General features: G+C 65.8%; 63 protein-coding genes, 1 tRNA gene and 3 pseudogenes (2 of these 67 running past the window's edge). 27 read left to right on the plus strand and 40 right to left on the minus strand.

Features of this window, described 5'->3' with window-relative positions:
* A protein-coding gene (gene dcd, locus AB0B64_RS42935; protein ID WP_357959004.1) for a dCTP deaminase crosses the window boundary here: on the minus strand, positions 1-313 show its 5' portion. It extends 263 nt beyond the left edge of the window; only the first 313 of its 576 coding nucleotides appear in the window; the start codon lies at positions 311-313; its stop codon lies off the left edge, out of view.
* 99 nt (positions 314-412) lie between these two features.
* Between dcd and AB0B64_RS42940 the strand changes: the two genes are divergently transcribed.
* Positions 413-483 (plus strand) — tRNA-Gly (locus tag AB0B64_RS42940).
* A gap of 105 nt (positions 484-588) precedes the next feature.
* Here AB0B64_RS42940 and AB0B64_RS42945 read toward each other — a convergent pair.
* The 9 genes from AB0B64_RS42945 to AB0B64_RS42985 form a co-directional block, all read right to left on the minus strand.
* Positions 589-1,926, minus strand: coding sequence for a site-specific integrase (locus AB0B64_RS42945; protein ID WP_358185502.1), 1,338 nt, complete (start codon positions 1,924-1,926; stop codon positions 589-591).
* Positions 1,926-2,132, minus strand: a complete 207-nt coding sequence (locus tag AB0B64_RS42950) for a helix-turn-helix domain-containing protein (RefSeq protein ID WP_357958999.1) — start codon at positions 2,130-2,132, stop codon at positions 1,926-1,928. The genes AB0B64_RS42945 and AB0B64_RS42950 overlap by 1 nt, the downstream gene beginning before the upstream one ends.
* An 11-nt stretch (positions 2,133-2,143) precedes the next feature.
* Positions 2,144-3,685, minus strand: a complete 1,542-nt coding sequence (locus AB0B64_RS42955) for a replication initiator (protein ID WP_358185774.1) — start codon at positions 3,683-3,685, stop codon at positions 2,144-2,146.
* A gap of 29 nt (positions 3,686-3,714) precedes the next feature.
* Complete coding sequence (locus tag AB0B64_RS42960; protein WP_358185505.1) at positions 3,715-3,867, minus strand: hypothetical protein; 153 nt, start codon at positions 3,865-3,867, stop codon at positions 3,715-3,717.
* 111 nt (positions 3,868-3,978) lie between these two features.
* Complete coding sequence (locus AB0B64_RS42965) at positions 3,979-5,271, minus strand: FtsK/SpoIIIE domain-containing protein (protein WP_358185508.1); 1,293 nt, start codon at positions 5,269-5,271, stop codon at positions 3,979-3,981.
* Between the two features lie 86 nt (positions 5,272-5,357).
* Positions 5,358-5,660, minus strand: coding sequence for a hypothetical protein (locus AB0B64_RS42970; protein ID WP_358185511.1), 303 nt, complete (start codon positions 5,658-5,660; stop codon positions 5,358-5,360).
* Positions 5,657-5,932: a hypothetical protein gene (locus tag AB0B64_RS42975; protein ID WP_358185514.1), complete on the minus strand. Its 276-nt coding sequence runs from the start codon at positions 5,930-5,932 to the stop codon at positions 5,657-5,659. Before AB0B64_RS42975 ends, AB0B64_RS42970 begins: the two co-directional genes overlap by 4 nt.
* Positions 5,932-6,342 (minus strand): plasmid replication, integration and excision activator, encoded by a 411-nt coding sequence (locus AB0B64_RS42980; protein WP_358185517.1) that lies wholly within the window; start codon positions 6,340-6,342, stop codon positions 5,932-5,934. Before AB0B64_RS42980 ends, AB0B64_RS42975 begins: the two co-directional genes overlap by 1 nt.
* Positions 6,343-6,843: 501 nt before the next feature.
* On the minus strand, positions 6,844-7,584 hold the full coding sequence (locus tag AB0B64_RS42985) for a GntR family transcriptional regulator (RefSeq protein WP_358185522.1): 741 nt from the start codon (positions 7,582-7,584) through the stop codon (positions 6,844-6,846).
* Between the two features lie 773 nt (positions 7,585-8,357).
* On the opposite strand from AB0B64_RS42985, the gene AB0B64_RS42990 reads away from it, so the two are divergent.
* From AB0B64_RS42990 to AB0B64_RS43010, 5 genes are all read left to right on the plus strand, one after another.
* Positions 8,358-9,230, plus strand: a complete 873-nt coding sequence (locus tag AB0B64_RS42990; RefSeq protein WP_358185525.1) for a DUF5919 domain-containing protein — start codon at positions 8,358-8,360, stop codon at positions 9,228-9,230.
* Entirely contained in the window at positions 9,227-10,051 is an 825-nt protein-coding gene (locus AB0B64_RS42995; protein ID WP_358185528.1) for an inositol monophosphatase family protein, read from the plus strand. The genes AB0B64_RS42990 and AB0B64_RS42995 overlap by 4 nt, the downstream gene beginning before the upstream one ends.
* Positions 10,052-11,129: 1,078 nt before the next feature.
* Positions 11,130-11,495, plus strand: a complete 366-nt coding sequence (locus AB0B64_RS43000) for a hypothetical protein (protein WP_358185531.1) — start codon at positions 11,130-11,132, stop codon at positions 11,493-11,495.
* A gap of 328 nt (positions 11,496-11,823) precedes the next feature.
* Entirely contained in the window at positions 11,824-12,054 is a 231-nt protein-coding gene (locus AB0B64_RS43005) for a DUF433 domain-containing protein (RefSeq protein WP_358185534.1), read from the plus strand.
* Positions 12,051-12,419, plus strand: coding sequence for a DUF5615 family PIN-like protein (locus AB0B64_RS43010; protein WP_358185538.1), 369 nt, complete (start codon positions 12,051-12,053; stop codon positions 12,417-12,419). Before AB0B64_RS43005 ends, AB0B64_RS43010 begins: the two co-directional genes overlap by 4 nt.
* 441 nt (positions 12,420-12,860) lie before the next feature.
* Here AB0B64_RS43010 and AB0B64_RS43015 read toward each other — a convergent pair whose 3' ends face one another.
* The 6 genes from AB0B64_RS43015 to AB0B64_RS43040 form a co-directional block, all read right to left on the minus strand.
* Entirely contained in the window at positions 12,861-13,331 is a 471-nt protein-coding gene (locus tag AB0B64_RS43015; protein ID WP_358185541.1) for a hypothetical protein, read from the minus strand.
* 406 nt (positions 13,332-13,737) lie between these two features.
* Positions 13,738-14,151, minus strand: a complete 414-nt coding sequence (locus AB0B64_RS43020; RefSeq protein WP_358185545.1) for a PIN domain-containing protein — start codon at positions 14,149-14,151, stop codon at positions 13,738-13,740.
* Positions 14,148-14,408: a CopG family transcriptional regulator gene (locus AB0B64_RS43025; protein WP_358185548.1), complete on the minus strand. Its 261-nt coding sequence runs from the start codon at positions 14,406-14,408 to the stop codon at positions 14,148-14,150. The genes AB0B64_RS43020 and AB0B64_RS43025 overlap by 4 nt, the downstream gene beginning before the upstream one ends.
* A gap of 1,049 nt (positions 14,409-15,457) precedes the next feature.
* Positions 15,458-15,790: a helix-turn-helix transcriptional regulator gene (locus tag AB0B64_RS43030; protein ID WP_062431302.1), complete on the minus strand. Its 333-nt coding sequence runs from the start codon at positions 15,788-15,790 to the stop codon at positions 15,458-15,460.
* The gene (locus AB0B64_RS43035; protein ID WP_358185552.1) at positions 15,787-16,167 is read right to left on the minus strand and encodes a type II toxin-antitoxin system RelE/ParE family toxin; all 381 of its coding nucleotides are present in this window, start codon (positions 16,165-16,167) and stop codon (positions 15,787-15,789) included. The genes AB0B64_RS43030 and AB0B64_RS43035 overlap by 4 nt, the downstream gene beginning before the upstream one ends.
* A gap of 755 nt (positions 16,168-16,922) precedes the next feature.
* On the minus strand, positions 16,923-17,825 hold the full coding sequence (locus tag AB0B64_RS43040; protein WP_358185555.1) for a LysR family transcriptional regulator: 903 nt from the start codon (positions 17,823-17,825) through the stop codon (positions 16,923-16,925).
* 96 nt (positions 17,826-17,921) lie between these two features.
* On the opposite strand from AB0B64_RS43040, the pseudogene AB0B64_RS43045 reads away from it, so the two are divergent.
* Positions 17,922-18,938 (plus strand): annotated as a pseudogene (locus tag AB0B64_RS43045) (MFS transporter); the annotation flags it as partial.
* 124 nt (positions 18,939-19,062) lie between these two features.
* Here the strand turns inward: AB0B64_RS43045 and AB0B64_RS43050 are convergent.
* Positions 19,063-19,146, minus strand: a pseudogene (locus AB0B64_RS43050) (zinc finger domain-containing protein); the annotation flags it as partial.
* A 660-nt stretch (positions 19,147-19,806) separates the two neighbouring features.
* On the opposite strand from AB0B64_RS43050, the gene AB0B64_RS43055 reads away from it, so the two are divergent.
* The 3 genes and pseudogenes from AB0B64_RS43055 to AB0B64_RS43065 form a co-directional block, all read left to right on the plus strand.
* Positions 19,807-20,040 (plus strand): hypothetical protein, encoded by a 234-nt coding sequence (locus AB0B64_RS43055; protein ID WP_357962482.1) that lies wholly within the window; start codon positions 19,807-19,809, stop codon positions 20,038-20,040.
* Complete coding sequence (locus tag AB0B64_RS43060; RefSeq protein ID WP_358185559.1) at positions 20,040-20,432, plus strand: type II toxin-antitoxin system VapC family toxin; 393 nt, start codon at positions 20,040-20,042, stop codon at positions 20,430-20,432. Before AB0B64_RS43055 ends, AB0B64_RS43060 begins: the two co-directional genes overlap by 1 nt.
* A 157-nt stretch (positions 20,433-20,589) precedes the next feature.
* Positions 20,590-20,916: pseudogene (locus AB0B64_RS43065) on the plus strand (inositol monophosphatase family protein); the annotation flags it as partial.
* A gap of 205 nt (positions 20,917-21,121) precedes the next feature.
* On the opposite strand, the gene AB0B64_RS43070 reads toward AB0B64_RS43065, so the two are convergent.
* Entirely contained in the window at positions 21,122-21,463 is a 342-nt protein-coding gene (locus tag AB0B64_RS43070; protein WP_358185562.1) for a hypothetical protein, read from the minus strand.
* Positions 21,464-21,975: 512 nt separating this feature from the next.
* On the opposite strand from AB0B64_RS43070, the gene AB0B64_RS43075 reads away from it, so the two are divergent.
* A complete protein-coding gene (locus AB0B64_RS43075) occupies positions 21,976-22,287 on the plus strand; it encodes a hypothetical protein (RefSeq protein ID WP_358185565.1) in 312 nt (103 codons plus the stop codon).
* Between the two features lie 52 nt (positions 22,288-22,339).
* On the opposite strand, the gene AB0B64_RS43080 is transcribed toward AB0B64_RS43075, so the two are convergent.
* The gene (locus tag AB0B64_RS43080; protein ID WP_358185569.1) at positions 22,340-22,786 is read right to left on the minus strand and encodes a DUF6086 family protein; all 447 of its coding nucleotides are present in this window, start codon (positions 22,784-22,786) and stop codon (positions 22,340-22,342) included.
* Between the two features lie 882 nt (positions 22,787-23,668).
* Here AB0B64_RS43080 and AB0B64_RS43085 point away from each other — a divergent pair.
* The 8 genes from AB0B64_RS43085 to AB0B64_RS43120 all read left to right on the plus strand — a co-directional run bounded on the left by AB0B64_RS43085 (position 23,669) and on the right by AB0B64_RS43120 (position 29,818).
* A complete protein-coding gene (locus tag AB0B64_RS43085; protein ID WP_358185572.1) occupies positions 23,669-25,015 on the plus strand; it encodes a sialidase family protein in 1,347 nt (448 codons plus the stop codon).
* A gap of 434 nt (positions 25,016-25,449) precedes the next feature.
* Positions 25,450-25,905 (plus strand): hypothetical protein, encoded by a 456-nt coding sequence (locus tag AB0B64_RS43090; RefSeq protein WP_358185575.1) that lies wholly within the window; start codon positions 25,450-25,452, stop codon positions 25,903-25,905.
* A gap of 146 nt (positions 25,906-26,051) precedes the next feature.
* Positions 26,052-26,576, plus strand: a complete 525-nt coding sequence (locus tag AB0B64_RS43095) for a hypothetical protein (protein WP_358185578.1) — start codon at positions 26,052-26,054, stop codon at positions 26,574-26,576.
* Positions 26,576-27,142: a DUF6461 domain-containing protein gene (locus tag AB0B64_RS43100; RefSeq protein ID WP_358185581.1), complete on the plus strand. Its 567-nt coding sequence runs from the start codon at positions 26,576-26,578 to the stop codon at positions 27,140-27,142. The genes AB0B64_RS43095 and AB0B64_RS43100 overlap by 1 nt, the downstream gene beginning before the upstream one ends.
* A 24-nt stretch (positions 27,143-27,166) precedes the next feature.
* Positions 27,167-27,850, plus strand: a complete 684-nt coding sequence (locus AB0B64_RS43105; protein ID WP_358185778.1) for an SDR family NAD(P)-dependent oxidoreductase — start codon at positions 27,167-27,169, stop codon at positions 27,848-27,850.
* A 38-nt stretch (positions 27,851-27,888) separates the two neighbouring features.
* Positions 27,889-28,350 (plus strand): hypothetical protein, encoded by a 462-nt coding sequence (locus AB0B64_RS43110; protein WP_357958278.1) that lies wholly within the window; start codon positions 27,889-27,891, stop codon positions 28,348-28,350.
* A 194-nt stretch (positions 28,351-28,544) separates the two neighbouring features.
* A complete protein-coding gene (locus tag AB0B64_RS43115; protein WP_358185584.1) occupies positions 28,545-29,108 on the plus strand; it encodes a DUF4303 domain-containing protein in 564 nt (187 codons plus the stop codon).
* Positions 29,109-29,254: 146 nt separating this feature from the next.
* Positions 29,255-29,818, plus strand: coding sequence for a GNAT family N-acetyltransferase (locus tag AB0B64_RS43120; RefSeq protein WP_357958275.1), 564 nt, complete (start codon positions 29,255-29,257; stop codon positions 29,816-29,818).
* Positions 29,819-29,929: 111 nt separating this feature from the next.
* Here the strand turns inward: AB0B64_RS43120 and AB0B64_RS43125 are convergent, their stop codons facing one another.
* Positions 29,930-30,787 (minus strand): LysR family transcriptional regulator, encoded by an 858-nt coding sequence (locus AB0B64_RS43125; protein WP_357958273.1) that lies wholly within the window; start codon positions 30,785-30,787, stop codon positions 29,930-29,932.
* Positions 30,788-30,855: 68 nt separating this feature from the next.
* On the opposite strand from AB0B64_RS43125, the gene AB0B64_RS43130 reads away from it, so the two are divergent.
* Positions 30,856-31,746, plus strand: coding sequence for an EamA family transporter (locus tag AB0B64_RS43130; RefSeq protein ID WP_358185587.1), 891 nt, complete (start codon positions 30,856-30,858; stop codon positions 31,744-31,746).
* A 10-nt stretch (positions 31,747-31,756) separates the two neighbouring features.
* Here the strand turns inward: AB0B64_RS43130 and AB0B64_RS43135 are convergent, their stop codons facing one another.
* The gene (locus AB0B64_RS43135; protein WP_358185590.1) at positions 31,757-32,527 is read right to left on the minus strand and encodes an SDR family oxidoreductase; all 771 of its coding nucleotides are present in this window, start codon (positions 32,525-32,527) and stop codon (positions 31,757-31,759) included.
* 131 nt (positions 32,528-32,658) lie between these two features.
* Between AB0B64_RS43135 and AB0B64_RS43140 the strand changes: the two genes are divergently transcribed.
* The gene (locus tag AB0B64_RS43140) at positions 32,659-33,255 is read left to right on the plus strand and encodes a TetR/AcrR family transcriptional regulator (protein ID WP_358185593.1); all 597 of its coding nucleotides are present in this window, start codon (positions 32,659-32,661) and stop codon (positions 33,253-33,255) included.
* Positions 33,256-33,267: 12 nt separating this feature from the next.
* On the opposite strand, the gene AB0B64_RS43145 is transcribed toward AB0B64_RS43140, so the two are convergent.
* Together AB0B64_RS43145 and AB0B64_RS43150 are read right to left on the minus strand one after the other, a co-directional pair.
* The gene (locus AB0B64_RS43145) at positions 33,268-33,966 is read right to left on the minus strand and encodes a hypothetical protein (RefSeq protein ID WP_358185596.1); all 699 of its coding nucleotides are present in this window, start codon (positions 33,964-33,966) and stop codon (positions 33,268-33,270) included.
* A 19-nt stretch (positions 33,967-33,985) separates the two neighbouring features.
* On the minus strand, positions 33,986-34,870 hold the full coding sequence (locus AB0B64_RS43150; protein WP_357958307.1) for an amidohydrolase family protein: 885 nt from the start codon (positions 34,868-34,870) through the stop codon (positions 33,986-33,988).
* Positions 34,871-35,041: 171 nt separating this feature from the next.
* Here AB0B64_RS43150 and AB0B64_RS43155 point away from each other — a divergent pair, with 171 nt between their 5' ends.
* Positions 35,042-35,665: a DJ-1/PfpI family protein gene (locus tag AB0B64_RS43155; protein ID WP_358185599.1), complete on the plus strand. Its 624-nt coding sequence runs from the start codon at positions 35,042-35,044 to the stop codon at positions 35,663-35,665.
* A gap of 57 nt (positions 35,666-35,722) precedes the next feature.
* Here AB0B64_RS43155 and AB0B64_RS43160 read toward each other — a convergent pair whose 3' ends face one another.
* A complete protein-coding gene (locus AB0B64_RS43160; RefSeq protein WP_357958261.1) occupies positions 35,723-36,049 on the minus strand; it encodes a hypothetical protein in 327 nt (108 codons plus the stop codon).
* A 157-nt stretch (positions 36,050-36,206) separates the two neighbouring features.
* Complete coding sequence (locus AB0B64_RS43165; RefSeq protein WP_358185602.1) at positions 36,207-36,548, minus strand: NUDIX domain-containing protein; 342 nt, start codon at positions 36,546-36,548, stop codon at positions 36,207-36,209.
* Positions 36,549-37,908: 1,360 nt separating this feature from the next.
* Here AB0B64_RS43165 and AB0B64_RS43170 point away from each other — a divergent pair.
* The gene (locus AB0B64_RS43170; RefSeq protein ID WP_358185605.1) at positions 37,909-38,142 is read left to right on the plus strand and encodes a hypothetical protein; all 234 of its coding nucleotides are present in this window, start codon (positions 37,909-37,911) and stop codon (positions 38,140-38,142) included.
* 104 nt (positions 38,143-38,246) lie between these two features.
* Here AB0B64_RS43170 and AB0B64_RS43175 read toward each other — a convergent pair whose 3' ends face one another.
* The 4 genes from AB0B64_RS43175 to AB0B64_RS43190 all read right to left on the minus strand — a co-directional run bounded on the left by AB0B64_RS43175 (position 38,247) and on the right by AB0B64_RS43190 (position 41,661).
* Complete coding sequence (locus AB0B64_RS43175) at positions 38,247-38,423, minus strand: hypothetical protein (RefSeq protein WP_358185608.1); 177 nt, start codon at positions 38,421-38,423, stop codon at positions 38,247-38,249.
* A 113-nt stretch (positions 38,424-38,536) separates the two neighbouring features.
* Positions 38,537-38,941, minus strand: a complete 405-nt coding sequence (locus AB0B64_RS43180; protein WP_358185612.1) for a dienelactone hydrolase family protein — start codon at positions 38,939-38,941, stop codon at positions 38,537-38,539.
* Positions 38,934-40,205 carry an MFS transporter gene (locus tag AB0B64_RS43185; RefSeq protein WP_358185615.1) on the minus strand — a complete coding sequence of 424 codons (1,272 nt, stop codon included), beginning with the start codon at positions 40,203-40,205 and terminating at the stop codon, positions 38,934-38,936. The genes AB0B64_RS43180 and AB0B64_RS43185 overlap by 8 nt, the downstream gene beginning before the upstream one ends.
* A gap of 343 nt (positions 40,206-40,548) precedes the next feature.
* Complete coding sequence (locus tag AB0B64_RS43190) at positions 40,549-41,661, minus strand: hypothetical protein (protein WP_358185618.1); 1,113 nt, start codon at positions 41,659-41,661, stop codon at positions 40,549-40,551.
* 190 nt (positions 41,662-41,851) lie between these two features.
* On the opposite strand from AB0B64_RS43190, the gene AB0B64_RS43195 reads away from it, so the two are divergent.
* Positions 41,852-42,439: a Uma2 family endonuclease gene (locus AB0B64_RS43195; RefSeq protein WP_358185621.1), complete on the plus strand. Its 588-nt coding sequence runs from the start codon at positions 41,852-41,854 to the stop codon at positions 42,437-42,439.
* An 11-nt stretch (positions 42,440-42,450) separates the two neighbouring features.
* On the opposite strand, the gene AB0B64_RS43200 is transcribed toward AB0B64_RS43195, so the two are convergent.
* Positions 42,451-42,735, minus strand: a complete 285-nt coding sequence (locus tag AB0B64_RS43200) for a hypothetical protein (protein WP_358185624.1) — start codon at positions 42,733-42,735, stop codon at positions 42,451-42,453.
* A 34-nt stretch (positions 42,736-42,769) separates the two neighbouring features.
* On the minus strand, positions 42,770-43,543 hold the full coding sequence (locus AB0B64_RS43205; RefSeq protein ID WP_358185627.1) for an NAD(P)H-binding protein: 774 nt from the start codon (positions 43,541-43,543) through the stop codon (positions 42,770-42,772).
* Between the two features lie 190 nt (positions 43,544-43,733).
* On the opposite strand from AB0B64_RS43205, the gene AB0B64_RS43210 reads away from it, so the two are divergent.
* A complete protein-coding gene (locus tag AB0B64_RS43210) occupies positions 43,734-44,276 on the plus strand; it encodes a GNAT family N-acetyltransferase (RefSeq protein ID WP_357958243.1) in 543 nt (180 codons plus the stop codon).
* Positions 44,273-45,046, plus strand: a complete 774-nt coding sequence (locus AB0B64_RS43215; RefSeq protein ID WP_358185630.1) for a class I SAM-dependent methyltransferase — start codon at positions 44,273-44,275, stop codon at positions 45,044-45,046. Before AB0B64_RS43210 ends, AB0B64_RS43215 begins: the two co-directional genes overlap by 4 nt.
* On the opposite strand, the gene AB0B64_RS43220 is transcribed toward AB0B64_RS43215, so the two are convergent.
* Genes AB0B64_RS43220 through AB0B64_RS43235 form a run of 4 tightly spaced genes read right to left on the minus strand, consistent with a single transcriptional unit; the run spans position 45,043 to position 48,596 of the window.
* Entirely contained in the window at positions 45,043-45,585 is a 543-nt protein-coding gene (locus tag AB0B64_RS43220; protein ID WP_358185633.1) for a GNAT family protein, read from the minus strand. The two genes, AB0B64_RS43215 and AB0B64_RS43220, sit on opposite strands and share 4 nt — an antisense overlap.
* A gap of 35 nt (positions 45,586-45,620) precedes the next feature.
* Positions 45,621-46,451 carry a carbohydrate ABC transporter permease gene (locus AB0B64_RS43225; protein WP_358185637.1) on the minus strand — a complete coding sequence of 277 codons (831 nt, stop codon included), beginning with the start codon at positions 46,449-46,451 and terminating at the stop codon, positions 45,621-45,623.
* The gene (locus AB0B64_RS43230; protein ID WP_358185782.1) at positions 46,441-47,352 is read right to left on the minus strand and encodes a sugar ABC transporter permease; all 912 of its coding nucleotides are present in this window, start codon (positions 47,350-47,352) and stop codon (positions 46,441-46,443) included. Before AB0B64_RS43230 ends, AB0B64_RS43225 begins: the two co-directional genes overlap by 11 nt.
* Positions 47,319-48,596, minus strand: coding sequence for an extracellular solute-binding protein (locus tag AB0B64_RS43235; RefSeq protein WP_358185640.1), 1,278 nt, complete (start codon positions 48,594-48,596; stop codon positions 47,319-47,321). Before AB0B64_RS43235 ends, AB0B64_RS43230 begins: the two co-directional genes overlap by 34 nt.
* Positions 48,597-48,760: 164 nt before the next feature.
* Between AB0B64_RS43235 and AB0B64_RS43240 the strand changes: the two genes are divergently transcribed.
* The gene (locus AB0B64_RS43240; protein ID WP_358185643.1) at positions 48,761-49,705 is read left to right on the plus strand and encodes an ATP-dependent DNA ligase; all 945 of its coding nucleotides are present in this window, start codon (positions 48,761-48,763) and stop codon (positions 49,703-49,705) included.
* On the opposite strand, the gene AB0B64_RS43245 is transcribed toward AB0B64_RS43240, so the two are convergent.
* From AB0B64_RS43245 to AB0B64_RS43265, 5 genes are all read right to left on the minus strand, one after another.
* Positions 49,706-50,080, minus strand: a complete 375-nt coding sequence (locus AB0B64_RS43245) for a hypothetical protein (protein ID WP_358185646.1) — start codon at positions 50,078-50,080, stop codon at positions 49,706-49,708.
* Between the two features lie 164 nt (positions 50,081-50,244).
* Positions 50,245-52,194, minus strand: coding sequence for a beta-galactosidase (locus AB0B64_RS43250; RefSeq protein ID WP_358185649.1), 1,950 nt, complete (start codon positions 52,192-52,194; stop codon positions 50,245-50,247).
* A gap of 16 nt (positions 52,195-52,210) precedes the next feature.
* The gene (locus tag AB0B64_RS43255; RefSeq protein ID WP_357958228.1) at positions 52,211-53,053 is read right to left on the minus strand and encodes a carbohydrate ABC transporter permease; all 843 of its coding nucleotides are present in this window, start codon (positions 53,051-53,053) and stop codon (positions 52,211-52,213) included.
* The gene (locus tag AB0B64_RS43260; RefSeq protein ID WP_358185654.1) at positions 53,053-53,934 is read right to left on the minus strand and encodes a sugar ABC transporter permease; all 882 of its coding nucleotides are present in this window, start codon (positions 53,932-53,934) and stop codon (positions 53,053-53,055) included. Before AB0B64_RS43260 ends, AB0B64_RS43255 begins: the two co-directional genes overlap by 1 nt.
* On the minus strand, positions 53,931-54,255 hold the 3' portion of the coding sequence (locus AB0B64_RS43265) for an extracellular solute-binding protein (protein WP_357958224.1). It continues 968 nt past the right edge of the window; 325 of the gene's 1,293 nt are visible here — the last part of the coding sequence; its start codon lies beyond the right edge, outside the window — the gene reads right to left on this strand; it ends in the stop codon at positions 53,931-53,933. The genes AB0B64_RS43260 and AB0B64_RS43265 overlap by 4 nt, the downstream gene beginning before the upstream one ends.

Here is a 54,255-nt window from a genome sequence, read left to right on the forward strand (position 1 = left end):
CCAGCGAACTCTTCCCCTCCAGCCGCGACGCCAGGTGATCAGGCAGGCTGATCACCTCGTACGACGAGGCCAGCACGAACTCCCCCGGATGCAGAATGAACGGATCATCCCCTTCAGGCTCCACCATCCGCGTCAGATCCGGCTGCTCCACGGACGGATCGATATGCGGATACCGATGATTCTCAAACACCCGGAAGAACCGATCGAGCCGGACGTCGATACTGGACGGTTGAATCATGTCCCGATCGAACGGATCGAGGGCAAGCCGTCCCGAGTCGATCTCGGCCATGATGTCGCGGTCAGATAGCAGCACGCAGAGCAACCTACCGCGTGCCGGTGGGAAACTCGGGGGGCACGGCTGGCTGATGTGGGCCGAGTTTCCGCTAGAGTGGTGGTCGCGGCTACGGCCGATGCGGGTGTAGTTCAATGGCAGAACATCAGCTTCCCAAGCTGACAGCGCGGGTTCGATTCCCGTCACCCGCTCTCATAGCGAAAGCCCAGGTAGACCGATGGACTCGGTGCCTGGGCTTTGATCTTGTCTAGGGTTGTTGATCTCCGCGTGCCATTAACGTGCCATTAGGTCTGCGATCAGCCGACCGGGACGAGCACGCCAGGCGGGTCATCCTCGTTGTCTTCGCGTGCCCGTTCATGCCTGATCAAGTGCTTGTCGATCGCTTCCGTGATCATCTTGTCGGCACCTCTGACGGCGTGCTGGTAGATCATCGCGGCCCTGACGTTGTCGTGACCCATCCTGGCCATCAGGTCCTTGAGCCCAGCCCCGGACTCTGCGGCGATCATGTTCCCGGTGTGGCGGAGATCATGAAAGTGCAGACCAGGAAGGCCGAGCGCGCGTACGGCCTCCGTCCAGCCGGACAGCTTGTTGAAGCCGCTCCGCCGCATAGGACCGCCCTTGATGCCCGCGAACACGAGAGCGCCGTGTTCTGGCTGGACGAAGATCTGCAGGTGCTCCCGAAGCGCCGGGATGATCGCCTGCGGGATGCCGACCACGCGCCGGCCAGCCTTGGACTTCGGCGGCCCGAGCACCAACTCACCGGTGGAGCGCTCGACATAGGCCGCCTTGACCCGCACCGTTCCGGCGTCGAGGTCGATGTCACTGCGGGTCAGCGCGGTGATCTCGCCCCATCGCAGGCTCGCGAAGGTGGCCAGCAGGACGAAGGCCCGGAAGCGCCGGTTGTGGGTGCCATCGGCCTGCCCTTTGTCGAGCATCTTCCAAAGAGCCTGCTCGGCCGCTGCTCGTGTGGCGAAGACCTCGGGATGAGTTCGCATCTCACCATGTCGCTGGAGCCGGAGCCGGTACGCCTTACCGGACTTCCGGATGTTGCCGATAGGGCGACGCCCGATCGCATCGGCCAGGGCGAAGACCTGAGACACGGTGAGGACGGGCCGTTCCTCCGCCTTCTCGTCACCGCCCCCGCGGATCCTGCACGGGTTGCGCGAGATGAGCCGGTCGTCTTCGGCCGCGGTCATCAGGACGGCGCGCAGCAGCCGGTAAGCCTTGGCCGCCATGCTGACCGAGACACCCTTGCTCAGAAGATCAGCACGCCACTGCCGAATCATCGCCGTCGAGAGCTTCCCAATCGGAACCGCGCCGAGATACGGCGTGATGTGCTTCTTGAGCAGCCACCGATAGAGGTCCACGGTCCTTGGCCGGAGGCCGGGGCGCTGGTCGATCCAGATTGCCGAATACTCAGCGAGCTTGATCTTGCTCCGCTCCGGATCCGTCCACTCACCGGAGAGGATCTGCCCCTCGATCAGGGTGAGCGCCCTATCCGCGTCGCCCTTGCGCTCGTAGGTGTCTTCTCCGGTCCTGATGCGCCCGTCCGGACCGGGGTAACGGATCTGGAACCGGCCGGAGGGCAGCTTCCGGATGTTGCCGAAACGGCGATGGTTGTCCTTGTTCGCCATCAGGCGGCCCTCCCGGTTGCGTCGAAGGTCGTCATGGGCGCGACGGTGCCCGCGACGACGAAGGCGATCAGTGCTGATTCACGGATGCGGACATGCCGCCCGACCTTGACGAACTCGATGCGACGTTCGGCGATGAGTCGGCGTACGAAGCGAACTGAGGTGTGCAGCAGTCTGGCCGCCTCTGGCACGGTGAACAGTTGGTCCAAGGTCGCCTCCTTCAGGCCGCTGGTTGAGTTGCCGAAAGATTCTGTTCTTCGAGTCGTTGCAGGTGAGCACGCCAGCGTTGGCGCTCTGCGACGGATCGGAGCAGCCGGACGCCGATCGGGGCGAGATCGGGGTCACCGGCCTTGATGGGACGCCAGACGTACCGATGCGGGTCGGGTGTCTCGTCCGGTTGTCCGAGAGCCTCAAGCACCCAAGTGCGGCGATCCTGCTTGTGTTCTGCCAGCGTCTTGTTCGACCACTTCCGGCTGACCAGGACGCGACGGCCCGCGTAGCCGAGGTGTTCCGGCTTGTGTGCCTTGGACCGGCAGTGGCCGGGCACCATCCCGGCTTTGGCGGTCTTGGGCTGCACGCCGTACCGCAGCCAGTTAGGGCAGGTGGGCGAGCACGGCTCGTAGCGCAGGGCATCGACGAAGCGGGCTGCGTGCTGCCGCTGTGCCTGTCCATCCAAGGTCTCGCCGAGGCTCTTGGTGAGGTACTTGGACAGGTACCGGATGCACTGGTCAGCGTCCGGCGACCCGGCGAGCAGGCCCTTGACGTCCACTTGATCGCCGAAGCGGATCACGTGCATGGGCTCGTCGCCGAGCTGGTCGAGAGCTTCGTCCCAGGTGGGCAGGACCTCGCCCGTGTCAGGGTCGAGGTAGCCGATGCCGTCGTTCCAGACGGGTAGGTGCTCGCCCTCGAAGCATGCTTCGTCGGCCTGGGGCCACCAGACCTGGTGATAAGTGGCCGCCGCTATCTGCTTGATTTCAGCGCGTGGGAGGGTGCCCCGGATGGCCATGTGCAGGTGCGGCGCGAGCCGCTTCTGAGGCTCCACAGTGGCGAAGTACTGCACGTCATAGCCCGCCACCCGGCGAAGATTCTGCACGAACCGGTCCACGAGCTTGGAGAAGTGCAGCGCATCGCGGGCCGCCCGCACGTAGTCGTAGCCGTCAGGATCGACGGGCGCGCCGTTCATGACCTTGCCGTAGCTGGGCAGGGTGAGCGTGACGAACAGTGAGGGCCGGTAGATCTTGCCGTCCGCAGCCTCGAAGGTCCGCCCCAGCGTGGTGCTGGCCATCTTCTGCTTGGGCAGGTCCGGTGCGTCCTGACGGCGCTTGGTCGAGCGGACCCGCTTGGAGGCCGTACGACCCAGTACGTTCCCCCGCATCCCAGCCTCGTTGATCTCGATGTCGAGCCCGGTGAGCACGGCGTCCAAGTCGGTGGTGTCGCCGCCGGCCTTTTCTTCGCTGTCCCGCTTCGCCTGCATGTCAGCCCGGAACTCGACGAGCCAGCGCTGTCCGTCGGTCGGCTCGTCGGGCGTGATGATGGGCTCCTCGTCGAGGTGCCAGCCCTCACGGCACTGGGCCATGCGGAGTTGCCGGTTGCGCTTCGAGCAGGGAGGGCACTTGCTCTCCAGCGGTGAGCCGCACGGGACATCGACGACCTCTGTCTTGCCGGTGGTCACGTCGAGCCGCTTGAGTGCGATGGGACGGATGCAGACGCCGTGCAGCTTGGCGATCTCCTCGGCCACATCGCGGGCGAGCGGTTGAGCCATGCGGACAGCGCGTGGAGTCTTGCGGTCGGTCAACGGACCTCCTCTCCGATCTCGGGGAAGATGAGCGCGGCCTGTCCGCACTCGCGGCACTCGACCAGGCCCCGCAGCAGGTCGAGCCGCAGGACATTGAGCGCGCCGCAAACAGCGCACCGCAGGCCATCGAGGAAGTGAGCGAGCGTCATTCGACCTCACCGACCATCGCGCGGATGTCCTCGTCGGAGACGTACGCCGCCCGGACGCGAATCGGATCGGGACTGGTCTCCAGCCGGACGTAGCCGACGCCAGCGCCCCTCTCAGGACGAGGAGAGATCAGGTCGGCCAGCGCGCCGCGATCTCTCGCCCCGTCGCCGAGAACCATGTCCACCTGCTCCGACTCGTCGAGCCGAAGGGCGATCTTGTCCGGGAAGAGGTTGCGGATGTTCATGACCTCCTTGCGCGGGTCCTGAAGAGCCGCCAGGACGCCGAAGCCGACCGCGCCCCTGGGTGGTCAGCGTGGCCAGGGCAGCGGAGATACGCTGCCTCAGCTGCTTGTCGGACTGGTACGCGGTCAGGAACGCCACCTCGTCGACCACGACCAGAACGAATGGATGGTCGAGGGTCGGCATGTGCGAGCGTTGCGCCCCGGCGAAACGAGCCGCGCGCTTCTGCATGACGCTCACGGCCTCGTCGAGCAGGTCAGCACAGTCAGCGGGATCGGCCGCGTACCGACCGCCGAAGAGCGCCTTGCCGTACGACAGCTCCATCAGCTTCGGATCGAGTGCCCAGACCTCCACCAGGCCCGCCCGCATGGCAGGCAGGAGCCCACGCACAGCTGACCAGATGATCGACCCTTTACCCGCCCCGGTGGCACCTGCGACCAGGACGTGAGTCCCGTGCACCCGGAGCAGCCAAGCAGAGCCGTCCTCCTGCTTGCCGACCTCGACCGGTCCCACGGTCGGCATATCGGAAACAGGAAGTGCTGGTATCGGTGTGGCCAGCGGATCACGGCGTGGGAAGGTCAGCACGAGGCGACCGGCCTTGGCCACCGAGACCCGGCATGACTCCGAGCCGAAGCCATGGGAAAGGTTCTCGATCTTGTCGGTCCACTCCTTGACCGCCTGGCCGTCGAGCATGCGAACGGTAACCCGATCGGCCCACGAGTCGCAGGTGACCTTGACCAGCCGTGGAACGTACTCCCGCCCGCGAATGCGCCGTGCCAGACCGGAGACGGTCATGACCGGCTGCCAGTGTCGCCGGTAGATCCAGAACCAGCGTGCGAACGCCATCAGCCGCCAGCCGACCCACCGCGCGAACGTGGGCCTGTCGAGGACCGCCCAGGCGAGCAGCCCGGCGAGGACCGGAGTGATGAGCAGCAGCGCGACGCGCCAGCCGTACGCGAAACAGAGCGCGCCGGGAACTGCGGCCACGGCCAGTGCGATCGGATGCCGCCAGATGAGGCGAACCAGAGCGGCGACGAACCGCGCGGTGAAGATGATCAGAGTGATGATCGCCGGGGTCTGGACCACGGCCGGTTTGAAGACCACCGCCGTGTCAGGGGTGGTGGAGACGATGCGGTGCGGCTCGTCGCCGGGCAACCTCTTGAACATTAGGGTGAAGTCCTTCCAAGCATGTGGTGTGTGCGGAAGACCGAGGGGCCGCCGGAAGTTGCCGCTTCCTGCGGCCCCGCTGAACATCAGGCCGCCTCGTCAGCGGTGGCCTTGGCTGTCTGCTCGGAGTGCAGTCGCTCGCAGTCGCCCAGGTATCGAGCGGCGGCGTTGAAGATCTCGCGAGCGACGGTGAGGTCCTGGTCTGTCACCGGGCCTGCGGTCGAGACGGTCACCGAGCCGTCCGAGGTGTCCAGGTCGAAGCAGGGGTTGCCCGTCTCGCCCAGCCAGGCACGAGCCCGCAGGTCCACCGAGTTGAAATAGACGCTGACTCGCGAGGGCTCGCCCCGACGCATGGACATCGTGATGTAGGTGTACGGCTTGAGAGTCATCGGCCCGCCACCCCCAGTCCGTTCGGCAGGCCGTGGAACATGCGCTCCACCGCGCCGGCGAACATTGCGGCCTCGCGCGCCAGACTCCGAGCGAACTCGACGTCGTCGAGGGTGACGTGATCGTTGGCTGAGGTGGTGATGAGCACCTGCGTGCCGAAGAAGACCAGCCCCAGGACGGGCGATCGCAGTGGATAGGGATGGTTGCGTACGTCGGCGCCCTGACCGGCCTTGAGATTGATCGTGCTGGCTGGGAAAGCCTTGCGCCGCCCCATCACGCCGCGTCCTTGGTCGCGGTCGTCTTGGCAGCGGGACGAGGAGCCCGCATCTCGCGAACCTTGATGGAGTACGCCAGCCGTCCGGCCTGGTTGACGTACGGCGTGACCGCCATGTGGTCGAAGTCCACCGGCGTGAACGGCAGCCCCGGCACGGGAGCCGGAGGAACCGGCTGCACCGGGCTGAGGATCTTCACGGCCACCGTCTTCTGAGCGGCCTTGAGCGACGGGTCCGCGTCCATGACGGTGACCTGCCAGACGAGCTCGCCCGTCTGCTTGTCGCGAGCCTGGACGAAGCGCCCGTTGGTCGAGGCGTCGAAATCCTTGACGGGCTCGACCTCGCCAACGATGTAGCAGCCGTGCGGGAAGACCATGTCGAACGTAACGGGGATGGGACCTTGCAGTGCCATGAGGCTTGCTCCTAGCTAGTCGTCTTGTCGCTAACTCGTCTTGTCGAGTTGTCATGAAGGTACCCCGCTTTCGAGCACTCGACAACACGAGTTGGCGACATTTTTCTTGGAGTCAGGTGGTGCACGAGAAGATTGAGGAGAATTGCGCCGAATCGTCCTACGCGAAGGGAGCGCGATGGCTCGGCAGATGTCCGCGCAGGAAGCGGTGCTCAGCCTAATGTCCTTGGCTTATCTCGAAATTCGGCATATGGCGCGCATGCGACAGCCTCGACGATTGCCGGACGGCGAAATTCCCGCCGACTTCGTTGAGCAAATCGGGCTAATTGCGGATCTATGCCATAATCTACCTGGCGATTTCCAGCCTCGTGGAAGAAGGGCGCGCGAGAAGCGAGCGGTCGCGAGCTTGAAGTTCTTCCTACGCAGACCGGAGGGCCACCACAGCCGTTGGGTCCAAGAGCAGTTATCGGACCTGGGATACGACTACTCGCACCTGCTTGACGATTAGAGCGAGTACGCGTCCTCCAACTCATGAAGGTCGCCGGGAAGCACCAGATCAACAACGAGTACAGGGCGTCCGCCACCGTTGAAAACACTCGCCAACACCCCGAGGACGGGCGTGGTCTTGCGTATTTCGAGAAGCTTGGCCTCGTCGCTCAAAGGGTGTCGAGCGCTCAGCCGTTCGACGACGTGCTGCAACTTGAGACCCTTCGCAGTCTGCAGATGCTGCCTGATGCCGACCGACAGCTGTCCCGTCTCACCGAGTTGCGTTCCGTCGGCCTGATGAGCCGGACACCAGAGGGTGACCAGGTCTATTGGCCGCTCAGCATCGCGGAACAGGATCCGCCGGCGAATCACGGGGGATCCTTTGGGCACGTCGAGCAGCTTCGCCACGGTCGCATCGGCGGCGAAAGGTCCTGCGTCGATGACGGAACAGTTCTCGTCGGCCTCGGCCCGATCCAAGACAGCGCGTCCAGGGCGGGTGCTCTCTTCCGGCGATACAGGTGGAGTGGCCTTCACGAAGGAGCCCTTGCCGTGCTCCCTCTCGATGACGCCACGGAGCTGGAGCACTTGGAGCGCCCGTACGACGGTTGGACGGCTTACCCGGAAGTCGCGAACAAGCTGCGTCTCGGATGGCAGCAGCGAACCGGGAGGATAGGTCCCGTCCGCGATCTTCTGCCTGATCGCCTGCACGATCTGGGCGTACTTCGGCGGCGCGAACTCTTCAGACGACATGACGACCATCCAACAACTCGACTTGTCGTTAAGCCTAGTTCGAGTTGGACGGCTTGTCTTCCCCTCGGACGAGGAACGTTCGGCATGGTGGGGGACTATCTGACTGCGCAACAGACGTCCCCCACCAACCGAGACGCGACGGTCACGGGCACTCGGTATTGCCCACCGTCACGCCTGCCTTATCGAGCCCCGCCGTCGAGCAGAGCCAGCCAGACACGTTGTGCCTCGCTGAACCGCCATCGGTAGGTCTCACGGCTTTGCACGGATCCGCGGCTCCGCTGAGTTCTGCGGATGTAGGCCTGACCGGCTGCGTGGCAGAGCTCGTACACCGTGTCCACGCAGTCGCAGGTCCAGGCGGCCACGCGGACCCGGTCCTCCGCCTTGAAGGGCTCTCGCCAGACCAGGCGCATGTGATCCGGACGGGGAGGGGCGACATGGAAGCTGAGGCAGTGGGCAATCAGGCTCACGACAGCGCCCCTGCCTTTCCGGTCCCGTTGCATCGCCAGCAGTCGTCTCGGTGTCGCTCACCGGAAGAGGCGTCAGCAGGGTTCTCGGCCGCCACCAGGACGCGGCGCAGGCTCACGTACTTCCAGCCCCGCCCCGAGCAGGAAACACATCGCGCAGTCATGTGACGAGGATTGCCCGAGGCTCTGTCACGTCTCGATCGCTCCCAAGTACCGTCTGTGATCGGCTCGTTTCTGTTCGTCTCTTCTTTGTCTCGTCCTCGCTCGTCTCTGTCGCTAACCTGGGCCCATATGGCACCCCAGCCCGAGGCGCGGATCATGACTGACCAGCCGATCCTGTTGAAGACGCTCCTGACGCAACGCCACTGGCAGACATACAGCACGTTCTGTAAGGAGTACGACAAGGCGGCCAAGAAGGTGGACCCCTCGTTGCAGGGCGGTTGGCCGAGTCGTGCGCAGCTCCACCGTTGGCTGACCGGCGAACTCAAGGGCTTGCCGTACTCCGGCCACTGCCGTGTCCTGGAGGCGATGTTCCCCGGCAGGTCGGCCCACGAATTGTTCTCCACGAACACCGTCGAAGTGCCCACGCCAAGGGCAACGCCGGAGCCAGCCAGAAGCGCCGGCCCCGACGCCGAGCTCGGCGCCATGCCGCAGATGGCCGATGTGACCGCTGTCTTCAGCAGCCGCTCTGCTTTCTCCTCCGCCTATCCCGCCTCGACACTGTTCGACAGCGCGAAGGAGATCAATGCGGCGGGTCTGTCGCTCAACGTGCTTTGCCAGGGTTATCCCGATCACCAGCTCAGGCGCCTGCTGGACTCCGGCACCCGGATCCGGTGCCTCTTCCTCGACCCGAAGGGGCAGGCGATACGCGCACGCGAGGCGGAAGAGCGCTACACCGACAGCACGTTGACGACCCTTACGGCGCTCAACATCACCATGCTGACCAGGCTCCGCGACCGGCTCGACACCGCGTCAGCTCAGCGCCTCGAACTGCACGTCTACGACGAGACGATCCGGTTCAACCTCCTGATCGTGGATCGGGCGCTCTGCGTGGTGCAGCCGTACCTGCCGCAGGCCCGCGGAGTCGACTCACCTACCTTGGTGATTAGAGATAACACCGCTGCTGACGGCCTGTTTCCTGTCTTCGATCAGGTGTTCACCGAGATGTGGGAGCGGAGCATACCCGTATGACCATCGACGCCCGGTCCCTCCTCCCCATCGCTGAACAGGCTGTGTCGATGGCCAGCGAGATCATCCGGACCAAGGCTCCCGGTGTCGTCACTGCTAAGGGCGACCGGGACATGGCTACGGAGGTGGATTACGCCGTCGAACAGGCTGTACGCGAGTTCCTGTCCCGAGAGACGCCTGAGATCGGATTCCTTGGCGAAGAGGAGGGCGTCGGCCGCATTGGTGATGGTCTGATGTGGGCGCTCGACCCGGTGGACGGGACGGCCAACTTCCTGCACGGCATCCCACTCTGCGGCGTGTCTCTCGGTCTGGTCGATAAGGACATGCCCACGCTGGGGGTCATCGATCTGCCGCTGCTCGGCATCCGCTACATCGCTGCAGAAGGAGCAGGCGCCCAAGCCAACGGCTCCGACATCCGGGTGAGTGACGCCCGCACCTTGGAGGCCGCCATCGTGGCTCTCGGCGATTATGCGGTGGGGGAGGACGCCCTGGAGCGTAACCGGCCTCGCTTCGCTCTGACTCACGAGCTGGCCGCGCGGGTTCAGCGCGTTCGGATGTTCGGCTCAGCAGCGATCGACCTGGCGTGGGTTGCAGACGGCAAGATCGACGCCAACATCATGCTGAGCAACAATCCGTGGGACACCGCCGCAGGCGTCGTCATCGCCCGCGAAGCCGGAGCCACCGTGGTCGACATCGACGGCAGCCCGCACAGCATGACCGCTCACGCGACCATCGCCGCAAGCCCCAAGCTGGTTGCTGATCTCGTCGAACTCATCGCTGAGGCGCGCAAGGCTGCGAGATACAGCCAACGCACTGCCGAATAGCTCTTGTAGGTATCAAGCGGCGGCGCTCCGCGCCACCGTCGCGGCCCTGCGCTCGGCCGCACGCTGCGCGTGCGGCCTGGGGGCCGTTCTCGCGCACGGCCGTGCTCGGGCCGCACGAGATCGATCGCCGCCATGTCAGTTCTGCGCTACACGCGAGCAGTTCTGCCAGCGAAGTGGATCACTTGTTCACCGGTTGACAGCGTACGGCGAAAGCGAGCGTTCTTGCGGTATTTCGGCGTCTTCGGCGTGTCGGGTGCGTCAGGACGTACTCGTGTCGGCAGGATTGGTCACCTGAGAGCCTGGCCGCCAGCGAAAGCGAACGGCCCCCCTGCGCGAACAGGGGAGCCGCTCTCATGTCCAGCGCGTCTGTCAACGAGAGGACATCTAATCGTGAGTCTAGTCCGGCGATCTCCAGCGCCAAAGGACAACCCGCCGCGAGAGGAGCCGTCTCGGCTCCCTCTTCGCTGGGCCGTGATCTTCCTCGCTGGCACCGTTGTCGGTGTTTGGCTGGGAAGCACAACTGGCAATGTTGTGGCTGGAGTAGGGACAGCCTTGGTGGTGATCGGGCTTCTCCACACGATCCTTAGCTGAGACCACAGCGCCTCCGGCGGGGGCGCTCCGGCTCCGGGATGATCGGTGCGCGTGCCTGATGGCCGTAAGCGGCTGAGGTGGAAGCCTGATCATCCCGTCCGCCATCGACCCGGGACAAGCCGAGCAGACCAGGGCCACGGGTACCAGATCGTTCGTCCGTGGGGCGCTCCATCTGGCACCCGTGGCCCTGGCCCGCTTCCCCTTCGGGCGGGTCGACGGCACACGGGATGATCAGCCAGGCGAGGTGCGCGCGTCGCGCGGAAACACCAGGTCGCGGGCTGATCGTCGTGCCATTAGCGTGCCATTAAGGGCGGTAACGAGGGGTCAACCACGGTCACTCACGACCGGCCTCAGCCGCAGGTCAACGCCCCTACAAGCCAAGATCCCTGCAATTCCCAAGCTGACAGCGCGGGTTCGATTCCCGTCACCCGCTCCAAGCATGAGGCTGAACTCAGAGAACCACCCTCGATCGGCCTAGCATTGATCTGTGCATAACGCCCAGGTCGACGCCGAAGGCATTTGGTCCTTCCTCGGGACGAGCCTGCGACATCTCGCGCAGTCCGCAGGTGAGCAGCTTGAGTGGATCGGACCGGCGAGCATCGATGAACTGGCGCTCGACTTCGACGCGGTCTATCCCGCCGCATGGCCGTGCCGGGACGCGGGATGGATCTCCGAGGAACTCGACAGCACACTCGGCTATATAGACCGAAAGTTGATGAGCCTCACTGACGACGGTCCTTTAGCATGGACTCAAGAGGCCCTGCGCTCCCACCCTCACTGGGAAGAGATCAGAGGACTCGCTTCCCACGCTCTCGCCCACATGCCAGTGGAGCCGTGGAACAACTCACGTTGATCATGGGAATCATGGACTCTCTCCATCCAAGGCGTGCCCGTTGCGTGCCCGTTCCCCCGGTGGTCAGCGGGGAGTCACGGGAACTCACGGTCACTCGACCGGCATATGCCCAGGTCGGCGTTTCCCCTGCTCAGAGGACATGACCCTGAAAGACTTCCCAAGCTGACAGCGCGGGTTCGATTCCCGTCACCCGCTCCACAGAAAGCTCAGCTGGACCCCTGGTGCTTGCCGGTTGCCTTGATCTTCCTCATCTCTCTTCATGTCGCTGCGGTATCGCGGTCGCTAGCGCAGGTGCGAGCTGGCAGTATCGAGATGGAGGGGAGACAGCATGAACTTCGATCGGATCACTGTCGAGCTCGACAAGCTCGAAGGCAAACCGACCATCCGAGGGCTGCGAATCACCGTGGAGACGGTGGTACGGCTCGTCGCGGCTGGCTGGACCTTCGATGAGATCTTGTCGGATTACCCCGACCTCGAACGCGAGGACATCAAGCAGGGGCTGGAGTACGCGGCGGCCTCCACGAACGTCCACTTCTACCGCCTCCGAGAGCCGGCGTGAACTTCCTGATCGATGAGAACCTCTCACCGCGCGTCGCTGAACTGCTGACGAAGGCCGGTCACGATGCGGTGCACGTGCGCGACCTCCAAGCGACAAGTGCGCCGGACTCCACGATCATGGCCCTTGCCTTGGCGGACAGCCGGGTCATCGTCTCGGCGGATACGGACTTCGGCGCGCTTTTGGCTCAGGCCCGTACGACCAAGCCCTCGGTCATGCTCGTACGGGAGATCCTTGAGCTTCGACCGCCAGAGCTGGTGAATATCATCATTAACCACCTTGATGTCCTCGAATCTCACCTGTTGACGGGTGCGATCGTGGCCTTCGCCCCCGCAGGCATCAGGGTGCGAGCGCTCCCGCTCCGTTAAACAGAGACCACTTGACCGTCGTGCCATTAGCGTGCCATTAAGGGCAGTGACGAGGGGTCAACCACGGTCACTCATGACCGGCCTTAGCCGCAGGTCAACGTCCCTACGAGCCAAGATCCCTGCAATTCCCAAGCTGACAGCGGGTTCGATTCCCGTCACCCGCTCTCAGCGTGATGGTCCAGGCCGGATGCGGAATCCGAGGCCTGATGCTTCTTGATCGCCTCGTGCAGATCTTGGTGGAAGCGCTCCTCCCGAACTAGGCCTCGCACTCGCTTACGAAGCCCAACCTGTCAGTCATCGGACTGGTGACGGCGCTCCCAGATGCCGGCCTTCCTGCCTTTCAGCCAGACGGGTGGCACCCACATGCACGGTTCATCCTCTTCTCCGACGGTGCTTACCGCGCTCCCTGGCTCATCTTGTGGCGAGACGTCAAAGTAACCGTCATAGAAGGGCTCGGCGAAGGTCGCGGCCAATCGACTCCGCGAGCCACGATGCGAAGGTGATGTCCTGAGGAAAGAGCGCATGATCCAAGCAGCACAGGTTGGGATCCCATCCCCACATCGCGCCCTCAGGATCACGGCAATCCAGCAACGACGCGATTGCACATCCCCAGTCCAACAACTGGATCATGCCTGCCTGTCGTCCGTAGGACTCCGTGTGAAACTCCACAGCCGATTCAGTGATGTCCGGGAAGATATCGCTGCTCCAGAAGTCGTAGCCCCGTACACCGATGATGCCACCCCGAGGGCCGAAACCTCCGTTTCCTACCTCCAGATACAACCGCCGTAGCAGCAAAGGGAGCGGGTGCCCAATGGCCTCTTCAGCCTCAGCGACCGCCTCGGACGAGGCCACCGGTAGGACATCAGGCCCAGCGTCGGACCGTATCGCTTCGAAGATCTCATCCTCGGTCATGATCTGCACTCCGCCTGCGGGGATCGCTGGAGGAAGAACCTGAAGTCGTTCACGTCCATAAGGCTGCATGCTGCCAGCTTCGGCCGACAACGCCACAACATGAGGCATCGATCGCGTGCCAGATCCGTGCCAGAACAGGCGGACAGCCGCGGTCTCTCACGGTCACTCACGGGCAAGCAATCCGTGCTGACCTGCATCCCCGTTTCCCCAGCTCAGGACGCCAAGATCAGTAGCCGGTTCCCAAGCTGACAGCGCGGGTTCGATTCCCGTCACCCGCTCCAAGTAAGAAACCCAGGTAGCCAATGGATTCGGTGCCTGGGTTTTGTTGTTGTTCAGGGTTCTTGAGCCCTGTCTTTCGTTAAGCCGGGTGATCACCCTGTTGGAACCAGCAGGCCAGCGGCACGGCTCAGACCTTGATGACGGTAACGCGTGCGCCGCACAGGGTGGTGAGGTCCTCGGGGTCGGACGTGAGGACCGTGACGGGACTGGGGGCAGCGAGGGCGGTGGCGCTGAGCATGGCATCGATGGCGTACTTGTGCCCGTGCAGACCGGCGTCAGACAAGAGAGTGGCGGCGTGGCGGGCGATCGGTTCGGTGACCGGCTCGATGACAAGGCGGGATAGCGTCCACTCCAGGGCCGGCCGGTTGACGCGGGGGTGAACCACCTCGACGAGGGTGGCGGCAGAGGTGATGACGCGAAGGTCGTCGGCACGGGCGAGAGCGAGCCATGCGGTGACCGTACGGTCACGCAGGACGGCCTTGGCCAGTCCCTCGCTGTCGAGGACAAGTGTGCCGCCGGGAGCAGCGGGAGAACGGGTCACGCGGCCGCCCCACCATTGGCCTGTTCCCTGCGGGCCTGGTGGAGTTGGTCGCGCAGTGCCTGGACTTCGTCGTCGGTGATGGGGCCGTGCTCGGCCTCGGCGACCTGGATGAGTTCGTTGAGATTGTCGCGCTCGATCTGGCGGGCGACGGCTGCGGCGACGTAGGCGGACAGGCCGGAAGGGCCGCTCCGGGAACGGGCGGCCTCGGCGATGTCACGCGGCATGGTGATCGAATACTTGCCCGTAGGCTCGCTCATGCCCTTTATCCTACTTCGCATCCTCCCTCAGCGTCGCGACCGCCTTGTTAGCGTCGAGAGGGCCGCTGCCTGGTCCGAGTATCTGCGTCACGCGAGAAACACAGACCGCAAATGATCGCCGGGCCATTAGCGGCCATTAAGAGGGGTGAGGAGGGGTCAGTCATGGTCGCTCAGGACGTGTGGCACGTTCGACACGGAAGACGGTGTTTCCCGCCCTCCACTCGGTGCCTTCATCCCACAGCGCAACGTGGCCAGGATCAACCGTTAAGGTGTCCACGCCACTCACGCGAGCGAACCTACGGCTCCAGACCGAGCGGTAAACGAGTTCCAGGGTTTGGTCGGGAAGCTGCCGGTACTGGCTAGGTTCGTCGGATGAAGGGCCGGTTCATCCCAATCGATCGCGGTGACCTCTTCCCAACTCAACCACGTGACGCCGAAGGCGACTTCCCCCATTGCGCCAATTCCGCTTTGGCGGCCTCCGATGCGTCCTGGGGGAGTCCGCGATCGGTCGCCAGTCGCCTGAGCTGCGTACGCCGAAGAGGCAATCGAAGGCGTCGTAGTCTCTGTGCACTCCCAACATCGACAGAGAGATGGCGGCGCACCAAGCGGAGTCACCTATGTCGAGCCCGCGGGTCCACATGCGGCACTCGACAAACCCGTGGATGCATGGTTCCCATGCCGAGATCTTCTTGCTCGCGCAGCGGTGCTGTCCAACCCCCTATGATCACGAGCTGCTTTCGGGTAGGGCGTTTCGACGTCGGGGTGATGCGTCATGTACGTGCATGCGGTCCGCCAAGGCCGTGCCCGCTGCGTGCCCGTTCGGACGGCGATCAAGGGGGAGTCGCGGGAACTCACGGTTCCTCGACTGAAAACTGCCCAGGTCAGCGTTTCCCCTGGTCAGATGCTGTGATCGTGAAAGACTTCCCAAGCTGACAGCGCGGGTTCGATTCCCGTCACCCGCTCTCATAAGAAAGCCCGAGTGAGGGCTTGTGCGTGGGCTCGCACGGTCGAAGCCCTGAACTAGTTGGCCGCAGATCGGCGCGCCTTTCTCAGGCGACTTTCCAGGTTCGGTCGCCGAGCGTCGCCACGAGATCCAAGTGGCCCCCGAGCGCAGCGATGTACTCCCGTACGACGTCGATGCCGGATACCTCGCCGTGCTCGATCTTGGAGATGCGAGCTTGGCTGACTCCCAAGGTGTCGGCGAGTTCAGCCTGGGTGACACCGGCGGCCTGACGGATCTCGGCGAGCTGGAATCCGCGGACGTACGCTTCGCGGCGTTCGCGCGCGACGGCTTCTCCAGCAGCGCGTTCCGTCTCGTCTCGCGGGTCGAGCGCTGCCGCCTTGGCCTTGACATCTGACCACTTGCTGTACCGAGTGCTCATCGCTCCTCCTGCTCTTCTCGCTTGAGCGTGATCAGATGCTGGGCAAATCGTTCATCAGCCAGTGGTATCGCTTCCCGATACCAGCGGTCCCAGTTGCCGGCTTTGTCCCCGGCCACCAGAAAGATCGCTTCCCTTGCCGGATCGAAGCAGAACAGCATCCGGATCTCACTCGTCCCCGATGAAGGTGGGCGTAGTTCCTTCATGTTGTGGTACTGGCTGCCCTGTACCCGGTCGACCAGAGGACGACGCGCCGTCGGGCCTTCCTCCGCGAGCTGATCGATCGCGTCCTTGATCAGGTCTGCAGTCTCCGGATCGGTTGCGCACAAGGTCAGATACCATGCCTCGACCTCCGGATGAAGACTGACCTCCCAGCTCATACGAACGATTATAACCATCTGGTCATATTCTCCACGTCCACCTTCGATGCACGCCGCCTCTCGCCGAAGATTGCGCCTGGCGAGCCCTGAGTCGTGTCGATTGGTGGATGAGAAAGCTCGCGGGTCCAGAGACTGCCCCACCCGAGGTGCCCGTTGCGTGTCTCCCATCAAGGATGTCCCCGTGGCCCTGGCGCCTCCTCGGGCGGGTCGACGGCAGACGGGGTGATCAGGCGGCCGGCGTGTGCGCGTCGCGCGTGAAACACCAGGTCGCGGGCTGATCGTCGTGCCATTAGCGTGCCATTAAGGGCGGTAACAAGGGGTCAACCACGGTCACTCACGACCGGCCTCAGCCCCAGGTCAACGCCCCTACGAGCCAAGATCCCTGCAATTCCCAAGCTGACAGCGCGGGTTCGATTCCCGTCACCCGCTCTCATAGGAAAGCCCAGGTAGGGGGCTCATGTCGGGGCTGTCGAAGCTCTGAACTACTTGGCCGCAGATCGGCGCGCCCCCTCAAGCGACTTTCCAGGTTCGGCCGCCGAGTGTAGCTACGAGATCCAAGTGCCCCCGATCGCGGCGATGTACTCTCGCACGACGTCGATGCCGGATACCTCGCCGTGTTCAATCTTGGAGACGCGAGCTTGGCTGGCTCCCAGGTGTTGGCGAGTTCAGCCTGGGTGACACCGGCGGCCTGACGGATCTCGGCGAGCTGAAATCTGCGGACGTACACTTCGCGGCACTTTGTTGCCCGTTATGTCCTATGCCACCAGGGCCGCTGCCTTGAGCGCGTGCTCGACAGCCGCTTCGTTGAACGCACGGATCGCCGCAGTCTCCGCCGCCTTCACCCAAGCCAGGCCGAGGATCGAGGGGGGCAACCCCGCGACGGGAACGAAGCGGACGTCCGGGCGCCCGTGGTGAGCCGCCGTCGGAGTGCAGAACAACATGCCGCCCCGGTTGAGCGCCACCTGGGTCAGGCCCTCCTGGCTGGTGGCCACCGTACCGGCCAGGGGAATGGGCCGGCCGGAAGGGGTTACGGACGGTGTCACACGCTCGCGCCATGCGCGCGGAGCCGGGCCGTCCAGGCCGATCAGGGACAGGTCGGCCAGCTCCTCCGCGCCGATACTCGCACGGGCGGCCAACGGGTGGCGCGAGGAGAGGCCGAGCTGGTACGAGACCCGGTTCAGCCCTTCGCTCGTAGCCAGATCGGGCTCGTCCACCGGGAGCAACGTGAACGCGATGTCCACCTGCCCGACCCGCAACTTGCCAAAAGGGTCGGAGAGCGGGATTTCCACCAACTCGACCTCGCACCCCGGGTACTGGCGCTCGAAGGCGCGCACGCTGCCGATGACGACGTCTGTGGGGGTGGCGAAAAAGCCGAGCCTGATCACGCCTGTCACCTCGCGGGCGGCCGCCTTGGCCCGGCTGACCGCGTTCGCGAGGCCGTCGTAGGAGGGGCGCAGATCAGCCAGGAAACGTTCGCCCAGGGGCGTGAGGCGCACGCGCCTGCTGGTCCGGTGGAAGAGCCGGCCGCCGAGCCTGGTTTCCAGCGAGCGCATGAGCTGGCTTACCCGGCCAGGTGACAGGTAGAGGCGCTCGGCCGTACGCGCGAAGTGCAGCTCCTCACTGAGCACGACGAAGCACTCCAGCTCCCTGAATTCCATCCCACCTCCATCTGATCGCTTAGTCCACCTAAACCAAGCCTTGGACTTCCGCCATTGTTCCCGCTGGTGGCCGGCAGAAAGCTGGCATGCATGACCATGACTGATGTTTCTGCCGCCACCCGGGCGCGCTGGCTCGCCGTGTTTTCGGTCGCGGTGGGCACCTTCACCATCGTGACCAGCGAGATGCTGCCCGTTGGCCTCCTGACCTCGATCGCCGCCACCCTCGGCGTCTCCGACGGGACGGCCGGGCTGATGATGTCGGCGCCCGGACTGGTCGCCGCCGTCTCCGCGCCCGTGCTGGCGATCACCACCCGACGGCTCGACCGGCGCGTCACGCTACTGGGGCTGATGGCACTGCTGGCGGTGGCCAATCTCGCGGGCGCGTTCGCGCCGAACTACCCCGTCATGCTGGCCGCCCGGGTGCTGACCGGGGTAAGCATCGGCGGGTTCTGGGCCTTCGCGGCCGGACTCGGCCTGCGACTGGTGCCCGAAGGGTCCGTCGGGCGAGCCACGTCGATCATCTTGGCCGGGGTTTCGGTGGCGTCGGTACTGGGGGTGCCCTTGGCGACGTTCATCTCGTCGTTCGCGGGGTGGCGGACCGCGTTCATCGCCATGGGGGTGCTGGCCCTGGCCCTACTCGCGCTGCTGGCTACCACCCTGCCGCCCCTCCCCGGCGATCCCCGAGCCCGAGCGTCCGAGTCGTTGCCCCACGAGGCCCAGGCTCGCGCGTCGGAGGGGCGGCTCGCGTGGCTCTCCGGCCCGCTAAAGATCGTCCTTGTCCTGACCGTCTTGATCGTGTCCGGCCACTTCGCGGCCTACACGTACGTCCGGCCGTTCCTGGAGCAGGTCTCGCACGCTGGTCCCGCCCTCGTCAGCGCCGCCCTCCTCATGTACGGCGCCGCGGGCGTGGCCGGCAACTTCGCGGCTGGCGCATGGGCGGCCAGGAACCCCAAGCCGGTCCTGGTCACGCTGGCCGTGCTCATGGCACTCTCCACGGCGGCGCTGCCCCTGATCGGCCTGCCCCTGATCGTGCTCGTGGTGTGGGGCCTGGGCTACGGCGGCGTAGGAGTGACCCTGCAGCTCTGGATCATGCGGTCGGGCGGCGGCGAAATGGGCACGGCGCTCTTCGTCGGCGCCTTCAACGTCTCCATCGCGCTCGGCTCATTCGTCGGCGGCCGGGTCGTGGACGGAGTGTCGATATCCGCGGTGATGTGGGTGGGAGCGACGCTCGCCGTGGTCAGCGCGGCCGCCGCTGGCATCTCGGGCAGGGGTAGGACGACCGCTTCATGAAAGGAACGCGCGTGATCGGGGTGCCGCAGCGGGTCGTGCCCGCCGATCAGGTACAGCACGACGATCGCCATGTTGTGGCCGGGTGGGTAGCCAGTCCAGCCGGTGGGCATCCGGCTTCGGAGGGGCGACGTGCGGGCTGACGCAGCGCATGATGATTGCCATTACGCGGCGGGCCTCGAGCACTCAAAGCAAGCGACCTTCGGCGGAGTGACAGCCGCACCCTCGATACGGCGTTCACTGTCGGCGCGGCTCTTACGCAACCACCGCCGGCCCTTCGCGCGGCAGGCCCGGCACCTCTGAGTCCGAGTGAGCATGCCGAGATCTTGGCCCCCGTAGCGTTCGCCAGGCGTGCCCGCTGCGTGCCCGTTCGGACGGCGATCAACGGGGAGTCGTGGGAACTCAGGGTCGCTCGGCCGGCATCGGCCCAGGTCAGCACTTTCCCTGTTCAGCTTCTGCGATCTTGGAGGAGTTCCCAAGCTGACAGCGCGGGTTCGATTCCCGTCACCCGGCCGGAGAGCCATCCGCTTTCTGCAGAAGTTTTCAACGGCGTGTCACCTCTGCCTTCGCTTAAAGTCCCCGTTGTATGTCCACACCGGGAATCAAGATCATTGTTCGGCGCTGGACGGGCGCCGCGGAGGGGAAGACGGGCCAGGACTTGCCACCGTAAGACAAAGCGTCTTACGGTGGCCGCATGGCCGACACCATCACCATCCGCAGCGACCCGGAGACTGAGCACGCCCTGGATATTCTCACCCATGACGGCAGCTCACGCTCGGCGGCTATCCGCCAAGCCGTGCTGGAAGCCGCCCTTCGTAAGGAGCGCGCTGCCGCTATGCGGCGCGCTGTCCTGCGTATGCCGCTCGGCGAACCGGACGGCATCGACATTGCCGCGGAGATCGCCCACAGCCGCGAGGACGAACGCTGATGATCTATCTCGACTCGGCCGCCGTCGTGAAACTCGCCCACGCCGAAGCCGAGTCGCAGGCATTGCGCGACTGGCTTGACGAACGGGCAGAGACCGGATGGACGAGTTCGGTTTTGCTGGAGATCGAGTCATCACGGGCCCTGGCACGCTACGCCCCAGAAGCCGTCACCCGACTTCACCTGGTCCTCGACTTGATCGACCTGGTGGAACTGGACGCCGGCATTCGCATCCTGGCCCAGACCGTGAAACCGGTGACCGTACGGAGCCTGGACGCTATCCACCTGGCAACTGCTCTCCGCATCCGCTCCCGGCTCACTTCATTCGTGACATATGACAAACGACTGGCCGATGCCGTCCAGGCAGCCGGACTGACCGTCGACATGCCTGCCTGAGACGTCTCTTCACCGCCTGGATCTTCTGACAGGGCGCCTGGCCGCGGACACCTGAGACGTCGCGCGAGCAAAGCGGCGCTGACAGCCCGGCTGCTCCGGATCCCACCTCGGACGTGCTCCCTACGACGTATCTCGGGAGCCGCCATCGACCCGGGCCAAGCGGAGCGGAGCCGAGGACGGAGCCGGTGCCAGCCAGAAAGCGCCGGCCTCACGGATGTTCGGTTCAGCCGTGATCGACCTGGCTTGGGTAGCGGCAGGCAAGATCGACGCCAACATCATGCTGAGCAACAATCCGTGGGACACCGCCGCGGGTGTCGTCATCGCTCGTGAGGCCGGGGTCGCCGTGGTCGACATCGATGGCAGCCCGCACAGCATGACCGCCCACGCGACCATCGCCGCAAGCCCGAAGCTCGTAGCGGATCTCGTCGAACTCATCGCTGAGGCACACAAGGCCGCGAGATACAACAAGCGCACGGCCGAATAGTTCTTGTAGGTATCAAGCGGCGCCGCGCCGCCGTACGCCCCGCCCCAGCGTCCTCGTGCCGCGCTGTGGCCTGGGGACCGGTCGCGGTACGGGCGCCGCGCGGGGCATCGCCGTAGCCGCACCATGCCGTACCGAGCCGCCGCGCTGACCATCGTCACGCCGCCGCCAGTGCCACGCGGTCTTGCTCAGCTCGGCCGGTGGATCATTACAGCCGCTTGAGGCTGAGGGGCGTAGACTCCACCAACGCAATCTCATCCGACGAGCAGCACCACAAAAACTTGACCTCTGCGTTCCGCTTGAGCAGATCCACCGTGCAGGCTACGGCCGACACGGTCCGCACCGGAGACGAGCCGACCCACACATCGATGCCCTCGCCATCCCCGCCTTGGGTCCCCGACAAGAAGCCATAATCCAGCGGGTAGATGAAGCTCGACACCTTGGGATGCGGCGTGCCCGCAGGACGATCAATTACAATCTCGGCGTCACCCACGAGGGAGTCAGCCTGCTCCCATAGAGAAAGCCGCGCCCATGCGTCAAAGTCTGGCATGGGCAGACCATAGCCTCCGGCGGGGGCGCTCCGGCTCCGGGATGCTCGCCGCGCGGACCCGGAAACCGCTGAGGTGGAAGCCTGATCATCCCGCCCACCATCGACCCGGGACAAACCGAGGAGACAGGGCCATAGGTACCAGATCGTTCGTCCGGGGGCGCTCCATCTGGTAGCCGTTGCCCTGGCCCGCTTCCCCCTCGGGCGGGTCGACGGCAGCTGGGATGATCAGGCGGGCGGGGAGCGCGCGTTGCGCGAGAAACACCAGGGGACGGGCTGATCACCGGGCCATTACGTAAGAGGGGTGGCGAGGGGGCAATCACGGTCACTCATGACCGACTTTCTGCCCAGCTCAGACTTCCTGTGGGTCCTGATCGATGCAGTTCCTAAGCTGTCAGCGCGGGTTCGATTCCCGTCACCCGCTCTCATCCGTGAAAGCCCCGGTAGGCCGACGGATTCTGTGGTCGTTGATCTCTGCGTGCCATTAAGCGTCCTATGAGTGCGATTATGGCCGCGTGGTTGATGTGACCTTGGATGAGTCCGATGATTCCGGGGCCGTGGTGAAGCTCCAGACCGAAGCCTGGGAGCTTAACATCCGGGCGCCTCTGGCGGATTTGATGCGCCTCCGCGGGATCAAGGAGGCAGATTGGGATGCACGCCGCTCATTTTCAGTCGGGACCTGTGCTGACGCGCACGTGTTCTGGGCGGCAAACGAGGAACAAGCGACGATCCTCATCGGCCAGGACGACGAGACATGGGACATCGCGGTCACGGTGCCGCTCGAAACCGTCGACCAGATCGCACGCCTCGCCGAGGAGCATATGTGATGCATTGGTGATCACCTGGCAGGAGCGAGTAGGTCGGGCAACTCCCCGAGCCTTAGCGCGGCATTGCCCGAGCATGCTGCGCGGAAAGGGCCGCCCATCGCTCAACATCACATACGTGATCACCTTGCGGACATGCGGAATGCTCGCCTACCTGCACATCTCTCCAGCCGCCATCGCTGGCATCATGCAGGGGAAGTATTGCTCCGCCACGCTCGACGAGCACGAGGGCCGTCGCTATGAAGCCCTCCATGATTGAATGCAGGATCGCATGGTTCGAACGCTCGAAGCGCTCGATGAGAGCACCCACGAAGGCCGCGAAGGTAGCCAGGTCGACCTCACATTCGTCGCTCTCCATGGGGCCGAGTCCCGTCGGCAAGCCCGTCTCGAGGGCAAATGCCTCTGCTAATCGCATGAATAGGCCAGCGACTCCGTTCGAGGGGTTCCAGAGGACTTGATCGCCAACCTGGAAATACTGGCTCATGTACTCCTCGCGTTCCACCGTGCCCGGCGTTCCTCGGCGCGAGAGACGCCGTCTGTCCAGACCTGCCGACGGTCATTAGACGAGGCCACGTTTCATACGGCACTGGCCGATCAGGGATCATAGTTCGGACGCCTTCGCCTTGCGCGTCTCGTACCTCAGGTAATGCACCAGGCATTGGGAGCCGGCCAGGCGGACGATCATGAGCTGAAGTGGACGGGCCTGGATAGGCGGAGGTCTGGTGACCAGGGCAGCGAGCGGCTCTGAACTACGTACCGCGCGCTAGGCAGTAGATGGCTGAGGCGCAATCTTGATCATCTCGCCCACCATCGACTCGGCAGGCTGTCGTCGGTCAGCGTGCGAGCGCTGCGCGGGAAACACCAGGTCGCGGGCTGATAGTCGTGCCATTAGCGTGCCGGTCCAGACCCAGCGGCCTAGCGTCGTCCGGACTCTCGGTCAACTGGGTCGTTGGGGAGGAAGTTCTCGGTTGGGGCCGGATGCTGCTGGGGGACGATCCGGCGCCTGCCGTCGACGCGGGCTCGACCGGGCAGTAGGAGGCCTGCCCGTCCTGGCGTTCGGCGACGGTCGACAGACTCTTGTAGGTGCTACAAGGCCCGGAGGCGAGGGTTCGGTTCGGACACTTCCCTTGACTATGCGTACGGCCAACGGGCAGACAAAACTGATCTTGAGACAGTACTCTGCCCTCGCATCGTTTGCCGACTCCTGGGGGCCACCCCCCGGCGAGGCGGTCGACGTCCCCTGCAGACGCCCCATCGACGAAGATGAGGAAGGCTCGTGATTCGACGCTCCAGGGTTTTATTACCCGCAGCGGCCATCCTGATCGCCTGCGCTGTTGCGCAGCCCGCTTCCGCGCAAGGTGCCGCATCCGCCGGACCTGCCATCGTGCGGCCGGTCTCGGGCAGCAGCCCCCTGCCCGCAGGCTGCGGACTTCCCCCGGCCGACGGCTACACGCTGAACCCGAACACCGAAGTCCTGCCCATGCTGGCGCGGGACCCGAACCGGCCGTGGCACCTCGTCACGGTGTTCCAGCAGGACCGCTGGAACCGGTACGGCAGCAACGGCGCGGTTACCGCCGTATCGGACGACTACGGCAAGACCTGGCAGCGGTCCGAGAACCTGCCTGCTTTCTCTCGGTGTAACGGCGGTACGACCGCCAACGGCGGAGACTACGACGTCACAACCGACAACTGGGTCACGGTCACACCATCGGGTGCGGCGGTGGCCGCGTCGTTCTCGCTTTCGCGCACCGGCGATGTGACCGCCATCCTGGTGTCCCGGTCCGCTGACGGCGGCCGGCACTGGGACGCCCCGGTAACCCTGCAACGGGACGACAACCCGCGCTACTTCAACGATCGCCCGTCGGTGACCGCGGACCCGTACCATCCGGGCGTGGTCTACGCGGTCTGGGACCGCATCGACAGCACGGACACGAGCTGGGTACAGCCGATCTATCTGGCGAAGTCGACCGACGACGGGCGCACCTGGACCACGAAGAAGGTGTACGACGTACCCGCCAACAGTGGCGTCATCGGCACACAACTGGTGCCGCTCGCCGATGGGACGCTGCTGATCGGCATGCACCACGAGACGGACACCGATGGTGCCACCCAGGTCATCCGCTCGACCGACGGCGGCCAGACCTGGTCGGCGCCGACGTTGAACGTTCCGGCTCCGCTCGCAGTGGGCCCCCGCATCCCGGACCCAGACAACTCGGGTGACCCGGTACGCAACGCCTCCCTGCCGCTGCTGGCCGCCCAGCCGGGCACCCAGGTGGTCAACGCCGTCTGGCAGAGCCAGGACTCCGACGGCACCTTCCACGTGGCCTACTCGCGGTCGACGGACGGCGGAAAGACTTGGTCCAGCCCGGTCCGCGTGGACAAGACGCCCACCGGTTCCGCCGCCGTACCGGTCATCGCCGCATCCCGTACGGGCACTGTTGCGGTCACCTACTACGACTTCCGCAACAACACGCCCGACCCTGCCACCCTGCCAACCGACGTGTGGGCCGTCACCTGCGCCAACGACTGCACGCAGCCCGGGGCGTGGCGCGAGCAGCACATCGAAGGGCCGTTCGACGCGCGGAAGGTTCCGGCGACAAGCGTCGGACGCCTGGTCGGGGACTACACCGGCCTGGTCTCGGTTGGCAGTGCCTTCACGGCCGTGTATGGCGTGGCCACCGGCGACGCCGCCAACCCTGTCGACATTCACAGCGCGCTTTTCGCTAGCTGAGCGGTTTTGCGCCACCGGCGGGGTTCGGTCAGACCGAACCCCGCCCCCTCTCACGGCAGCGCCGACTGCTTTATTATGGAAAGTCAGCTTCTCGCGCAATTCGGCGTTCTCCCGCTCCATCTTCCGGATTCTGGCCCGGCCTGGCCCGGCCCGGAGACCGGCTGCTGCTCGTCCTGAGCGCGCGTGATCCGATGCTGGTTCACCCAACTGCCCAAGGTGCTCGCATTGATCCCGAACCCGCGCGCCACCGACGCGACCATCGTTCGCCCTCCAGCACCATGCGGACGGCTTCTTCCTTGAACTCCGGGGAGAACTGCCTACGACGCCTCGTCATGTACCTACCCCTTCCAGGCTTCTGTCAGCTTATGTAGCCGACTGTCCAGAATCTGCTGGGCGCCTCATAGCCCAAAGCGTCAGTCCTAAGCTGAGCATCTATGCAGACATCGCCCGATGAAGTCCTCCAACTTGACGTTGTCGACCGCGTGGGCACGACCACAATGGCGGCCCTCATGCTCTATAACTCTGTGCCGGCCAGGCTCGCATTCGCGTCCCGCAGCCTCCTACTGGATGTAGAGGGCGAGGACCTGCTGGCATGCCTCATCGATCTCCGCCGCCGGTTGGAAGTGGAAGGCCTCAATCTCTGCTGCCAAGGAGCACGAGCGGATGTCTGGCCATCAGGCCAGCTCCGACAGTTCACCAATGGCCGCTTCGGATACGTCTTGGCATCCAAGCTTCCAGGCGAGGCACTTAAGGAAGTGGACTTGTTCGCATCGGCCCATCCCCACGAGATCGCTTCAATCGAGCAACAGCGGGAAGCTGTCTTCCGGTTTCACGGGCTGCGTCAACAGCGAGGTATAGCCGGGCAGGAGAAGCCCAGCTCAGAGTCGTGATTGTCGTGCCATTAGCGTGCCGTTAAGGGTGGTAATGAGGGCTCAATCACGGTCACTCGCGGCCGGCCTCAGCTCGAGGTCGTAACCGTACGAGCTGGGATTCCTACAATTCCAAGCTGACAGCGCTGGCGGTCAGCGGCGAGTCGGTGGTGATTCAGCTGACGGTCCGAAGGTTCGTGTGCGTCAACGCGGTCTGCGGGAGAAAGACTTTCGCTGAGCGGGTGCCGGACGTGACCTGCCGATATGGGCGGTGGCGCAGCCTCCCGCTGACCACGGGCTTGGCATCGATCGCACTGGCCTTGGCCGGCCGCGCCGGGGCTCGTCTGGCCAGGGCGCTGGGCTTGTTGACCAGCAGGACGACACTCCTGCGGGTGATCCGCGCGCTTCCAGAGCTGCCCATCACGGCGCCGACGGTTCTGGGAATCGATGACTACGCCCTGCGACGTGGCAAGGTCTACGGAACCGTCCTGGTGGATATCGTGACTCGCCGCCCGATCGATCTGCTGATCGCCCGGGATGCGCAGACGCTGGCCGCATGCCCGTGGCCCGCTTCCCCTTCGGGCGGGTCGACAGCAGGAGGGATGATCAGACAGGCGGAGGTGCAGGTGGAAAATGATCGTGCCGCCGTGGTGGCGGAGCCATCTGCAAGGATTTCCGCAGCTATCGAGTAGTGGGAGGGGATGCGATCAGCAGTGCATCAGCCGCGGATTACGTCTGGCTTCGCGATGCATGGACGGATGGCGTCGGCACCACGATTCTGTGCATCAACTTCGTACGGGGGCTGTCTCCTGAGGATGCGCTGCGGCGGATCAAGGTTACTCCGGGCACCTCCGGAGAGTACGGAGTCGCAGCCTACTCGGCTGAGGGTGGGACCGTCCTGGCCGAGAGTGGATGGGCGACCAAGTACGTCACCAATGTGGCGGAGCCATTGTCCCTAGGCACAGCAGTGGCCAGGGTTTTTGCTGACCTCAACGGCGCGGATTTCACCTATGAGGCCAACGAGCAACTGATCACCACGTTCAGCCTGTACAGCTACCGGTTGCGTGAGGGTGGCCAGCCTGACCGATTCCTCGCCGACGTGCGTGAACTTGGGCTGTACCGAGATGACGACGGATACGCCGACGACCCCATCTTCAGCGCTCTCGCCCTGGCTTCACGTGCCACGGGTGTACGCCTTTCCCGCAGCCAGTACGCCAGGCCCACACTCATCGGCTCAACTGACCATCTTTATCCTTGAGGCCTGAGCCTTGATCACCGTGCCATTAACCTCGGCAACGAGGGGTCAACCACGGTCGCTCACGACCGGCCTCAGCCGCGGGTCGACGCCACTACGGGCCAAGATCCCGGCAATTCCCAAGCTGACACAGCGGGCGAGAAGGCCGCAGCCGCCCTCGGCGCACGGTTCGTGCAGCTCGACGTGACCGACGACGCCTCGGTGCGCAGCGCGCTGGCGACGATCAACGCGGCCGAGGGACAGCTCGACGTCCTGGTGCACAACGCGGGCATCCTCGGGAACGAACCCCTCGACGGTCCCACGGCCCTGCGGGTGTTCGACACCAACGCGGTGGGGATCGTACGCGTCACAGAAGCGGCACTCCCCTTGCTGCGCAAGTCCTCGAACCCCACCGTGGTCACCGTATCGAGCAGCGCCGGATCGTTCTGGGCGGTGAACAACCCTGACCGGCCTGAGTTCCACCTGCCGCTGGCGCTCTACTCCGCGTCCAAGGCGGCGGCGACCATGCTGACGGTCCAGTACGCCAAATCCCAGCCCGGCATCAAGTTCAACGCCCTGGAGCCCGGCACCACAGCCACCGACATGACCGCGGCCTTCGGGATCGGAAGATCGCCGGAGGAGAGCGCCAGAGCCGTCGTACGCCTGGCCACTCTCGATGTGGACGGCCCGACAGGAACCTTCCAAGACGAGACCGGGGAACTGCCCTGGTAGTCGCCACGCGGGCGTAGTCCGGTGGCGGCGAGGAGCCGGTGGAGCGAGTCTCCTCCGACCAATTCGTGGCAAGCGGCATGCTCCCGGAGCGGCGGGAAGACGAAGGCCCCTTCTCCTGGTGGAACGAGATGCGGCCACGGTTCTTCAAAGGCTTTCACCGATGCCTGCCTGCCCTTGCGACCGCAGGCAACGACTTGATCCTGGAACATGTCATCGAATACCGGACCTGGCGCGAGGAACTATCACGCCTATTGACTGACTTCGACGTGTTCCTGGTCGGGGTGCATTGCGATCTTGCGGAGATCGACCGAAGAGAACACGAGCGCGGGGACCGTCGTGCCGGGGAAGGCCGTGGGCACGTCGAAATCAACGGCATGCATACGTTCGGTCCGTACGACTACGAGGTGAACACTACGAACGGCGTATCAACCACCCTCGTGCAGTCAGTCGTGACCGCTTGGCGCTCGAGAGGCGCGCGACGTGCGCTGACCACCTTTTAATGCCTCCGGCGAGGGCACTTCGACTCCTGGCCCGCTTCCCCCTCAGGGGAGACGGCAGCAGTCGGGAGGATGAGACGGATGGCGTTTGCGCGTTGGTCGCAGGCTGATCGTCGTGCCATTAGCAAACATCGGCAGCGGGAGGCCCTTGATATCCAGCCGGCCGTGGCTAAAGGATCGCGCGCTAGCATGCGGCGATGGACTGGGGCGCCTTCGAGAAGGCATGGCATGACAGCGGATGCCGCATCCTGAGTGACCTTGCGGCGGCGTGTCCGGGCGAGCGGCTGTACGGCGCGGCGTTCCATCTTTTCTATATGGACGGTGCCAAGATCCTCCCGCCCGCCCTGGCCGCCAACACTGAGGCAGCGGTGCGCGAGGACTATGGGTACTCGACACGGTTCGTCCCGCCGGAGTGGCGGTGGGATGTCCTGGACGCCGCGAGCGATGCGATGTCGCCGTGGTATCAGCGTCTCACTGAGGAGTATCTGGCGCCCGCTACCACCGAGCCCGAACGGGATGCGGCGATGGACGCACTCGAGGCGGCGCACGACAGCGCGATGGCCAATGCCTGCAAAGCGATGACCACGACAGCGCGCCGGGGCGGCATTCACGGCTCGCTTCCGCCCGGGTTCGTCGTCGTCATCCTCGAAGGGCAACGCGGGGATGAGGAGGCCGGTCTGATCCGGAAGAGCGTAGACCCGCAGACGCTGCCGACGGTCCCCGAACTGGCCGGGTATCTGCGGCAGCTCGAGGAGACGTGAGCCCCGGCCTGGCCTTGCTCATTCCAGGGGCCGTCTTCTCCGAGTCCTGAGAGGTCCTGGCCCGGTCGCAGCGCCATGCAAGACCTCCTCAGGTAAGCCTCCGGCGATTACCGGCTCTATCAGCGACTATGCCAACCTCTATGCCCATGCAGATCAGATCCGGTACCCAAGACGACGCCGAGCAGATCGCAGAGCTCCACACTCGTAGCTGGCTGACTGCCTATGCCGGGATCATGCCCGCCAGCTATTTGAATGGGCCGCTGCTCGACGAGCGCAAGGCCATGTGGAGCATCCGACTCGCCACCCTCGCCTCGGAACCGGATCGCGCCCGCTGCCTGCTCGTTGCCGTCGATGGCAACGTCCTGCTGGGATTTGCCTATCTCGACGCCGGAACCGACGGGCGCCTCTTGCTCGATAACCTGCACGTCCAGCCGGAGCGCAAGCAGTCCGGCATCGGTCGCCAACTCGTGTACCACGCTTTTGGCTGGGCCTCCGAGCAACACCCTGACAAGACGGTCTACCTGGAGGTGTTGCGCGATAACGTGGCCGCGATCACCTTTTACCGGCGTCTCGGCGGCCATCCCACCAATGAGTTCATGGAACGCTTCCCTACAGGATTCGAACTACCTGTCGTCGAGTACACATGGGGTCCTGACATCGTCCGAACCCTTGCCGACAACCGTTCCACTACCGATCAGCTCGCGTCCTAGAGGCGCCCGGCGGGGCATTCTGGCTCCGAGATGATCGACGCGTCGGGATTGAGATCCGTGGACGGCTGAGGTGGAAGCCTTCCGATGCGCCGGCGGACGCGTACTCCGTCTTCAGTCGCCCCGGTAGAGGGCCGTGAGCAGTTCGATCGCCGCCTGGATCGCCGGATGCGGGTCGTCTCGCCACCAAGTGAGGCGTACGGCGATGGGCTCGGCGTCGCGGACCGGCCGGTAGACGACGCCGGGCCTGGGGTACTGGTGCGCGGTGGACTCCGCCGTCATGCCGACACAGCGTCCACTGGAGATCACGGTCAGCCAGTCGTCGACGTTATGGGTCTCCTCAGTCGCCGGGCGGGAGCCGGGCGGCCACAGCTCGGGTGTGGTGGTGCCGGTCCGCCGGTCGATCAGGAGGATGCGCTCGCTGAGGTCGGCAAGGCGTAGCGACCGGCGTGTGGCCAGGGGGTCCTCGGCGGACAGGCCACACAGGCGCCGCTCCAGACCGATGATGGCACTCTCGAAGCGGCGGTCCTCCAGGGGATTGCGGATGACGGCGAGGTCGCAGGCGCCCTCCGCCAGGCCGGCGGTCGCGGAGTTGACGCGTACCAGGTGCAGATCCGTCCCGGGGTGCGTCGCGGCCCAGCGGCGCTGGAACGCGGGCGTGTGGCGGCCGACCGCCGACCAGGCATAGCCGATCCGCAGGATGCTGTGGCCCGAGGTGGCCTCCTGGACCAGGTTGTGCACCTCACTGAGCACTCGCCTGGCCTGGGCGACCACCCGCAGCCCGGTCGTGGTCGGTGTCACCTCGCGTGAGGTACGCCTGAGCAGCCTCACCCCCAGGGCGCGTTCGAGCGAGGCCAGAGTCCGGGACACCGCCGCCTGGGAGACGCTCAGAGCGATGGCCGCGTCGGTGAAGGTGCCCTCGTCGACGATGGCGACGAGGCACCGCAACTGCCGCAGCTCCACATCATCCATGACTCAAGTGTATAGATCCCGCAGTAAACGCATTTTGTGCAAGCATCGCCAGGTCCCACCATCTAGTCATGCGAAGCGCGTCCGACACGGTTTCCCTGTCTTCGGGGCCCTTGATCCCAGCGCCGTCCAGGGGGCGGCTGGCCGGCGTGGTCACGATGGCCGGCAGCGGCCTGTCGAACCAGGTCGGCGCCGCGATCGGTGCTCTTGCCTTCCCCGTACTTGGGCCGGTGGGCGTCGTCGCGGTCCGCCAGTACGTCGCCGCGTTCGTCCTGCTCGCCGTCGGCCGCCCCCGCCTGCGGGACTTCACGTGGGCGCAGTGGCGGCCGGTGCTGGGGCTCGCCGTGGTGTTCGGGACCATGAACCTGTCCCTCTACACCGCCATCGACCGCATCGGCCTTGGCCTGGCGGTCACGTTGGAGTTCCTCGGCCCGCTCACGATCGCCCTCGCCGCCGCGCGTCGCCGCGTCGACGCCTTCTGCGCGGTGATCGCCGCGGCCGGTGTCGTCGTACTGATGCGCCCCCAGCCCTCGGCCGATTATGTGGGGATGGGCCTGGCCCTGCTGGCCGCGTGCTGCTGGGCGGCGTACATCCTGCTCAACCGCACCGTCGGCCGCCGCATCCCGGGTGCGCAGGGCTCGGCCACGGCGGCGGGGATCTCCGCGCTGATGTTCCTGCCGGTCGGCATCATCCTCGTCCTGCACCGGCCGCCGACCGCCGCGGCCGTCGGCTATGCCGTCGCGGCCGGTGTGCTCTCCTCGGCGGTGCCCTACCTCGCCGATCTGTTCACGCTGCGTCGCGTACCCGCCCAGGCGTTCGGGCTCTTCATGAGCGTCAACCCGCTCCTCGCGGCCCTCGTCGGCTGGATCGGCCTGGGCCAGAACCTGGGCTCGACGGAATGGGCGAGCATCGGCGCCATCGTGGCCGCCAACGCCCTCAGCGTCCTCGTACGCCGCGGCTGAATCCGCGCCACTACGCGGCGATGACGGCGACCCCGGTCCTGCCCCCGTCGACGTCCACCACGGTTCCGTGTACGAAGGCCGCTTCGTCACTGGCGAGCCAGACCACGGTATGCGCGATGGCATCCGGTGTGCCGATGCCGCCGGCCGGGGTGCCCTTCATCATGATCTCGCCCGGATGGGGCTCGCTGCCTTTCGCGGCCGGGGGGAGGATCACACCCGGCGAGACGGCGTTCACCCGCACCCCCATCGGGCCGAACTCCGCGGCCCATGCCCGCGTGAGCGTCTCCATGGCGCCCTTGGTGGAGCTGTAGAGCGCGCCGAGCGGAACGCCCAGGCGAGCGATCCACGAGCCGAGGTTGATGATCACTCCGCCACCTGACTCAATCATGGCCGGAACGACGGCGGCGGTGAGGAAGAACGGCGCCTTCACGTTCACCCCGTAGACCTTGTCGAACGTCTTCTCGTCAGTGGCGGTGGTGCTGGGGGCCGGATAGATGCCGGCGTTGTTCACCAGGATGTCGATCCGCCCGCCCAAAGTCTCACGGGCCCGATCTGCCAGGTCCTGGGAGGACTCCACGCTGCCATCGAGGTCCGCCACCAGGAAATCCGCCCGGCCACCGGATGCGCGGATCCCTTCGACGACCTGTGCCCCGCGTTCCCGATTGCGCCCCGACACGATGACGTGGGCCCCCTCGGCGGCGAACGCTTCGGCGATCGCCTGTCCGATATTGCTGGTCGACCCCGTGACCAGCGCCGTCTTGTTCCGCAGTCGCTCACTCATGACGCGACCTCCCTTGTCTCCCAGTACGTGGCCAACTGTGCCTCGCAGAAAATGGACCGGCAAGTCCAGAGCCGCTCGGACCTTATGCCAGTAGAATGGACCCGTTAGTCCAATGATCTGGAAGGGGCTGGATGCCGGACGCGCCGACCGCGAAGGGCCGCGCCACGCGTGCCCGCATCGTCATGGGCGCGGCCGAGTTGCTGCGCGAGCAAGGTGTCGCTCTCACGACGCTCGACCACATCCGCGGCCGCACCGGTACGAGCAAGAGCCAGCTGTTCCACTACTTCCCCGCTGGCAAGGACGAACTGCTGCTGGCGGTGGCCCAGTTCGAGGCGGACCGCGTCCTGGAGGACCAGCAGCCGTACCTGGGGCGCCTGGACTCGTGGGAGTCCTGGCATCAGTGGCGGGACATTGTGGTGGAACGCTATGAACGCCAGGGCGACCACTGCCCTCTGGGGTCCCTGTTCCTGCAGGTCGGGCAGTCAACGCCCGGTGCACGGGCAATCGTGACGGAGCTGATGCGCCAATGGCAGCGGCAGCTCGCCCGCGGCATGCGGGCCCTCCAAGCGAACGGACTGGTCGGGCCGGCCCTTGAGGTGGACCGGACGGCCGCCGCGTTGCTGGCGGGCATCCAGGGAGGCGTGACCATCATGATGGCCACGGGCGACTCGACCCACCTCAAGGCGGCGCTCGACACCGGAATCGAACACCTCCGTGCGACCACTTGATCGCCGTGAGATCTAACTACATCGGTCTGAAGAACGTGCGGAGAAGCGTTCTGTGAGCGGCTTGTAGTCGTGCTCGGGGAACAGGACCGGCAACGCGTCGAGCATGTTCTCCATGCGATCGCGCACGCCCTCGAACTCTTCATTGTCCAGCGGCGCTCGGGTGAACAAGAACTGCCAGGAGAAGGCGCCCTTTGTCAGCTGAAGCATCTCCAGGTACTCCGGGTAGCCAACGTCCATCTTCCAGGCGCCATAGCGAGGCTCGGCCACCCACCAGATTTCGGGTTCGTCCCCGCCTGGAAGCAGCCGCAGCGCGGCATAGTGACCCGTACCCGTGATGGGGTGGCAATCGATAACGCGCAGCTGCGATGACGGGAAAAGCTCCTTGCCCGTCCACGACTCAATCCACTCCTCGCCCAGCCCCGGGCTGCCCGCCCGTGCGAGGTGGGTGAGGTAGAACTCACCGTTGACGTACGGCCGCCCTTCACCCATCCACTGGCGCCCCAGCTCCCGAAAGCGCAGATCGCACTGCTCCAGCGCGGCGGGCGCCTTGACCTCCTGCTCACCCACGAGAGCCGCCCACGAGGCGGCGACATCGGTGAAACCCGTGTCGAGCTCACCCTGCGAGGCGTGAAGGATCTTGATCTGGGGATGGTTGTCCAGGTCGCGGCAGACCTTGCTCCAGCCACCTTCGTACGTCGTCAGTTCCGTCATCACGTACCGTCCCAACCTGCTATAGGCCGAACAGGGTCGCTGCGTTGTCGTGGCATACGGCCCGCAGCCAGTCCGGTCCGAGTCCCAGTCGTTCCAGGGCCTGGAGCTGGTGCAGGTACGGGTAGGGGGTGTTGGGGAAGTCGGAGCCGAGCAGGATGCGGTCGCCAAGCGCGGTGAGACGTGGCAGGGCTTTGCGGGGGAACGGCATGAATTCTTCGGTGAAGTCGGTGAACGCCATCGTCGTGTCCAGCCGTACCTGGTCGTACCGTTCGGCGAGGTCGAGAAACTCCTCGTACTCGGGCATGCCCATGTGCGCGACGATCAGCCGCAGTTTCGGGTGGCGGGCAAGCACCCGCGCGATGGGCTCGGGGCCGGTGTGCTTGCCGGGCGCCGGCCCGGAGCCGCAGTGCATCACCACGGGGATGCGGGCCTCGGCCAGCAGCGCCCATGTCCGCTGGAGACGTTCGTCGGCCGGATCGTACGCGCCCACCTGCACATGAGCCTTGAACACCCGCGCCCCTGCTTCAACGGCCTCGCGGGCGTATGTCTCGACGTCCGGCTCGGGGTAGAGGGTGGCGGTGTACAGGCAGTCGGGGGTACGGCGGGCGAAATCGGCTGCCCATTCGTTCAGCCACCTGGCCATGCCGGGCTTGTGGGGGTAGAGCATCGCGGTGAAGGCCCGGACCCCGAACTCCCGCAGCAGAGCCGTCCGCTCCGCCTCCTGCTTCCGGTAGGTGATCGGCCACTTCAGCCCACCGATCAGCGGCCCGGTGCCGTCGAAGTAGTCCCAGACCTTGTGCAGGACACGCTCTGGCATGAAGTGGGTGTGGACGTCGATCAGCCCGGGGAGACCGAGCCCGGCCCAGAAACGGTGGACCTCAGCGGCCTCCTCGCCTAAGGCCATGGGGGTGGAACTCACCCGGTACCGCCTTTCTTGTCGAACGACCGGACGGTGCTCTTATCTCGCCACCTACGCATGGCCCCGATCTCTAGACGACGACTCTATGCACAATGAGATGCCATCGCCGTGCTGAGGGCAGGGCCATAGGCGGCTCTTCAGACGAAAGGAGGCACGGTGCGTATCGCCATACCGTTGTTCGATCGGTTCACAGCGTTGGACGCGGTCGGCCCGTACGAGGTGCTGAAGTTCCTTCCCGATGTTGAGATCGTCTTCGTGGCCGTGGCGTCCGGGCCCATCCGGGACGTGCCGAAGTGGCTGGCCATCACCGCTGACGCCACGTTCGCCGAGGTTGACTCATGCGACGTGCTCCTGGTGCCCGGGGGCCCGGGTAGCAGGGAGCAACTGGACAACCGCCCGCTTCTGGACTGGATCGGCCGCATGCACAAGGGAAGTTCCTGGACGACCTCGGTGTGCACCGGCTCGTTGCTGCTCGCCGCCGCCGGACTGCTCCATGGGCTGCCTGCGACAACTCATTGGGGAGCGGTCGACGTGCTGGAGTCGTTCGGCGCGACCTACACCCCCGAAAGGGTGGTGTTTCATGGCAAGATCGTGACCGCCGCCGGCGTCTCCTCCGGTATCGATATGGCGCTGGCGCTTGTGGCGCGCATCGCTGACCAGACAACCGCGGAGGCTGTGCAACTCGCCATCGAGTACGACCCCCAACCACCCTTCGACGCAGGCTCACCGGCGAAGGCCCCTCAGGCCGCCAAAGACCTGCTCGCTCGTGGAATCCGCTGAAGGGGGTTCGGCCCCGGACGCACGGGCGTCCGGGGCCGGTCAATGGCGAGAACGCCGTCAGGAGAGGCGCTGGATGGTCCACATGTTCTGGGAGATCCGGGATGGGTGGCCACAGCTCGACGGGTCCCACTCGGTGTTGATGGTGACCCAGCCGGCGGGCAGCTGGTTGGAGCAGACGGTCATGATCGTGCCGACGGGCTGGTCGTAATAGGACGCGATGTTCCACACGTTGTAGGTGATCCTCGACGGATTTCCGCAGCGCGTCGGATCCCAGAAGTCGTTCGTCTTGACCCAGCCGGTGGGCAGGCTTCCGGCGCAGACTGTATTGACGGCCGCGCCGGCCGGGCTGACAGGCAGGAACAGGAGCGCGGTCAATGCGCTCAAGATCACACTGATGAACTTGAGGCTTTTCAAGGTCTTACCCCCTTTGACTCGACCTCCGCCGGTACGGCGGCTGGCTTGATCACCATTCGCCTCGAGCGGCGCGCTGGATGAGATCCGCCGTGAGTCGGTATGACGCCTCGGGTCGTGTAGGGCGGCCTCAATGCTGGATCAGACCGCCGACCGGGACCGGAGCGACGTGGCCGGTCGCCGAAACGGTCTGCGCCAGGGCGAGGCCGATGTCGACGAGCGATGATCGACGCCGACAAGCGACGGCGGCGGGGATCACCCTTGAGCCCACGCCCAGCAGGCGTTCCACCACCTCGTCGTAGCCGGTCTCCTCAGCGACCTCCCGGATCACCGCGTCGAACGGATCCTCCCCGTGTTCGACCCTGCCGCCGGGAAGAGTCCAAGCAGATTCGCCTATGGGTGGTACGTGACGAGCGAGCAGCACCCGCCGGCCCTCGATGCACACGGCGTACGCCGCCAGCCGGAAACTCATCCGCACCTCTCCTGACGCACCGGCACTTCGTGCCGCTGAAGCGTTTCGTTACCGCGTGTTGGCAGAATCTCCTTATGCCTAACCTGGCCAGGGTTTTAGCACAGGTACTGATAAGCGCTGTCGCGCTCTCCCTACTGACGGCCTGTGGAACCGAAGCACCGCCAATCGCGGACCCACCCGTGACCAGGCCCAGCTCGTCATCTCCCAGTCCCAGTCGCGCCATCCCCTACGACGAATCGACACGCGTCGGCGGAGACGTGGCACCGCATCAAGCCGAGAACAACGCGTGGAAGTATCCCCCAGACCTAACACCTTCCCAACAGGGGATCGCCGACGCCGCCGCCAAGCGAATACGCCCAGCTCTGCAGAAACTGCGGGCCGCGCAGGACTTCGATCCAGACTCAGTAAAGGCTGCCTTTGAAGCGCTGGGCTACCCAGCGGATTCGATAGGAGCTCATGCATTTGACATCCCGACATTGTGGACGGAGCCTACGCCACCACCTGGAGTGGTCTTTGGCCTCAAAGTACGAGTCGGAGTTTGCCTCACCGGAGACGTACGCCCCGAGCGAGTGCTGATCGAATCGCGCGGCCCAAATGTAGAAACGGGCTGCATGCCTCTGCCGGTAACGCATTAGCTGTGCGTCAACAGCTCAACCGAGCGGCTCACCTTGCTCGGCTTGGGGCCGCTCGCACGAAGATGCCAACTGGCAGACATCCCCCCAGGCGGGCGCTGGTCTATCTGCAGTCCTCTTGCGCTACCCAAGCGCATCGCGGCATGGCATGATTCATTGCGATCATTCGACACAAAGGGGGAGCTTCCGAATGAATGCCAAGGCGCTGATATTCGCTGGGTTACTTATGGCCGGCTCCGGCGTTCTCACGGGTATCCTTCCGGTCACCTCGAGTGGAGAGAGATGCGGATCCGCTTTCGTTGGAGTGCCGCACGATGAGTCTCTTCGGATGTACTCCGAAGAATTCATGATTGCCGGATGCGACGACATTCGGAACCTTGTGAGGATTCCAGCGCTCGTCCTTATAACAGCCGGTGGCGCCACAATCTGTGCGGCAGGCGCAACACGTTGGCGCATCAGCCTGGCAAAAGGCTAAAAGCCTCCCAGCGGGCCGCTCCGTTGAAAGCTCCCAGGCCCGCGGCGGTGATCACGATCGCCCCGACCACCCACCGTGCCTTCCTTGCCCACACCGATGGGAAAAAGGACATCCAGTGACACCTCAGGTTCAGTGGCCGCAGCGACGTGAGGACGTTCTCGAGGCACTACGCGTCTTAGGCGACCACGACTTCCAAAACCACCACTGGCGATCAGGGCGGGGATGGCCAGACCTCACCGCTGCCGTGCACTGGTTGATCGACGACACGTTCATCGACCAAATGGGGGCCCACGCATTGATCCCCTACCTCTTCAGCGATGACCAAGAAGCCGACCTCGTACAGACCGTGGTCGATGCTCTCTTGCCCATACTCGATGACCTCGGCCCTACCGCTCCAGACAATGCCTATCTCGCCCATCCTGGGTGGATCAACGTCCTGAACTCGGCTGGCGCCGCCTACCTGGCCTTGTCCGCCGGCAAGCTATAGGAGCAGCTCCCGTAGAGGGCTGTCACAGAAGCCTTCGCGAAGTTGCTCAGGAGTGCCGACCGTCCAGGTCACTGATCAGGTCGGCGTCACTTCGATCTGAGCGATCAGATGGGCAGGGTCGCGGCCAGTGGTGCGCCGCCCTGGATGTTGAAGGCGCATGCTTCGACAAGCGAGTTCGTGATCTCTCGGGCAAGCTTGGCTTGCTCTGCGAATATGTCCTCGTCGGTGTCGAAGTAGGCCTTGCCGTGCTCGGCCAGGAGGCCCTGCCAGTGCGCGGACACCAGCGCGGTGCCGGGTTGATCCGAACCGGCGAGCTTCGCTGCCAGGTGAGCTCGGCCGCTTCTTCGTCATGATCCCGCCGGCTGGTGTCCGTGTAGAAGTGTCCGACTCCCGGTTAGGTGAAGACCTCCACGACGGCCCCCGCGTCCATGGCGGCCTTCTCCCATGCGACGACAGCGGCGGGAAGCGCGAACTCATCCGGATCGGCGACGTGCAGCTGCACGGGTAGATCGGCCCGCGCTGACGCGGGAATCCCTGTGATGCCGTGCAGGAGCAGCACACCGGCCGTGTCACGTCGGTCGGGCAGCAGTTCCCCGACCACCCCGGCGCCCATCGAGACGCCGGCGAGGACCGTGCTCGCGGGCATCTTCCGGACCGCGTCGCGGGCTCGCTCCACGATGACCTTCCAGCCGACCCGATTCATCAGGATGAACCCGTGGTCGATCGTCGTAGCGACCTGGCCTTCGTACAGGTCGGCGGTGACCACTTCGTGGCCGGCGGCACGAAAACACTCAGCCAAGGCCGTCCGCCGGATCAGGGAGCTGCCTCCCCAGACGAGCGAGAGGGGACAGGGCCATGAACACCGGAGACAGGGCCAGAGCGACAGCGGTCAGCAGCAGGCTCGTTCGCAGCCCCAGCGCGCCGGCCAGATAGCCGCCGAGAAGCGACCCGAGCGGGGTCAGGCCCATGCCGACGAAGTTGAGTGTCGCGACGACTCGCCCCTGGATCGGGATCGGGGTGATGGCCTGGCGCACTGTCACGACGGTGACGTCGACCACCTGGCTGAAGACGCCGAACAGGAAGTTGACCGCCATCAGCGCGCCGATCGTGACCGCGGAGGAGCCGCGCAGCGCGGGGACGCACAGCATCACGCCATCGGCGAGCACCGCGGCGGACACCAGTACGACTCCGTACCCGTACCGCCTCGGCAACCTGGCCGACAGCAGGGAACCCACCAGCGCGCCCGGCCCCATCGCCGCCAGTACGAGCCCGACGGCGGCGCCCGACAGGTGCAGCGTACGCGGCAAGAAGAGCAGATAGATGGTCATCACGGCGGCGAAGGAGAACTGGAAGAGGGCCGAGGCGATCCCTACCGCCCGCAATGAGGCGTCGTTGACGACGAGGCGCAGACCCTCGTGGATCTGCCGCCACACGCGCGCCTGCCCTGCGGCCGGCCTGGGCATCGACTCGGGACGGCGGATCCGCCGGATCGACAGGACGGACAGGGTGAAGGAGAAGACGCTCGCCAGGATGGCGATCGGCGCGGTGACGAGCGACACCAGCGCGCCGCCGATCGCGGGGCCGGCGATCTGCGCGGCGGATCTGCTGGCTTCGAGCACGCTGGTGCCCTGGGCGAGCTGGTCGCGTTTCACCAGTCGTACGAGGGAGGTCTGGGAGGCCACGTCGAAGTACACGGAGAGGGCGCCGACGAGGAAGGCGACCAAAACGAGCAGCGGGATGTCGAGCATGCCGAGGAGGTAGAGGACCGGGACGACGGCCAGCACCACGGTACGGCCGACGTCGGCCAGCACCATCACGTCGGTGGAGCGTCGGCGATCCACCCCGGCGCCGGCGAAGAGCGAGAGCAGCAGGATCGGTGCCTGCTGGACGGCGCGGAGGAGGCCGACCTGTTCGGTGCCGGCGCTGAGCGCGACGACGGCGATGAGCGGCAGGATGACCTGGGCGGCCTGAGTTCCCAGCTGGGAAGTGGTCTGGCCGATCCAGAGCCGGCGGAAGTCACCGTCTCGCCACACGCTGGGCGGAGTCGGGTCGGGTCCCGTCATCGGCGGCCTCGCATGGGCGAGCGCGCGAGCACGGCAAGGGCTGCGAGCACGGCAGGGGATGCGAGCACGGCAGGGGACGCGGGCACGGCAGGGGAAACGTACGGCACAGGGGTCCTTGAGTCGCTGAGAAGGGTGCCCGTCCCGCAGGATCTGGGCAGGTGGGTGCGCTGTGCCGCAATTCACGTGCAGCACGCGGTGACAGGTCGGGAAGTGACCTAGAACGTCAGCGCGTGCTCGATTGACCGGGCATCTCAGCTCCTCGAAGGATCATTGGCTGCTCGAGACTAGCCGTCGGCCCATGCGGCGGACAAGGCAATTTGATGACCTGGCGCTCGGCCGGGTGTCATTGGAGTTCGTAGATCGCGGAGGTTCCTTTGCCCTGCTTGGCGTGGACCCATAGGCGGGTGGTGCCGGTCGCTGGCGCGATGTCAACGATGCTGACGGGCTGCTTGCTCGGCGGAAGAGTAGACCGTGTCCACTTGCCGTCGCGCAAATTGAGCACATAGGGCGCCGCCTGGGCGGGATTCGCGGCGATCCAGACACCGCCGACAGGGTCGGTACGCACGGCCACCAGCGCTGTGTGGTCGTTCACGGTTAATTTCACCTGGTTCCAGGCGGTGCCGTTCCAGTGGAGGACGACCGGGAGGGCGCCGTCGGCCCAGTTGGGGCCGACGGCCCACACATCGTTGTTCGACCTCGCGGTCATGCTGCTCAGCAGGAGCCCGCCGGCACGTCCGTAGCAGGCGTGCTGGGAGGATGACGAAACGCACGGGAGCGTGAAGTCCTTCCATTGCTTGCCGTCCCAGTGCAGCGTCCGTGGCGGGCCGCTCTGATCCACCACCCACACATCCTCGGGACCGGCTGCGGCGAGCGTGGTCAGTGTTCCCAAGAGGCGTTCCTGGCGCCAGGCCGTGCCGTTCAGATGAACCATCCAGCCACCACCGTCACCGTCACCTTGCGCGAACCAGGTGTGGTTCTGGTCGAGGACGGCGAAGTCGCTGGTCCGCTGCGTCTCCAGCAAGCGACGGGGACGGTGATATGTCCAGCGGCCGCCAGAGAACTGCCAGAGGTGCTCGGTCAAGTCCTCTTCGGTTTGCACGTGATTGATCACCATCACCATGTCACCCGGCGCCGAGGCCCTGACGTCGATATATGTCGCCTTCCTCAGCTGCTTGGGCAGGTTGCCGACCGGCTGCCATGAGGTTGCGTTCCAGTGCAGGAGCGACGTGGTGCGCCGCCTTTTGTCGGTGACGAAGAGCCAGGCCTGGTTTCCCGTGGTGGGGATGATCTGTTGAGAGATGTCGTCGGCCGCGTACCTCAGGTGCCAGCGGGAGGCCGGCTCGCTGATCTGCTGTACGTCGGTCGGACCGGCGTGCCTCGATGTCAGGGCCGCCGCGTCTCCCCCCAGCAGGCTGGGGATCAAAAGCGACAGAAGCGCCAGCGGTTTCTTGCTCATGATTCCGATCATCAGGCGGCTGGCGCCCCGGCTCGGCTGTCGATCGTCGCGCTACTGGCCAGGCGCCTGGTGGTACGGTGACCGTGATCGGTGCGGTGCCCAAGCCGACAGCACGGGTTCGATTCCCGTACCCGCTCCACGTCTTCCAGTTGGCCGAGTTTCGACGTCAGCCCAAGCGAGGGAGACCGGCATGGCAACACCTTCATGGTACGAGTCGCTTCCCGAAGTCATTGGCGAAGCAGAGTATCGAGCGTTGCCCGAGGACATCGCCAGGAGTATCGAAATAGTGCATGGGCATGTGATCAAGTGCGAGTCGCCTGCCCCGCAGCACAACCGCATCGCGCGTCGTCTGGCCGGCTCGATGGAAGCCGCCCGGCCGATCAGCGGGCCATGTTTGAGCGTTGAGACCGACATCGACGTGGTGCTCTGGCGGGTTCCCAAATTCACCTTCCGACATCCGGACGTAGTGGTCTACAGGTGCCTGGACGACCCTGGTCAGAAACTGGATGCGTCCCAGGTCCTGGCCGTCGTCGAGGTCTCCTCACCTGGGACCGTGCGGGAAGACCTCACGGACAAACGCACGCAGTATGCCGCCGCGGGCATGCCGCTCTACCTTCTCGTCATGCTCGACGAGAAGTACGAGATCGTCGAAGTGAAGGAGTTCCATCTCGATGCCGTGGCCTCCGAGTACAGACTTCATCGGGTGCATCAGGCGGAGCTCGAGCTCGAACTTCCCATCAGGGTGACCGTCCCGTTCCTCGCACTGACCGCTCCCTGAGGGGAGATCGGTCACAGAGTGCTCGTACGGTCGCGGGCCTCGATGGCCAAGGCGATGAACTCGCGGAAACGCGCGAACTCCTCCTGGCTCATCTTCAGTTTCACCCCGCCGTAAACCTGGTCGTCGCCCTGCCTGCTGCCGAGATGGACCTTGAAGCCGTCGCCGTGCGGCCGGGCGTCGACTCCGACAAACGCCACGTGGTAGCGCATGCTCTCGGACAGGCCCCGGTGAAAGATTTCCAGGGTCCTGCCGTCCTGCACCAGGATGTAATCGCCGAGCTCGAACTCTGCCGCCATAGCTCCCGCTTCGAAACCGTATGCATATCGGATCCTAGAGAAGGCCCACCGTACGCTGTGCCAGCACGCGGGAGGCCATTCTCTCGGCGGGCCTGCCGAGCACCTGTTCCAAGTCGGGGGTCTGCCTCTCCAGCGCGCCGGCTCTCACCTGCGCGTTGAGCCAGCTCATGGGTCCAGGAGCGGTGTCCGGCACTTCGCGATAACTCACGCCCAGTGCCTCGGCCACCTCCGGGTGACTCCACAGAGGGCCGGTGAAATCGTAGGCCTGGCCCAGATGTCCCTCGCCAGTCAGTACGTTGGCCGCTGCCTCGGCCAGATCGGACCGAAAGGCGGTGTTCAGTCCTCGGCCCCCGGTGCTGCCGGTCAGCTCTCCGCCGGAGATCCGCGGGATGAACGCATCGCTGTAGAAGGGGTGACGCAGGATCGTGTACGGCAGCCCGCTGCGGAGTATGGCCTGCTCCGTGGTGTGATGGGCCTCCGTCATTCCGGTGGCGACAGTGTCGGCCTCCAGAAAGCTGGTGTAGGCGATGGCGCCGACGCCCACCTTGACGGCGGCGGCGACCGCGGCCAGGTGGTGACTGGTCCTGCGGGCGGGGTCGAGTTCTGGAGAGGAGATCAGGAGCAGGAGGGTGGCACCGTCGAAGGCCTCAAGCAGACTCGCCGGGTCGTCGTAGTCGCCCCGCCTGACCGCGACGCCTTCGGGGGCCCGTCCGGGGTCGCGTACCGCGGCCACCACCTCCGCCCGGGTCCGCAGCCGGTCAATGACGAGGCGGCCGAGCGCACCAGACGCGGCCGAGATAACGATCATGGAACTCCCTCTGGAAGACAGCTCAAAGTGAAGCGCCGATGGGTAGCTTGAGGCCACTCGTTTTCCTGCGGCCGGCGACTCAACCGGCCGAAGTTTTCGATCAGCTAGCCTGTGGGCTGTGATTCAGAACGATGGCGTCGAAAGCAGCGATCAGAGCATCCTGACCGGTTTTGGGGGAGATTCCGGTCGCGTGACCTTGCGCCGGATGACCGTCGATGATCAGGACGAGTTCACCGAGCTGGTCAGGGCCAGCGCCGACCTGTACGGCCCGTACATGTCCCTGCCCGCCACGCCGCAGGATTTCCACACCTTTCTCGGGAAATTCGCCGACCCGCTGCTGGCCGAAGGCCTGGTGGTCTGCTTGCGCGACACCGGTGCCATGGCGGGCAACATCAACATCAACAGCATCATCCGCGGGCGCGCCCAGACCGCCTCCCTCGGCTACGCGGCCTTCGCCCCCACCGCCGGTCAGGGGTACATGTCCGAAGGGCTCCGCCTGGTGATGCGTTACGCGTTCGAGGAGCTGCGCCTGCACCGGCTGGAAGCCCAGATCCAACCCGACAACCACGCGTCCCTGAAGCTGGTCCAACGCCACGGGTTCCGCAGCGAGGGTTGCTCGCCGGAGCTGCTCTTCATCGACGGCGCCTGGCGGGATCACGAACGGTGGGTCATCACCAACGCCATGGCCGGCATGGTGCCCAGCGAGCCGCATCCGACCCAGCCTGTGCGTTGAGGATTCCGTCGGGTCCGAACAGCCCACCGAGCTATGAACGGCTCGTCGAGCAGGCCACGGAGGCATCCCTCGGCGGGTGGGACTTCGGCTGGCTGCGCGGGCGGACGAGCGGTGGACAACCGTCGTGGGTGTACGCCGAGCGAGCCTCGTCGCTCCTTCCAACGGCGCGGCGACTGCTCGACATGGACACCGGCGGAGGTGAGCTGCTCGCTTCGCTGTCTCCGCTTCCTCGGCACACGGTCGCCATGGAGGGCTGGCCGCCCAACGTCCCCATCGCCGGCGAGCGGCTGAGACCGTTGCGGGTGGCCGTATTGGGCGCTGCCGCCGATCGGATTCCCGTCCGCGAGGCCACCTTCGACCTGGTGCTCAACAGGCACGGCGCGCTGAATGCCGCCGAGATCGCGCGCGTTCTCGCCCCAAATGGACGGCTGCTCACCCAGCAAGTAGGCAGCCGTAATGGGTTGGAGCTGAATGACGCCCTGGGCGCACCGCCCCCGATCGATCCGGCGAGCTGGACGCTGGAAGTCGCGGTCGATCAGCTCCGCCGCGCCGGGCTGCGGGTGCTGGACGCCCGTGAGGAGATGGTCGAGTACGTCTTTCACGACATCGGCGCTGTCGTCTTCCAGTTGCGCGCGGTCCCATGGCAGGTCCAAGACTTCGACCTCAACCGTTATGACCAGCGGCTACGCGCGCTCCATGAGCGCATCTGTTCCCAGGGCGCTTTCACCGCTCGCGATCATCGCTTTCTCATCGAATCCGAGCTCCCCTAGCGAAGGTGCTCGTCGATGAGCTTCGAGTACAGGTACATGTCGCGACGTTCACCGCCCACCTCCTGCCAGCTGCGCAAGAGCCCCTCCCGCAGGAACCCCGCTCCCTCGGCGGCCTTCCAGGACGGCGTGTTCCACGGCTCCACGTGCAACTGCAGCCGTGGAATCCGCAGCCGCTCCAAGCCCCACGACGAGATGGCCCGCAGGGCGGTGCCCGCGACGCCTTGGCCGCGGGCCGACTTCGCCACCCAGTAACCCACCGAAGCCCGCCCATGAAGACCCGGCCACAATCCGATCTGACCTACGGCTCGGTTGTCGCCGGCATTCGCTATCGCGAAGGAGTAGCCGATCCCGTCGGCGGCCTTACTCCACTGGCGGTGGATGAAGGCGATGCCCTCGGCGGCCGAGTAATTCGGTGGCACGCCGGTGACCAGGGGGATGTAGGCGTCTTCGGAAGCCTCCTGCACCGCCGCGACGTCGTCCAGCCGCCATGGGCGAAGCACGAGCATGTCGCCTGCCGGAAGTTCGGGAACTACCACCATTCCCGCATCATGCCACCCGAGCTGAACAAAACCCGTCAGCCCTTGAGGCCGGTCGTGGAAATGCCCTCGGTGATGCGCCGTTGGAAGATGAGGAAGAAGCCCAGGATCGGCACGAGCGACAGCACGGCCATGGCCAGCATGGGCCCCCACGTGGAGCCGCTGCTGGAGTCGAGGAAGGCCCGCAGCGCCAGCGGCACCGTGTACGTCGACGTGTCGCTCAGGTAGACGAGCTGGCTGAAGAAGTCGTCCCAGGTCCAGATGAAGGTGAAGATCGCGGTGGTGATCAGCGCGGGACTCGACAGGGGCAGGATGATCCGCCAGTACACCTGGATCGGCCCGCAGCCGTCGATCCTGGCCGCGTCGTCGAGCTCCCTGGGCAGCGACCGGATGAACTGCACCATCAGGAAGACGAAGAACCCGTCCACGGCCAGGAACTTCGGCACGATCAGCGGCAGGAACGTGTCGACCCACCCCAGCGCCTTGAACAGGGTGTACTGCGGCACGATCAGCACGTGGATCGGCAGCATGATCGACCCGAGCATGACGCCGAACCAGACGCCCTTGAACCGGAACGACAGCCTGGCGAACGCGTAGGCCGCCATCGAGCACGACATGACGTTACCGATGACGGCCGCCGTCGCCACGATGAACGAATTGGCGAAGAAGCCGGTGAAGGGCACGCCGAGGGCGTTCCAGCCATCGGTGTAGTTGTCCGTGACGACGGTCTGGGGCACCAGGCCGGGATCGGCGAAGATCTCGTCGTTGGGCTTGAACGACGAGCTGATCATCCAGAACAACGGGTAGAGCATGGCCAGCGCGCCCACGACGATCAGCACGTGAACGGCCCAGCGTGACCTAGTCGGCATAGTGCACCCAGTACCTCGACGAACGGAAGGCCACCGCGGTGAAGACCGCGGTCACGAGGAGCAGGAGCCAGGCCAGGGCCGAGGCGTAGCCCATACGGAAGTTCCCGAACCCCTCCTGGTAGATGTAGAGCGTGTAGAAGAGCGTGGAGTCCGCGGGGCCGCCCGTCCCGCCGCTGAGGATGAACGCCGGGGTGAACGCCTTGAACGCGTTGACCGTCTGCAGCACCAGGTTGAAGAAGATGATCGGGCTGAGCATGGGCAGCGTGATCCGGAAGAAGGCGCGCACCTTGCCGGCCCCGTCGACCGCCGCGGCGTCGTACAACTCGGCCGGGATCTGCTTGAGGCCGGCCAGGAAGATCAGCATGGGCGAGCCGAACTGCCAGATGTGCAGCGCCACCAGGGTGTAGATGGCGTACTCAGGCGTGGAGATCCAGCTCGGCCCGACGATCCCGAAGGCCGACAGCACGTCGTTGACCAGCCCGTCCGGCCCGAAGATCTGCCGCCACAGGATGGCGACCGCCACGCTGCCGCCCAGCAGCGACGGCAGGTAGTAGGCCGCGCGATACACGCCCACGCCGCGCATGGGCCGGTTCAGCAGCACCGCCACGAGCAGGGCGAACCCGCCTGAAAGCGGCACCGAGGCGACCACGTAGATCATCGTGATCCGCACCGCGTTGCCGAAGTGCGGATCGTCCATGATCCGCGCGTAGTTGTCCAGGCCCACCCACGACGGCGTCGTGAGCAGGTCGAAGTCGGTGAACGAGAGGAACAGCGAGGCCAGGATCGGCCCGCCGGTGAGCAGGAGCAGCCCCGCGAACCACGGCAACAGGAAGAGGTACGCCGACCGCCCTTCTCTCCTCTTGACCGTTATTTCAGTACGCGGCGCGCTTCGTCGAAGAATCGGGACACCCCCTCGGCAATGGACAGCTTCCCGAAGCCCACCTGCTGGTTGACGTTCATGAGCACCTTGTTGTGCAGTTCGCCCGCGCCGAGCGGCTGAGGAGGCGGCAAGGGGCCGACCTTGTCGGCGAGCGACTCGATGTAGGCGTAGACGAGCTTCTCCGACGGCGATGCCTTCGGCTCCAGCGCTGCCCGGATCGCCGACGAAGGCGGCACGCCGCGTTCCGAGCCGAGCGGCGTGGCCACGTCCACGTCACTGACCAGCGCGTTGACCAGCGCGACGGCGTCCTGCGGCCGTTTGGTGGCCGCGCTGACCGTCAGCAGCATGGACGGCTTGTAGTACTGGCCAGGCTTGTCCCCGGTGGGGAAGGCGTGGACCGCTATGTCGTCCTTGGTGACGCTCATGTAGGCGGTGAGCTGGTTGGACCAGGCCCAGTCCATCACCGCCTTACGGGTGGCGACCAGGCTGTTCTGCACATCGCCCGCGGCCGTGGCCTGCACGTCGGGCGGGGCCGCCGCGCCCGCCTTGCGCAGCCCGTCCCAGAACGTGAACCACTCGGTAAGGTCCTTCTCGTCGTAGGCGAGCTTGCCGTCGGCGGTGAAGAACATCTTGCCCCGCTCCAGCAGCCAGTTCTCGAACGCACCGCCGTCCTGGGCGCCGTCCTCGCTGGCGTAGACGCCCTTGGGCGCCTTCTCGGCGATCTTCTTGGCCAGTTCGCCGAACTCCGGCCAGGTGAAGGTATCGGGCACCTCGACGCCGATCTCCTTGGCCAGCGTGCGGTTCCAGATGAGGGCCATGGAGTTGATGCCGAAGTTGACGCCGTACTGCTTGCCGTCGATCTTCCCTGCGTCGACGACGTCCTTCGCGAAGCCGGACAGGTCCAGGCCCTTACCGAGGTACGGGCCCAGGTCGAGCAGGCTGCCACGCCGGGCGTACTCCCCGATGTAGGAGTAGTCCATCTGGATCACGTCGGGGGCGTTGCCGCCGGCGGTCTGCGTGGCCAGCTTCTCCCAGTAGCCGTCCCAGCCGGAGAACTGCGTCCTGACCTGGACACCGGGCCGCTTCTTACGGAAGGCCGCGAGGGCCTGCTGGGTGGCGTTGTGCCTGGCGGTGCTGCCCCACCAGGCGAACTGCATGCTGGCCGCCCCGCCCGATCCGCCGCCGCCACCCGCGCAGCCTGCCAGGGCTAACGCCCCGGCGGCCACACCGACCTGCAGGAATCCACGTCTGCTCAGATCGCTCATGGCCACGTCCGTTCGTTACGCCCAGGCAATATTTAACTTAGGACGGTAATGAAAGGGCTACGGGACGTCAATCATTTGCAGTGGGTTGTTTCCCCCGCAAACCAGCCCCACCCGTGTTGGGCGGAAAGTTGACCTCACGTCCGTATCTCGGCATCGTGAACCGGGTGACCAGCGATGAGACGCGGGACGGAGTGTCGCTGACCAATCTCGACCAGCCGCTGTTCGACGGATCGAACGCGACGAAACGGGATCTGGTCGACTACCTGGACGCGGTACGCGACCGCATCATCCCGGTCCTGCGGGACCGCGCGCTGTCGGTGATCCGCGTACGGCCCGGCCAGGCGCCGTTCATGCAGAAGAACGTGCCCAAGTACGCCCCCGACTGGATCCGTACGATCTCCGTCTGGGCCGAGGCGTCGCACCGGCAGGTGTCCTACGCCCTGTGCGACGACCGCAGGACCCTGCTCTGGTTCGCCAACCAGCGGGCGGTCGAATACCACCCGGCGCTGTTCCGTGGCGAGCATCCCACCCATCTCGTGCTCGACCTCGACCCGCCGGAAGGGGACGCGTTCCCGCAGGTCGTCCAGGCCGCCAGGTTGGTACGCCAGGCCCTCGACGACACGGGGCTGGCCGGGGCGGTGAAGACGAGCGGGGCGAAGGGGCTGCACGTGTTCGTGCCCGTGGTGGCGGGGACCGCGATGGACGACCTGGCCGCGGCCACCCGAGCCCTGGCCGCGCGCGCCGAACGCGTCGACCCGGCGCTCGCCACCACGGCGTTCATCCGTGAGGACCGCGAGGGCAAGGTGTTCCTCGACTCGACCCGGGCGGGTGGGGCGACGGTGGCGGCCGCCTACAGCCCGCGCATTCGTCCGGGTACGCCGGTCTCCTTCCCGGTGGCTTGGGAAGACCTCGACCGGGTCGTGCCGGCCGACTTCACCGTCCACACCGCCGCGCGGCTGCTCGCCGACGGCGATCCCTGGGCGGAGCTCATGCCGGAGCCGCAGCGGCTGCCCGCGGACCTGGTCGAGGAGGGGCACACGATCCCGATCGCCCGCGTCCAGGCGATGCACGAGGGCAAGCGCCGGGCGAAGGCCAGGAGAGAGGGATGATCACAGGGTGTACGCGAGCGCCGCTTCCGCGATCACCAGCAGCGGCACGAGCGGCACGGCGTACAGGGCCGCCTGACGAGCGCCCGTGTGCCGCTCGGGGAGGGCCGTGAGCAGGGCGAGCAGCACCGCGCAGCCGATCGGCGCGAGCAGCCAGGTCGAGAGGGTGATCGTGCCCCACGTGCTGGCCGCGTCGCATTCCGCGGTCTGGTCATAGGTCAGCGCGCCGAGTTCGCACGCCTTGTCCCCGAGGAGCGACACGGCCATCCAGGCGACGAAGCCCGCCAGCCAGATGACGACGGCGAGGACGGAGACCAACGCGACGGTCGTGCCGCTCGGCGAAGTCGTCCGGCTGGAGGACGGGGAGGGGGCGATCACGCCAGGACTCTAATGCTGATCAACCTCGGCGTGGCCGACTTTGATCAACCTGGCGCCCGGCGGCCGGTCCTCAGCGCCCGATCGCCACCGAAGGACCCGCCGCGCGACGTGGCGCGGCGCCGAGGGCCCGAGGGGGCCTCTAACCCTCAGCGCCTTCAGCGCCCTCAGCGCACGACCGCCACCCCGCCCGCGGGGACCGCGCCCGTGAACGGGCCGCCGGTCAGCAGGTCCGTGCCGGTCAGGCCGGGCACTGTGACGGGCATGTCTCCGTGGTTGATGAGGAAGACGCAGGCGCCGCGCCGTACCAGCTCCAGGGTGTCGGGCAGGTCGCGCGGCCGGGAGACGCCCGCGCGGTCGAGCACCTCGCCCAGCAGAGCGCGCAGGTCGTCGCCGCCGAGTGCGGCGGCCAGGTAGCTCGCCGTGCCGCCGCCGAACGCGTTGGCGGTCATGGCGGGATGCCCGGCGTCGGGGCCGTCGGTGAAGTGCCGCACGGCCACCGCGCGTTCGAGGCGGACCCGCTCGGACCAGATCCGGCCGGTGGCCCCGCCGGTGAGCGTCACGGTCTCCAGCTCGCGCAGCGGGTGGAACTCCTCGACCGACAGCCCGAGCACCTCGCGCAGCGCGCCGGGGTAGGCGCCCGCGTGGACGGTGTCGTTCTCGTCGACGATGCCGGAGAAGTACGACACGAGCAGGTGGCCGCCCGCCTCAACGTAGCGCTGCAGGTTCTTGGCCGAGCTTTCGGCGAGCAGGTACGAGCTCGGCACAACAACCAGCCTGTATCCCGAAATATCGGCGGAAGGGTGGACGAAGTCCACCGTGACGTGCTCCCGCCAGAGCGCCTCGTAGAAGGCGTCCACCCGTTCGCGGAAGCGCAGGTCGCCCGAGGGCCGCCACTCCAGCTCCAGCGCCCAGTACGACTCCCAGTCCCAGACCATCGCCACCTCGCTGGTGACCCGCTCGCCCTTGACCGGGGCCAGGCGGCGCACGTCGGCGCCTAGCGAGACGACGTCGCGCCAGATCTGCGAGTCGGTCCCCGCGTGCGGGATCATCGCCGAGTGCCACTTCTCGGCGCCGTACCGCGAGGCACGCCATTGGAAGAACAGCACCGAGTCCGAGCCCCTGGCCACGTGGGCGAGGCTGTTGCGGCGCATCTCGCCGGGCCGCTTGGCGATGCCGCGCGGCTGCCAGCTGATCGCGCTCGTCGAGTGCTCCATGAGCAGCCACGGCCCGCCGCCGGCCAGGGAGCGGCTCAGGTCGGCCGACATGGCGAGGTGGATGTGGTTGTCGGGCTGCTCGCCGTTCAGGTAGTGGTCGTTGGCGATGACGTCCAGCTCGGGGGCCCACCGCCACAGGTCCATCGACTTGCAGTTGACCGTGCCCGCGAAGTTCGTGGTGACCGGTTTGCCGCTGCGGCGCAGGATGTCGCGCTGCAGCCGGTAGTGGGACAGGTGCTCCTCGTTGGCGAATCGGGCGTAGTCGAGGCGCTGCGCCGGGTTGACCACGGTATGACTCCACCGGGGAGCGTCGATCTCGTCCCATTCGCCGTAGTGCTGGCCCCAGAAGGCGGTGCCCCAGGCGGCGTTGAGCGCGTCCAGGCTCTCGTACCGGTGCCGGAGCCATTCACGCCAGGCGGCCACGCTCGACTCGCAGTAGCACTCGCCGAGCGGCGCCCCGTACTCGTTGTGCACATGCCACATCACCACGGCCGGATGCTCGCCGTAGCGGGCCACCAAGCGCTCGGCCAGGCGCGCGCTGGCCGCGCGGAACGCCGGGTGGCTGGAGCAGGCGGTCTGGCGAGCGCCCGCGCCCACGCGGACGCCCTCGCGGGTCGTGGGGGAGGCGTCGGGGTACTTTCTGGAAAACCAGGCGGGCGGCACCGTGGTCGGGGTGCCCAGGTTCACCGAGATGTCCGCGCTGTGCAGGCGGTCGATGATGGTGTCGAGCCAGCCGAACTCGTACTCGCCCTCGGCGGGCTCCATCAGCACCCACGCGAAGATGCCCAGGCTGACCAGGTTCACCCCGGCTTGCCGCATCAGCCGTACGTCCTCCTCCTGCACCTCCAGCGGCCACTGCTCCGGGTTGTAGTCCCCGCCGAACGCGATGCCCTCGATCATGTAAGTCCCCCATTTTTCATGCCTTGACGGCGCCGCTGCTGAGGTCGGTGCGCCAGAACCGCTGCATCGTGAGAAAGAGCGCGATCAGCGGAATGAGTGCCAGAAACGTCCCGATGAGGATGAGGTTGTACAGACTCGGATGGTTGGCCCCGGCGGCCAGCATCGTGTAGAGCCCGACCGTCAGCGGGAACTTGCCGTCGTCGCCGAGCATGATGAACGGCAGCAAGAAGTTATTCCAGATCGCCACGAACTGAAACAGGAAGATGGTCACCATCCCCGGCCCCATCAGCGGCAACGCCACCCGGGTCAGCAGCGTCCAGTGCGAGGCCCCGTCGATGCGCCCGGCCTCGAGCAGCGAGTCGGGGATGGCCGCGCCGGCGTACACGCGGGCCAGATAGATGCTGTACGGATGCAGGATCTGCGGCAGCAGGACCGACCAGTACGTGTCCGCCAGCCCGACCTTGGCGAACAGCAGATATTGCGGGATCGCCAGCACCACCGCGGGCACCAGGATGCCGCCGATCAGGATGTTGAAGATCAGGTTCCGGCCGGCGAAGCGGTACTTGGCCAGCGTGTAGCCCGACACCGCGGACACGGCGGTCGACAGCAGCGCCCCGCCCCCCGCGTACAGCAGGGTGTTGAGCATCCACAGCCAGTACACCCCCTCCCGATAGGCGGCGAGATCGGCCAGGTTCTGGAAGAACCCGGTGCCGGGGGAGAACGTCGAGGTCGAGAACAGCTCGCCGGACGTCTTCGTGGCGGCGATCACCACCCAGCTCACCGGGAACAGGCAGTACACCGCGCCGACCAGCAGAACCCCGGTTGGGACCAGCCCGTACGTTGAAGCGGAGCGGGCCATCACGTCTCCCCGAACGCGCGGTTCTTCACCACGCGCAGGAACCCGAACGACAGCACCAGCGAGATCCCGGCGATCACCACGGCCGTGGCCGCCGCCGAATACAGGTCACCGGTCACGAAGGCGTCCCGGTAGATCTTCATCAAAGGGCTCCAGGTCGAGCTGATCGTGTTCGTGAGCGGCCGGAGCGTGGTGGGCTCGGTGAACACCTGGATCGTGGCGATGACCGAGAAGACGGTGACCAGGATGATCGCCGGGGCCAGGATCGGGATCTTGACCCGCAGCGCGATCTGCAGCTCCGACGCGCCGTCGATGCGCGCCGCCTGGTACAGGTCCTGCGGCACGGCTCGCAGGTTCGTGTAGAGCACCAGCATGTTGAAGCCGGTGCCGCCCCAGACCGCCACGTTGGCCATCGAGTACACGATCGTGCTCTGACTCAGCGGCGCGACCCCGAACAGCTCGCTGATCGGGCTGACGCTCGGCAGGTAGAGGAAGCCCCACATCAGGCTGGCGGCCACGCCCGGCACCGCGAACGGCAGGAAGATCGCGATCCGGGAGAAGCGCGCCAGCCGTACCCTCGCCGCGTCCAGCATCAGCGCGAACACCAGCGCCAGCCCCAGCATCACGACCAGGACCAGCACGCCGTAGCCGAGCACCCGCAGCCAGCCGGTCCACAGCTCGCCGTCGCCGATGGCGGCGGCGTAGTTGTCGAGCCCCACGAAGATCTCCCGCTTCGACCCCTTACCGAGCCCGAGCCCCGACACCTTGGTCCGGCGCAGACTGAGGTAGACGGTGTAGCCGATCGGCAGGGCCAGGAACAGGGCGAACAGAGTGACGGCCGGGGTCAGGAACAGGTACGGCGCCCAGCTTTTCCTTGGGGTCATTGGGCGAGCTTGAAGCCGGACTTGGTCATGTCCGCGACCGTGGCGTCCTGGACGCTCTGGAGGGCGCCGCTGAAGGAGGTCTTGTTCAGCGCGGCCTTGTCGAAGGCGTCCTTGAAGGCGTTGTAGGCCACATTGACGTTCGGGCCGAAGGTGAAGCCGCGCGCTCCCGCGCCGAAACCGGCCGCCTGCTTCCAGAAGTCGGGGATGTTCGAGAAGTACGCGGGCGGCTCGGAGAGCAGGTCGGCGCCCTTGGTCGCGGCGGGATAGACGGAGCCCTCCTTCACCAGCAGGGCGAGCGCTTCAGGGTCGCTGTTGAGCCAG

The organism is Nonomuraea sp. NPDC049129, from assembly GCF_040648495.1.
In the GTDB taxonomy this organism is placed as follows: Bacteria; Actinomycetota; Actinomycetes; order Streptosporangiales; family Streptosporangiaceae; genus Nonomuraea.

Excerpts from the sequence above, each read along its gene's own strand:
- AB0B64_RS43115 (WP_358185584.1), top strand. The coding sequence starts at position 28,545 with ATGGACTGGGGCGCCTTCGAGAAGGCATGGCATGACAGCGGATGCCGC.
- AB0B64_RS43225 (WP_358185637.1), bottom strand. The coding sequence starts at position 46,451 with ATGCCGACTAGGTCACGCTGGGCCGTTCACGTGCTGATCGTCGTGGGC.
- AB0B64_RS42960 (WP_358185505.1), bottom strand. The coding sequence starts at position 3,867 with ATGACGCTCGCTCACTTCCTCGATGGCCTGCGGTGCGCTGTTTGCGGC.
- AB0B64_RS43140 (WP_358185593.1), top strand. The coding sequence starts at position 32,659 with ATGCCGGACGCGCCGACCGCGAAGGGCCGCGCCACGCGTGCCCGCATC.
- AB0B64_RS42990 (WP_358185525.1), top strand. The coding sequence starts at position 8,358 with ATGACTGACCAGCCGATCCTGTTGAAGACGCTCCTGACGCAACGCCAC.
- AB0B64_RS43015 (WP_358185541.1), bottom strand. The coding sequence starts at position 13,331 with ATGACCGAGGATGAGATCTTCGAAGCGATACGGTCCGACGCTGGGCCT.
- AB0B64_RS43130 (WP_358185587.1), top strand. The coding sequence starts at position 30,856 with ATGCGAAGCGCGTCCGACACGGTTTCCCTGTCTTCGGGGCCCTTGATC.
- AB0B64_RS43255 (WP_357958228.1), bottom strand. The coding sequence starts at position 53,053 with ATGGCCCGCTCCGCTTCAACGTACGGGCTGGTCCCAACCGGGGTTCTG.
- AB0B64_RS43235 (WP_358185640.1), bottom strand. The coding sequence starts at position 48,596 with ATGAGCGATCTGAGCAGACGTGGATTCCTGCAGGTCGGTGTGGCCGCC.
- AB0B64_RS42955 (WP_358185774.1), bottom strand. The coding sequence starts at position 3,685 with ATGGCTCAACCGCTCGCCCGCGATGTGGCCGAGGAGATCGCCAAGCTG.
- AB0B64_RS43165 (WP_358185602.1), bottom strand. The coding sequence starts at position 36,548 with ATGAGTTTCCGGCTGGCGGCGTACGCCGTGTGCATCGAGGGCCGGCGG.
- AB0B64_RS43040 (WP_358185555.1), bottom strand. The coding sequence starts at position 17,825 with ATGGAATTCAGGGAGCTGGAGTGCTTCGTCGTGCTCAGTGAGGAGCTG.
- AB0B64_RS43195 (WP_358185621.1), top strand. The coding sequence starts at position 41,852 with ATGGCAACACCTTCATGGTACGAGTCGCTTCCCGAAGTCATTGGCGAA.
- AB0B64_RS42975 (WP_358185514.1), bottom strand. The coding sequence starts at position 5,932 with ATGGGGCGGCGCAAGGCTTTCCCAGCCAGCACGATCAATCTCAAGGCC.
- AB0B64_RS42980 (WP_358185517.1), bottom strand. The coding sequence starts at position 6,342 with ATGGCACTGCAAGGTCCCATCCCCGTTACGTTCGACATGGTCTTCCCG.
- AB0B64_RS43090 (WP_358185575.1), top strand. The coding sequence starts at position 25,450 with ATGCAGACATCGCCCGATGAAGTCCTCCAACTTGACGTTGTCGACCGC.
- AB0B64_RS42945 (WP_358185502.1), bottom strand. The coding sequence starts at position 1,926 with ATGGCGAACAAGGACAACCATCGCCGTTTCGGCAACATCCGGAAGCTG.
- AB0B64_RS43005 (WP_358185534.1), top strand. The coding sequence starts at position 11,824 with ATGAACTTCGATCGGATCACTGTCGAGCTCGACAAGCTCGAAGGCAAA.
- AB0B64_RS43150 (WP_357958307.1), bottom strand. The coding sequence starts at position 34,870 with ATGGCCTTAGGCGAGGAGGCCGCTGAGGTCCACCGTTTCTGGGCCGGG.
- AB0B64_RS43030 (WP_062431302.1), bottom strand. The coding sequence starts at position 15,790 with ATGAGCACTCGGTACAGCAAGTGGTCAGATGTCAAGGCCAAGGCGGCA.
- AB0B64_RS43070 (WP_358185562.1), bottom strand. The coding sequence starts at position 21,463 with ATGCCAGACTTTGACGCATGGGCGCGGCTTTCTCTATGGGAGCAGGCT.
- AB0B64_RS43185 (WP_358185615.1), bottom strand. The coding sequence starts at position 40,205 with ATGACGGGACCCGACCCGACTCCGCCCAGCGTGTGGCGAGACGGTGAC.
- AB0B64_RS43260 (WP_358185654.1), bottom strand. The coding sequence starts at position 53,934 with ATGACCCCAAGGAAAAGCTGGGCGCCGTACCTGTTCCTGACCCCGGCC.
- AB0B64_RS43190 (WP_358185618.1), bottom strand. The coding sequence starts at position 41,661 with ATGAGCAAGAAACCGCTGGCGCTTCTGTCGCTTTTGATCCCCAGCCTG.
- AB0B64_RS43250 (WP_358185649.1), bottom strand. The coding sequence starts at position 52,194 with ATGATCGAGGGCATCGCGTTCGGCGGGGACTACAACCCGGAGCAGTGG.
- AB0B64_RS43060 (WP_358185559.1), top strand. The coding sequence starts at position 20,040 with ATGATCTATCTCGACTCGGCCGCCGTCGTGAAACTCGCCCACGCCGAA.
- AB0B64_RS42970 (WP_358185511.1), bottom strand. The coding sequence starts at position 5,660 with ATGACTCTCAAGCCGTACACCTACATCACGATGTCCATGCGTCGGGGC.
- AB0B64_RS42965 (WP_358185508.1), bottom strand. The coding sequence starts at position 5,271 with ATGTTCAAGAGGTTGCCCGGCGACGAGCCGCACCGCATCGTCTCCACC.
- AB0B64_RS43035 (WP_358185552.1), bottom strand. The coding sequence starts at position 16,167 with ATGAGCTGGGAGGTCAGTCTTCATCCGGAGGTCGAGGCATGGTATCTG.
- AB0B64_RS43120 (WP_357958275.1), top strand. The coding sequence starts at position 29,255 with ATGCAGATCAGATCCGGTACCCAAGACGACGCCGAGCAGATCGCAGAG.
- AB0B64_RS43025 (WP_358185548.1), bottom strand. The coding sequence starts at position 14,408 with ATGAGCGAGCCTACGGGCAAGTATTCGATCACCATGCCGCGTGACATC.
- AB0B64_RS43135 (WP_358185590.1), bottom strand. The coding sequence starts at position 32,527 with ATGAGTGAGCGACTGCGGAACAAGACGGCGCTGGTCACGGGGTCGACC.
- AB0B64_RS43055 (WP_357962482.1), top strand. The coding sequence starts at position 19,807 with ATGGCCGACACCATCACCATCCGCAGCGACCCGGAGACTGAGCACGCC.
- AB0B64_RS43205 (WP_358185627.1), bottom strand. The coding sequence starts at position 43,543 with ATGATCGTTATCTCGGCCGCGTCTGGTGCGCTCGGCCGCCTCGTCATT.
- AB0B64_RS42995 (WP_358185528.1), top strand. The coding sequence starts at position 9,227 with ATGACCATCGACGCCCGGTCCCTCCTCCCCATCGCTGAACAGGCTGTG.
- AB0B64_RS43125 (WP_357958273.1), bottom strand. The coding sequence starts at position 30,787 with ATGGATGATGTGGAGCTGCGGCAGTTGCGGTGCCTCGTCGCCATCGTC.
- AB0B64_RS42985 (WP_358185522.1), bottom strand. The coding sequence starts at position 7,584 with ATGGTCGTCATGTCGTCTGAAGAGTTCGCGCCGCCGAAGTACGCCCAG.
- AB0B64_RS43200 (WP_358185624.1), bottom strand. The coding sequence starts at position 42,735 with ATGGCGGCAGAGTTCGAGCTCGGCGATTACATCCTGGTGCAGGACGGC.
- AB0B64_RS43145 (WP_358185596.1), bottom strand. The coding sequence starts at position 33,966 with ATGACGGAACTGACGACGTACGAAGGTGGCTGGAGCAAGGTCTGCCGC.
- AB0B64_RS43220 (WP_358185633.1), bottom strand. The coding sequence starts at position 45,585 with ATGGTGGTAGTTCCCGAACTTCCGGCAGGCGACATGCTCGTGCTTCGC.